This is a genomic window from Streptomyces sp. DSM 110735 (genome assembly GCF_016482685.1).
Classification (GTDB): domain Bacteria; phylum Actinomycetota; class Actinomycetes; order Streptomycetales; family Streptomycetaceae; genus Streptomyces.
Genome location: NZ_JACYHF010000018.1, coordinates 57,672 through 114,081, shown reverse-complemented (window position 1 = coordinate 114,081; position 56,410 = coordinate 57,672). Strand labels below are relative to the sequence as shown.

Sequence of the window (56,410 nt, the reverse complement as noted above, 5' to 3'; positions counted from 1 at the left end):
AACCCGGGCGGTGGTGGCATCTATGCCCGACTCGAAGACCACGGCCACGAGTTCGCGGAGTTCGTCGAGACACTGCAAGCGCGGCCGGCCTCCAAGGCGGAGTCCTCAGAGCTTGCGCTGAGCCCAGGGGCTCCCGTAGTCCACCTAATCCGCGAAGCCCGTACGACCGCAGGACTCGTCGTCGAGGTGTGCGACACCCTCATGGCCGCTGACCAGTTCGTTTTCGAGTACCGGATCCCTGCCGACGACTGACGGCTGCTCAATTCTGCGCAGCCCGTCGTGAGTTCTTCCTCGCGGCGGGTTGACTCATGTACAGGAGTCATGCACTCTTCTTTGTGTCACTCATGTACATGAGTGCAGGAGTTGGGCATCTATAGAGGAGTGATCTCTGTGCGTCAGATCCCCGTCGACACCTCCGGCGCCGTCGTCATGGTCGCCAAGTCCCCGCAGGTCAAGGTTCGTGACCGCCGCACCGGTGAGATCGCCACCGACACCGAGACCGGGGCGAAGCTCATGACGGTGGACGTGATGTTCGCGGCCAACGAGGAGGTGGAGATCCTTTCCGTCACCGTCCCGGAGCCGGGCATCTCCGGTGAGCTGGCCATGGGCACGCCTGTCGCGCTCACCGGTCTGATCGCCCGGCCGTGGGAGAACGACTTCAACGGTCAGAAGCGGCACGGCATCGCGTTCCGCGCGGTCGCGGTTACGTCCCTCGCGGGCGCTGCCGCAGGTGCTGAGGCGGCCTGATCATGACCGTCTACGCGGTCTCCCTGGTGCTGGTCGCCGCTGCCGTAGGTCTCCTGCGGTGGCGGCGCCCCACCTGGTACTGGTTGACCTTCGGGGTCACGCTGGCCGTGGTGCGGGTCCTGGTCCGGTACAGGTCGGTCATGGACGCCTGCGGGCTGACGGTTCCGGCCGCGCGGTGGCGCCTTGCCCTGGCGCGAGCCACCAACCGGCCTATACCGGAGCCGCGTTCGCCGCGCATCCTGCGGATGAGGCCAACCCGCACTGGCCTGGTCCTGCGGCTCAAGCTGCGCCCCGGACAGGACGCCTTCGACGTCGCTGCCGCCTCGGACCGGTTACGGCACTCGTTCTCGATGTACGGCGTCGCCTCGCGGGAGGTCCGGTCCGGCGTCGTCGAGCTGCGGATGACCGGCTACGACGTACTCAAGCGGGTGCAGATGCCGGCTGAGACCGACCCGCGGCCCATGCGAGTCCCGGTTGCCCTGCGACAGGACGGCTCGGTGCACTACCGCGACTACCGGGCGATACCCCACGCCCTCACCCTCGGCGCCACGGAGTCCGGGAAGTCCGTCTACCAACGCAACCTGGTCGCCGGACTCGCGCCGATGGATGTCGCCCTCGTCGGTATCGACTGTAAGCAAGGGGTGGAGCTGTACCCCCTGGCCCGTCGGTTCTCCGCGCTGGCGGACGACGCCGACACCGCCGCTGAAGCGCTCGATGCGCTGGTCAGCCGTATGGAAGGTGTCTACCAGCTCATCCGGTCTCAGCAGCGGATCACCTCTGATGTGCCGGATGCGGAGATCGCTGCCGACATCTGGGACCTCCCCGACGAGCTGCGCCCGGTCCCGGTCGTGGTCCTGGTCGACGAGGTCGCGGAACTCGCTCTGTACGCCAGCAAGGAGGAGGAGAAGCGCCGAGACCGGATCGTCACCGCTTTGGTCCGTCTCGCCCAGCTCGGCCGTGCGGCCGGCATCTACCTCGAAATCTGCGGGCAGCGCTTCGGCTCCGAACTCGGCAAGGGCATCACCATGCTCCGTGCCCAGCTCACCGGCCGCACCGCCCACCGTGTCAACGACGAGACATCCGCCAACATGGCCTTCGGCGACATCGCCCCGGACGCTGTTCTCGCCGCCATCCAGATCCCTGCCGAAATGCGTGGACTCGCCATCGCGGGCGACTCCTCCGGAGGCTGGCATCGCATCCGTGCCCCGCACACCTCGCTCCGCCAGGCCGTGAACATCTGCAACCGGTACTCCGAACGGACACCGGTTCTGCCTGAGCTGGCCGCATTCCGGCCCGTTCTCTCCGCCTCCGCCGCGCCCGTGTCGCTGGCCAAGGCGTCCTCGGCCACTGCCTGACTCTTCTGGCCCCTTCGGCCGACCACCCCCGTGCCATGTCCCTACCCCCGCCATGCCTGAACAAGGGAGAACCGTCATGTGCCCCGCCTGCGAGGACTTCGCCCGAACCGCGCTCCTGCTGGGTCAACTCGCCCTGTACGCCGACATGGACGGCGCCGACCTCGACTTCGTGGAGGTCGTCAGCCCGGCCCTCGCTGTGTCGCTGCCCGAGCCGCCGCCCGGCATGTTCCCCAACGACTCCGACGGCGCCTCCGGCGGCCCCGGTGACTCCTGATGGGAGCCCGTCGCGGTATCCGGGTCGACGCGGTCTTGGTCCAGGCGGTCATTGCCGGCGCCCTCTCCTTCGCCCACCTACACGACCTGGCCGCCGCTGCGGGGCAGAACGGATGGAAGGCGTGGGCGTATCCGGTCAGCGTCGACCTGCTCCTGGTCGCCGCGTGGCGACGCCTGCGCAGCGAAGGACCGTCCCGGCTGGCCTGGTGCTGGTTCGTCGTCGCGCTGTTCGCCTCGCTCGGCGCGAACGTCGCCACTGCTGGGTTCCTCGACCTGGCCAACCCGCCCGCACTGCTCCGGCTCGGCATCGCCGGATGGCCCGCAGTCGCGTTTCTCGGCGGAACACTCCTTGCCCACTCGCCCGATGCGGAGCCGGACCAGGCTCCACCGGGAGCCGTCGCCGACGTGCCGGAAGTCGAGCAGTCGGAACTGGAAGTGGTGTCCGAGCCCGATGCGGTCACCACTCCCGTCACAGACGACCCCGCTTCATCGTCGCCGGTGGTACTCGCTCCGCAGATCCCCGCCGTCCTCATCGAGCACGCCCGCAAGGTCGCCGACGAGTACCGCGCTCGCACCGGAGCTCCGATCGACCCGGACACCCTCCGATCCCGCCTCGGCGTCCCGTCCCAACTCGCTGACGCGATCGCCGCCCAGCTCGTCTGACCGGAAGGAGATCCCCGCGATGCCTGCCCGCGAGAACTTCCACTCTGTGATGCGGATCGGTCCCGTGCAGATCGGTACCCACCGCGACCGCCACGGCCGAACCACGCACGCCGCCGTCTGCACCGCCGACCGCTGCGGCTGGTCCGCCGACTACTCCAGCCAGACGGCCGCCCAGCTCGCCGCTCGCACCCACCGCTGCCACGTCCGCTAGGAGACACCGTCCATGAACGTCCCTCTCTGGCTTGCCCTGTTGGCCGTCGGTTGCCTCGGCGTCAAGCTCATCCGCCCGCCCTGGTGGCTCATCGCCGTGCTCCTCCTCGGCGGCTACCTCCTGGCCGACAGCGTGCTGGCCCCCGTCATCGACACCGCCGTCAAGTAGCCCGTCACGAAAGGAGAACCGCCCATGTTCCGGCCCAAGTTCCCCACCATGCCGCAGCCGACCAGCCTGCCCGTCGTAATCGAGCCGACCACCGTCACCGTCGGCAGCCAGGACACCCCGGCCCCGCCGGCACCTGTCGCCCCCGCGCCGTCCCGCCCGGTCGTCCAGCTCACGCCCGGCACCGCCCTCGCCTTGGTCGGCGGCGGTACGGCAGTCGTCCTGGTCCTCGGCACCGTCCTGGTCTCGCTGCTCCTGGCGGTCGCGATCACCGGTGCCTCGGTCGCCGTCTGCGCGGTCGTTCTGCGCTCCCTGCTCGCCTCCGGCGCCAAGCGCCGCTGACCGACTCCTGGGCGGCCTCGATACCGCCAAGCATCCGCCGCCCAGGAGCCGTCCGCCGTCCGTGAACACCCACGCGTCTTCGCCACCCTCACGGCCCCTTCCTTTGGCCCGGTCCACAACCGCCCCGATCGTGGCGCGTGCCGCTGCGACACCCCGCACGCCCCCGACAGCCCCAATCTGGGCTGCGGGCGGCACATCGAGAACGAGGAGCTTCGGCCCGGCGATCTGCTCTTTCAGGGGGAGAAGGGCACTTCTTCGAGTCGCCCACCGGCAAGCGGGTGTACGACATCCGGCACACGCGCCTGACCAAGTGGCTCAACGACGGGATCCCGCCCGCGCAGGTCGCCGACTGGGCCGGCAACAGCGTGCCCGTGCTTCTGGCCACCTACGCCCGTCGCGTCGAGGGACAGCTTCCTGATCTCAAACGGCGGCTGGAGGCTGCCGGAGATCTGCCCGAGCGGCCGGATGTCGGCTGACGGAGCCCACGAAAACTTCGACACGTATTCGACACGGCCACCCGCCAGAACCCGGTGACAGCCGGACGGCCCCGGAGTCTTCCCATGATCGTTGGGGGAGAGACCGGGGCCTCGTCATGCCCACTGGAACCACGCCGGAACAGCAAAAAGCCCTTCCCGGAGGAAGGGCCAGAAGACGCGCCCCCGGCAGGACTCGAACCTGCGGCCAAGCGCTTAGAAGGCGCCTGCTCTATCCACTGAGCTACGGGGGCCCGATGCGGGTCAAGGATAAAGGTGACTGGTCCCCGACCCTGTCGCCTCGCCTCCGTGGCTCGATGTGGAGGTTCGGTGAAGCGGTCCTGATAATCGCAGGCGGGTACGAATCGTGCATCGCTTTTGCGCCCCGACGCGCCGGGTGTTGTGCACTCGTTATGCCTGGAGTGTGCCCGTGCCCCAGTCGTCCCGTCCGTCCGTTCTGTTCTGTCGGCGCGCAGACATGTCCATATGCTTCAGAATTCCCTCAAAATTGGGCATTCTTCCCATGTGGTGACCTTGGACGTACGGCCCCAGTTGCTCGACACACTCTCCGCCCTGCGCGACCGTGTCGCCGCGGCTCGCTTTCCGCTGCCCCTCGCGGGAGCACCGCGCGTGCGCGCCAACCGCGACGAACTGCTCGCACAGCTCGACGACTACCTCGTACCCCGGCTCCGCTCGCCCGAAGCGCCGCTGCTCGCGGTGGTGGGCGGCTCGACCGGCACCGGCAAGTCGACGCTCGTCAACTCCCTCGTCGGGCGCCGGGTCAGCGAGGCGGGCGTACTGCGGCCGACCACCCGGACCCCCGTCCTCGTCTGCCATCCGGAGGATCATCACTGGTTCAGCGGGATGCGCGTCCTGCCCGACCTCACCCGCGGCCCGCTGCCCCAGCAGGACCGGTACGAGGACCGGCACCAGGACCGGCACCAGGACTCCCGTGACGAGCACCCCGCGCGCGTACTCCGCGTCGAGACCGCTGAGAGCGTCCCGCGCGGGCTCGCCCTCCTCGACGCCCCCGACGTCGACTCCCTGGTGGCCGAGAACCGCGTCCTCGCCGCCGAGCTGATCTGCGCCGCCGACGTCTGGATCATGGTCACCACGGCCGCCCGCTACGCCGACGCCGTCCCCTGGCACCTGCTGCGCACCGCGAAGGAGTACGACGCCACCCTGGTGACCGTCCTGGACCGCGTACCGCACCAGGTCGTCGCCGAGGTCTCCCGCCAGTACGGCGCCCTGCTCACCAAGGCCGGGCTCGGCGACGTACCCCGTTTCACGGTGCCCGAGCTGCCCGAGTCCGCCTGGGGCGGCGGACTGCTGCCCGCGTCCGCCGTGGCGCCCCTGCGCGCCTGGCTGCTGCACCACTCGCAGGACCCCGCCGCGCGCCGCCAGGTCCTCGCCCGTACCGCGTACGGTCTCCTCGACTCGCTCAAGTCCCGGATGCCCGAGCTGGCAGGCGCCGCCGCCGCGCAGTACGCGGCCGCGCTCCGGCTCACCTCCGCCGTCGACCACGCCTACGACAGCGAGCACGCGCGCGTACGCGGACGCGTCAACTCCGGCGCCGCCCTCGCCGGTGACGCCCTCAAGCGCTGGCGCGCCTTCCCCCTCGACTGCACCGCGGGCGAACTCCTGGACGCCCTGGTCGAGAGCCTGGCCGAGCTGCTGCTGTGCGCCGTGACCGCCGCCGACGAGCGGACGCACGAGGCATGGCGCCGCGAGCCCGCCGCCCGTGCCCCCGAACTGACCGCCCAGGACCCCTCCCCGGAGCCCCCCGAGCACCGCATCGGGCTCGCGGTACGGCGCTGGCGGCGCGAGCTGGAGGAGTACGCCGAGGACGAGGTGCGCGAGCTGGAGCGGGGCGCGACGGTCGACGCCGAGGTCGTCGCCGCGCTGGTCGCCACCGCCGTACTCGGCGGACACCGCGCGCGTACGGCGGGGGAGCGGCTCGCCGAGCGGATCGGTCCCCATGGCGCGCTGCGGCTGCGCGACCGGGCGGGGCGCCTGCTCACCGAGCACGTCGACCGCGTCATGCACGCCGAGCGCGAACGCCGTCTCGCCCCCCTCGACGCCCTGGACGTCCACGCCGAATCGCAGGCCGAACTCATCGCCGCGCTGTCCGTACTGCAGAAGGAGAGGTGACCGGTGACCGCCGTGGCCGACCAGAACCACACGGATCGCAAGGACCACACGGATCGCATGGACCACTCGGACGGTACGGGTCCGCCGGACGGCGCGGACCGCCCGCAGGGTCGTACGGAGCACGCCGGAGCGGCCGGTGGACACGTCCCGCAGCCCGCGCCGGAAGCGGGGCGCCCCGGCGGCGGTACGGACGCCGGGAACGCGGAGCACGCGCGCGTACCCGCCGCGTCGTCGTCCGACGCCGTCGGCGCCGACCCGGTCGGCGCGGGCCCCTCCGGCGCGCCGACCGGCACCGCCGCCGAGCCCTGGGACGACGGTCTCATCGCCCGCCGCGCCACCGACAGCGCCGCCCCCGACGAGGATCGCTCCCCCCTCGACGCCCCGTCCCGCGGCGGCTCGTCCGCCCCCGGCACGCTGCCGCTCGCCTACGACGGCGCCCTGCGCTCCCGCCTGGACGCGCTGCGCGAACTCGTCGGGCTCTCCCGCGCGCGCCTGGACAACCACACGCTCGCGGAGGCCGCCCGCGTCCTGGACGAGGCGTCCGCGCGGCGCAGGCTCTCCGGGCAGCACACCGTCGTCGCCATCGCGGGCGCGACCGGCAGCGGCAAGTCGCAGCTCTTCAACGCGCTCGCCGGGGTGACGATCTCCGAGACCGGCGTACGCCGCCCGACCACCTCCTCGCCCATCGCGTGCAGTTGGAGCGACGGCGCCGCCGCCCTCATCGACCGCCTCGGCATCCCTGGACGGCTGCGCCGCCGTCCGGTGCCGGGTCCTGAGGGCGAGGCGCCGCTGACCGGGCTGGTCCTCGTGGACCTGCCCGACCACGACTCGGCGGCGGTGCGGCACCGCGATCAGGTCGACCGCATCCTGAAGCTGGTCGACGCGGTGATCTGGGTGGTCGACCCCGAGAAGTACGCCGACGCGGCCCTGCACGAGCGCTATCTGCGGCCGATGGCCGGGCACGCCGAGGTGATGTTCGTCGTCCTCAACCAGGTCGACCGGCTGCCCGGCGAGGCCGCCGAGCAGATCCTGGACGACCTGCGCCGCCTCCTGGACGAGGACGGCGTCGCCCTCGGCGAGCACGGCGAACCGGGCGCCACGGTGCTCGCCCTGTCCGCGCTCAACGGCGACGGTCTCGGTGAACTGCGCGGCGTGCTCGGCAAGTTCGTGGCGGAGCGCGGCGCGGCCGCCCGGCGCGTCTCGGCCGACGTGGACGCCGCCGCGACCGCACTGCGCCCGGTGTACGCCGCCGGGCAGGGCGTCGAACTCGCCGAGGACGCGCGCGAGGAGTTCGCCGACCGGCTCGCGGACGCGGTGGGCGCCACCGCCGCCGGTGACGCCGCCGAGCGCGCCTGGCTGCGCAACGCCAACCGTGCCTGCGGCACGCCCTGGCTGCGGCTGTGGCGCTGGTACCACGACCGGGGCGGTCCGCCCACCGGCAAGCTGGCGGTGCGTACGCCCGCCGATACGGAGGCGACGGCGCGCCAGCGCGTCGAACAGGCGGTCCGTACGGTGTCCGACCGCGCCTCCGCCGGGCTGCCCGGGCCATGGGCGCAGGCGGTGCGCGAGGCGGCCGTACGGGGCTCGCAGGGGCTGTCGGAGTCGCTGGACGAGCTGGCGGCGGGGGCGGGACTGCCGCCGGGGCGCCCGCCTCGGCCGGGCTGGTGGCCGGTGGCGGTGCTGGCGCAGGCGGCGATGACGTTGCTCCAGGTCGTCGGCGGGCTGTGGCTCGCGGGGCAGATCGCGGGGGTGCTGGCGCCCAACCTGTGGGTTCCGGTGCTGCTGATGCTGTGCGGGATCGTCGGCGGGCCGCTGGTGGAGTGGAGCTGCCGGCTGGCGGCGCGGGGACCCGCGCGGCGGTACGGCCAGGAGGCGGAGCGGCGGTTGCGGGAGGCGGCGGCGAGCTGCGGGCGGGCCCGGGTGCTGGATCCGGTGGCGGCGGAGCTGCTGCGGTACCGGGAGGTGCGGGAGCAGTACGGGAAGGTGATGCGGGCGGGGGTGGGGTGAGCGGCGCCCTGCCGCTGCGCGCTTGTCCGCGTGCTCGTCTCTGTGCTCGTCGGAAAGCCCCGTCACCCACTCGGGTGGCGGGGTTTTCCACAGGTCCGGAGGTGGTCCACAGCGCTCGGCGGGGGTCGGCGGAGCGGGTGCAGTCTGGTCGCACGCAGGCCGTACGGGAAGGGCTCGTACGGGGGACGGCCCGGCGTCGTGGCGCCGGGTGAGGAGGGGTTCGGGATGAACGAGACCTTGGTGTGCGTGGTGGGCAACGTGGCGACGCAGCCGCTGTACCGGGACATGGCGGCGGGACCGTCCGCCCGGTTCCGGCTCGCGGTGACCTCGCGCTACTGGGACCGGGAGAAGAGCGCCTGGACGGACGGGCACACCAACTTCTTCACGGTGTGGGCCAACCGGCAGCTCGCGGTCAACGTGGCCGCGTCGGTGGAGGTGGGACAACCGGTCGTGGTCCACGGCAGGTTGAAGGTGCGCTCGGAGACCCGGGAGGGGCAGCAGAACTGGGCGTCGGCGGACATCGACGCGGTGGCGATCGGGCACGACCTGGCACGCGGTACGGCTGCCTTCCGGCGCTCGTCCCGCCCGGACACACCACCTCGCGCGGCGACGCGACCCGAGCCGGAGTGGGAGACGCCGCCGACGGAGGAGACCGAGGACAGTCCGGCCGAGGCGGCGGCGGGGGTGACATGACGTGACGTCAGCCCGTCTTACTGATGGGCTGTCAGCCTTCGTGGGCGCGCTCGGAACGGAACCGCGGCTTATCGGTGGATGGGCGCCGAACGGGTCGAACACGCGGAACACCCGCTTCCCACCCTTACCGACCGGTGGATTTGTCGACAAGCCCGGTTCGTTCTCAGCGTTCGCGATAACGATTACGGCTCGGATCGGCCTCCGGAGACCGGACCCGGCAAGTGCGGCCGCGTTGATCCATAGGATGCCGGGCGTGCCCCCTTGGGGCTGCCGATTTCTGCTGGTGGGACCGTCCCCCACGTCCAACAGGTCCTGCTCGAAGGGGAATTCTGTGCTTGGTGCGTTCTCTGGGATAACCCGGTCCGCCGTGCCCGCCCGTATCGGAGCGGTGGTCCTGGTCTCCGGCCTGGCGGCGGTGGGTGTGCTCTCCGGCGCCGGTACGGCCCTGGCCGACGAGGCTCCGCAGACCCAGGGCGGGGCGACGGCCACGATCAACGGCCTCAAGACGTACGGCGAGGCCGTGATCCACGAGGACGGCACCGATCTGACGGTCCCCGCGGGTCTGTTCGAGATGTCCGTGGACGGCGGCGGCACCCTTCAGACGTACTGCGTCGACCTGCACAACCCCACCCAGCGCGACGCGCACTACCAGGAGACCCCCTGGAGCGGCACCTCGCTGGGCACCAACAAGGACGCCGGGCGCATCCGCTGGATCCTGCAGAACTCCTACCCCCAGGTCAACGACCTTGCCGCGCTCGCCCGCAAGGCGGGGGCGCGGGGGCTGACCGAGCAGGACGCGGCGGCAGGTACCCAGGTGGCCATCTGGCGCTACTCGGACGGCGCGAAGGTCGACGCGGTGGACCCGGACGCCGAGAAGCTCGCGGACTACCTCCAGAAGAGCGCGCGCGACACCGCCGAGCCGCAGTCCTCCCTGACCCTGGACCCGCCCGCCGTCTCCGGACGCGCCGGTGATCTGCTCGGACCGGTGACCGTGCACACCAACGGCGGCACCGTGACGGTGACCCCGCCCGAGGACGCGGCCGCCGCCGGAGTACGGATCATCGACAAGACCGGCAAGGTGATCACCTCGGCGCGGGACGGCAGTCGGCTGTACTTCGACATCCCCGAGGGCGCGCCGGACGGCTCCACCCAGCTCACCCTCCAGGCGTCCACCACCGTGCCGGTCGGGCGCGCCTTCGCCTCCGACTCCCGCAGCCAGACCCAGATCCTGGCGGGCTCCAGCGAGTCCACGGTCTCCGCGACGACGAGCGCCACCTGGGCCGCGGAGGGCGCGGTCCCCGCGGTCTCGGCCCGCACGAACTGCGCCAAGAGCGGTGTGGACGTCACCGTCGCCGACAAGGGCGACCAGCCGTTCACCTTCGAGCTGATGGGCGAGGAGCACACGGTGGCCGCCGGAACCGCGACCACCGTCTCCGTCCCCCTCCAGGAGGACCGCACCTACGACTTCACGGTCACTGGCGCCAACGACTTCAGCCGCCGCTTCACCGGTGTCCTCGACTGCAAGACCCAGGGCGTCGTCACCACCAAGTCCACCCAGACCCTCAGCGACCCCACCCCCGTCGCCCTCCCTGCCGACACTCCGCCCGGCACCGACCTGGCGGCCACCGGTGGCTCGGCGATCACCCCCTTGATCGCCGGAGTGGCGATCGGCTTCGTGGTGATCGGCGGGGCGGTGCTGGTGTTCCTGCGCGGGCGTGAGGCGCGGGCGGGGGAGTGACGGGGGCCTGACCCCGGGTTCTCCTCCGACGGCTCAATCGTCCTCGTCTTCTTCCCGGCCGACATCGCGGAAGACGCACTTGTAGCCACCGCTTTGTACGAGGTGATCGACGACCTCGACCATCGCGGGGACACCACGGTCACGGGCGATCAGCCCGTCCCGGTTGCTGAAGAACCTGCCGCCCAGGCATTCCCCGCTCTGCTGCCAACGGTCCATGGTGCGCCGGACGACATCCAACGTGTAGATGGTCCCCGACCAGCGCTGCCCGTCCTCGAAGATCACCCACATGTCGACGTCGTCGATCTCGTCGAGGGGTACGCCGGCGTCAGGGACGAAGCAGATCTCGTAGCCGTCACGCCGAACGCGGTAGAAGGGTCCGTCCCACACTGCTGGGTCAACTCCTGCTCGCCTGGGGATGATGATCGTATCCACCATCGCGCCGGGCAGTCGTCGGGTCCGGGATGCTGGAGGTATGCGTGCCTCTCGTCTGATCCGTATGGCGCTGCTCGTGCAGTCGCGGCCCGGGGTGACCGCTGCCGAGATCGCCCGGGAGCTGGAGGTTTCCGAGCGGACGGTGATCCGGGACGCTCAGGCGTTGCAGGACGCGGGGGTGCCGGTCCGGTCCGAGCGGGGGCGCGGGGGTGGGTACCGGCTGGCGCCGGGGCATCGGACGCGGCTGACCACGCTGCATCCCAGCGAGGCGGAGACGCTGTTCCTGTCCGGTCTGCCCACGGCGCTGCGCGATCTCGGGCTGGCGGACGCGGCGGGCGCGGCTCGGCTGAAGCTGTCGGCGACGCTGTTGCCGTCGTTGCGGGAGGCGGCGGAGTCGTCGGTACGGCGGTTCCATCTGGACGCTCCGGCGTGGTTCCGGGAGCCGTCGGTACCGGAGTTGCTGCCGGAGCTGGCGCGGGCCGTGTGGTCCGACCGGACCGTCGAGTTGGCGTACGCGCGGCCGGGGCGGGACGGGGCGGCGCCCAGCACGGTGACGCGTCTGCTGGAGCCGTACGGGCTCGTGCTGAAGGCGGGGGTCTGGTACGTCGTGGGGCGCGTGCCGGGGGAGGGGCGGGACCGGGACGGCGCCTGGCGGACGTACCGCGTCGATCGGGTGACGGGGCTGTTCCCTGCCCCGGGTCTCGATCAACCCTTCGTCCGGGACCCGTCCTTCGACCTGGCCGCGCACTGGCAGGCTCAGGCGGTCGAGTTCGCGCGGGCGCTGCTGCGGACGACCGTCACCGTGCGCGTGACCGAGCGAGGGCTGCGTCGGCTGCCCGCCGTGGTGGACGCGGCCGGGGTCGATGAGGCGCTGGGTTCCGCGACCGGACCCGACGACGCCGGGCGCGTCACGCTCGACCTGCCGGTGGAGGCGGAGGAGGTCGCCTTCGCCCAACTGGCCGAGCTGGGCGCGGAGGTGGAGGTGCTGGCCCCGGCGAGCCTGCGCGCCCGCTTCCGTGAGCGGGCGCGGGCCGTTGCCGAGCTGTACGGGGTGGGGGATCAGCGGTAGTCGTCCGGAGTGCCGGGCTTTCCGGCGAACTTGACCTCGGCGAAGTACGCCCACGCGTCCGGTCGGCTGCCGTCCACGTCCCGTACGTCGTAGACCTTGGCGAGTTCCGCGCTGGAGGTGGACTTCCGGTTCCAGCGGGTCGCCCTTTCCGGGTCGGCGGCGAGTGCGGCGACCCCTCGGGCGAGGTAGTACGGCGACTCGGCGACGGCGAAGTCCGGTTCCTTCGCCGCGGCGTCGCGCCAGTTCTCCTCCGTCACGCCGAAGTGGGCGAGCATCTGCTCCGAGCGCAGGAAGCCCGGCGTCACGGAGACGGCCGTGCCTCCGTACGCCGCCAGTTCCGCGCCCAGCCCGTAGGCGATCCGGATGGGGGCGGTCTTCGCGAGGTCGTAGTAGAGGTTGTCGCGGTAGGTGCGGTTGAACTCCGCCGTACCGTCCGTGACTTCCACCAGCAGCGGCGCGTCCGAGCGGATCAGCAGCGGTAGCGCGAGCGCCGCGGTGATCACGTGCGACCGCACCCCGAGTTCGAGGATGCGCAGCCCGTCCGCGAGCGGCGTCTCCCAGCTCTTCTTCCCGAACACCGAGCCGCCGAGCAGATGCTCGCCGCCCCAGAGATCGTTGACGAGGATGTCGAGTCGGCCCTGCTCACGGTCGATCCGCTCGACGGGAGCGCGTACCTGGTCCTCGTCCAGATGATCGGTGGGGACGGCGACGCCTGTGCCGCCGACCGCGCCGACCAGCTCCGCTGTCTCCTCGATGGTCTCCGTCGCCCTGCCGACCTCGCTGACCCGGTCCCGGGTGGTGCGGCCGGTGACGTACACGGTGGCTCCGGCGCGCCCCAGCTCCACGGCGAGCGCGCGACCGGCACCTCGGGTGGCTCCGGCGACGAGCGCGACGCGGTTCGTGAGGGGGCGGGGGGCGTCCTGGGGGGTGGTGTCGTTCTCCATGCCACCACGGTGCACGCCAAAGGTGACAGCTCACGTCACCTTTTCCGGCGGTGCCGGATTCCGGCGCGCTTCGACGTACCAACCCGCGTGCGCGCGTAGCGCCGATTCCGCCCGCCCTGCGCCCTGCCGCACGCCTGTACGGTCGCGCACCCTGGGGTCGACACATGCCGTGAGCTGCCTGGGGGTGGACTGTGGGGGAGTGGAAGCAGGGCAAGTGCGGCTGGCCTACGGAGGCTGGACGCCGCTGCCAGAACAAGACGATGAAGGGGACGGCGCGCTGCTATCGCCATCAAGGGGACTGGACGCAGCGGGGGCAGGCTGAGTTGAAGAAGAAGGCGGGGCGGCGGCGTAAGAAGTAGCTCCCGGCCTGAGTTTCAGCGCCCAGGTCAGGGCCTGGCTGTAGGTGGGTCCGTGTGGTGGGCGTCAGTGGTAGGTCATGCCGTTCACGGCGATCCACCGGGATCCCTTGCCGACCAGTGCCATCCCTCACGTCCTCGACTGCTGAGGACGGCGGTCGTCTGGCTGCCCGGCACTCCGGTGACGGTCAGTGTCCCCGTCGATGTGGCGGTCAGCCGTTCCGCGAGGGTGATTCCCTGGGGCCATGGCTCGCCGTCATGGGTGCACGCTGAGCGTCGTCAGCTCTGAGTCAGCCGAGCAGCGCGAGCCAAGGCCTCTACGAACCGGAGATCCCGCGCAGTGGAAAAGGTAGTGAGCCTCAGGTGGTAGGTCGTCGCGTCTGACGTTTTCAGCGTGAGCTCCTTCCCGTCCAGCTCTGCGGAGGCAAGGTGCACTAGCGGAATGCGGACGTCCTCAAGATCTCTCCGATGTACGACGACGCCTCGTTCGTCGGCCGCTACCCAGCCTTCAGTACTGTTTCGGCGCGGCGCGATGAGTGCTCCAAGGGGGGCTCTGCCGGACGGGGTAGCCGGTGCGGCAGCGGGAGCGCGGCTTGGCTTCGGTCTTGTTCCCTTCGAAGAGGAAGTGGAGGAAGTGGAGTAGGAGACGCCAGGGGCGAGGCGCACAGTCGTCGTACGGCGACCGCGGCTGTTGATGGTCACTCGGCCGGCCTTGCCCCCGATGCTCAGGCTGCTCGACTTTGTGCCGAGACGGACGCGGACACCAGGTGCGATCTTGAACGACTTGTTGATGCGCAGTCCCATACATCCCCCCAGATGGTGGAGCGCCAGGCTAGCCCGGATGTCGACGATTCGTGCGTTTTTGGTTGAGATCGGTAAGGGCAGGGGCTGGCGCCGGGATGTACCGGGGCTGTGCGAGCCGACGACGGCCACCGACAGTGACAGCCAAGTCACCCGCCTCCGCGACGAACCCCCAGCTCACACCCCCCGCCAAGAACGAGTTTCCGCGGAAGCCTGGCCGTACGGCAAGATGGGGTGTATCTGCCCACTGCCAGATTTCAAGCTGCCGGACGGTTTCTCTTGGCTGAGTTCATTTACACCATGCGCAAGGCGCGCAAAGCGCACGGCGACAAGGTGATCCTCGACGACGTCACCCTGAGCTTCCTGCCAGGGGCGAAGATCGGTGTCGTCGGTCCGAACGGTGCCGGTAAGTCGACCGTGCTGAAGATCATGGCCGGGCTGGAGCAGCCCTCCAACGGCGATGCCTTCCTCTCGCCCGGCTACACCGTCGGCATCCTCCTCCAGGAGCCCCCGCTCAACGAGGAGAAGACGGTCCTGGAGAACGTCCAGGAGGGCGTCGCCGAGATCAAGGGCAAGCTCGACCGGTTCAACGAGATCGCCGAGCTGATGGCGACCGACTACTCCGACGCGCTGCTCGAAGAGATGGGCAAGCTCCAGGAGGAGCTGGACCACGCCAACGCCTGGGACCTCGACGCCCAGCTCGAGCAGGCGATGGACGCGCTGGGCTGCCCGCCCGGCGACTGGCCCGTCGCCAACCTCTCCGGTGGCGAGAAGCGCCGCGTCGCGCTCTGCAAGCTGCTCCTGGAGCAGCCCGACCTGCTGCTCCTCGACGAGCCCACCAACCACCTCGACGCCGAGTCGGTGAACTGGCTGGAGCAGCACCTGGCCAAGTACCCCGGCACCGTCGTAGCCGTCACCCACGACCGGTACTTCCTGGACAACGTGGCCGGCTGGATCTGCGAGGTCGACCGCGGTCGTCTGCACGGCTACGAGGGCAACTACTCCAAGTACCTGGAGACCAAGGCAGCCCGCCTCAAGGTCGAGGGCCAGAAGGACGCCAAGCGGCAGAAGCGCCTCAAGGACGAGCTGGAGTGGGTGCGGTCCAACGCCAAGGGGCGTCAGGCCAAGTCCAAGGCCCGCCTCGCCCGTTACGAGGAAATGGCCGCCGAAGCCGACAAGATGCGGAAGCTGGACTTCGAGGAGATCCAGATCCCGCCGGGTCCGCGCCTGGGCAACATCGTCGTCGAGGTCAACGACCTCAACAAGGCGTTCGGCGAGAAGGTCCTCGTCGACAACCTGAGCTTCACGCTGCCGCGCAACGGCATCGTCGGCATCATCGGTCCGAACGGCGCGGGCAAGACCACGCTGTTCAAGATGATCCAGGGTCTGGAGACCCCGGACTCCGGCGACATCAAGGTCGGCGACACCGTCAAGATCTCGTACGTCGACCAGAGCCGCGAGAACATCGACCCCAAGAAGACGCTGTGGGAGGTCGTCTCCGACGGTCTCGACTACATCAACGTCGGCCAGGTCGAGATGCCGTCCCGCGCCTACGTGTCGGCCTTCGGCTTCAAGGGTCCGGACCAGCAGAAGCCCTCGGGCGTGCTGTCCGGCGGTGAGCGCAACCGCCTCAACCTCGCGCTCACCCTCAAGCAGGGCGGCAACCTGCTGCTCCTCGACGAGCCCACCAACGACCTCGACGTCGAGACCCTCTCCAGCCTGGAGAACGCGCTCCTCGAGTTCCCCGGCTGCGCCGTGGTCGTCTCCCACGACCGCTGGTTCCTGGACCGGGTCGCCACGCACATCCTCGCCTACGAGGGCGAGTCCAAGTGGTTCTGGTTCGAGGGCAACTTCGAGTCGTACGAGAAGAACAAGATCGAGCGGCTCGGTGCCGACGCCGCCCGCCCGCACCGCGCCACCTACAAGAAGCTGACCCGGGGCTGATCTCACCTTGCGCCACATCTACCGCTGCCCGCTGCGCTGGGCGGACATGGACGCGTACGGCCACGTCAACAACGTGGTGTTCCTCCGCTATCTGGAGGAGGCCCGTATCGACTTCCTGTTCCGTCCGGACAAGGACTTCAAGCAGGGGTCGGTCGTGGCGCGACACGAGATCGACTACAAGCGCCAGCTCGTCCACCGGCACGCGCCGGTCGACATCGAGCTGTGGGTCACCGAGATCAGGGCCGCGTCCTTCACCCTCACCTACGAGGTGAAGGACGACGATCTCGTCTACGTCCGGGCGTCCACCGTGATCGTCCCGTTCGACTTCGAGGCTCAGCGCCCCCGTCGGATCACCGCCGAGGAGCGCGAGTTCCTCAGCGAGTACACTGACGACGGCGGCAGAACCGGCGCGAGTGACGAGGAAAAGGCCGTCGCCGCATGACGGTGCTCCACCTCGCCGACGAGAGGGAGGCGGCGGACCTCGGCGCCTTCCTCTCCCGGCTGCTCCATTACGACCGGGGAGCGGCGGTGCGTCTCCAGGCGGCGGGCACGGCGCTCGCCGTCTTCGGCCGGCCACCGTCCTTCGAGGTGCTCGCCATCCGTACGGCGCGGCTCGCCAAGCCGTACGAGGACGGGCTCGACGTCACCCTCGACGCGACCGTCTCCGCCGGTGAACTGCTGGAGTCCCTGGACGACCGGGCGGCCACCGCCGCCGTACCCGCCGCCGTCACGGGTCCGCCGTGGGCCGGGGTGCTGCCGCCGCGCGGCGGCTGGCGTCCCGAGCCGGGGCTGCCCGCCCCGGAGGAACTGCGCCGTACCGTCGGCCAGTCGGTCGCGGAGTTCCGCGCCCGCACCGAGGAACTGGCGCCCGAGGCGCGCACCCGCGCCGAACTGGACCGTACGGGACGGGAGATCTGGTCCCGCGAGATCGGTACGACCCGGCTCCCGCTGCGCGCCGTGCACGCGGCGCACTCGCTCGGTTTCCTGCGCCCCGGCACCGGCGCGGCGGACGTCGTCCTGCTGTCCTCGGGCACCTGGCTGCGGCTGCGCACGCCGTACGGCTCGGTCGCCGTGCGCGGGGCGGGGCTCGGCGCGCTCGGCGTCAGCGTGCGCTGACCTGTTTCGGCGGGGGCTTCTCGGGCTTCAGCCCTCGGTGTTGACCATCGAGGCGGCGGCGTACGTGAGGTAGTTCCACAGCGTCCGCTCGTGCTCCTCGGAGAGCTCCAGCTCGTCCACCGCCACCCGCATGTGCTTCAGCCAGGCGTCGTGCGCGGCCCGGTCCACGGCGAACGGCGCGTGCCGCATCCGCAGCCGGGGATGCCCCCGGTTCTCGCTGTAGGTGGTCGGACCGCCCCAGTACTGGATGAGGAAGAGCGTCAGCCGCTCCTCCGCCGGACCCAGGTCCTCCTCCGGGTACATCGGCTTGAGCAGCGGGTCCTCCGCGACGCCCTCGTAGAAGCGGTGGACGAGCCGCCGGAACGTCTCCTCCCCGCCGACCTGCTCGTAGAAGGTCTGCTCCTGAAGCGTGCCACGCCGGATCTCATTCACCCGTCCATGGTCTCAGACGGGGTGACCGAGGACCCGGGTCGTAGGACCCCTGCCCGGTGCCGTGCGGCTACGACGCGTTCGGGTCGGTGGCGCGCGTACGCCGCCGCCGGTCGAGTTCGGTGTAGCGGGCGCGCATCGCGTCGCTGGCCGCCGGACCGGCGCTGAAGACGTACGCCTCGCTGTCGTCGAGGCGCTTGCCGGTGCGGGCGTCGACCACGACCGGGTCGGACTCCTCGCCGGTCTCGGCGTCGATCAGGATCATGGAGCGGTCCTCGGGGTCGAGGTGGCGGTTGCCCCAGGCGGCGAGGGCGACGATCACGGGGCGCAGGGAGCGACCGAGGTCGGTGAGGACGTACTCGTGGCGGACGGGGTTCGTCTGGTACGGGCGCCGCTCCAGCAGACCGTCACCGACCAGGGTCTTCAGGCGTGCGGTGAGCATGCTGGTGGAGATGCCGAGGCTCTGCTGGAACTGGTCGAAGCGCGTGTAGCCGTCGAAGGCGTCGTGCAGGATCAGCAGCGTCCACCACTCGCCGACGTGCCGCACCGTGGTCGACAGCGGGCACTCGCGGTCCTCCAGCCTGATCCGGTTCGGCATGGCACTCTCCCTGGTTACTGCTAAAGTCGAAGTTACTGGCTTCTATTTTAGCAGTGAGTGGTTCAGTGGTGACCGGGTCACCGGCACCGAGCCATGTCGCCATGTCCCTGTCTGCGAGGCACCCCCATGACCGAGAACCCCGACACCGCCACCGTCGAGCTGCCGGAGGTCGTCCGGCGCTATCTCCGGGCGCACGACGCGCACGACGTCCCCACCACCCTGGCCACGTTCGCCCCCGGCGCCACCGTCACCGACGACGGCCAGACCTACGAGGGAACCCTCGCCCTCACGCGCTGGCTGGAGCGGACCGGCTCCGAGTACACGTACACCACGACCCTGGTCGGCGCCGAGAGTGAGGGACCCGACCGCTACACCGTCGTCCAGCACCTCGAAGGCGACTTCCCTGGCGGCACCGTCGACCTGCGCTACCGCTTCGCCCTCGACGGCGGGCTGATCAGCCGGCTCGACATCGCCCCCTGACGACGACCCGGATTCGAGGAAGCATGACTACCTGGTTCATCACCGGCGGCTCCCCCGGCGGCTTCGGCATCGCCTACGCCGACGCCGCCCTCGAACGCGGCGACAACGTCGTCCTCACCGCCCGCCGCCCGAAACTCCTGACCGACTGGGCCGCCCGCCACGGCGACCGGGCGCTCGTCCTCCCCCTGGACGTCACCGACACCGAGCAGATCCGCGACGCCGTCCGCACGGCGGAGGATCACTTCGGCGGCATCGACGTCCTGGTCAACAACGCGGGACGCGGCTGGTACGGCTCCGTCGAAGGCACGCCCGAGTCCGACGTCCGGCGCTCCTTCGAGCTGAACTTCTTCTCCGTCACGGAGCTTCTGCGCGCCGCCCTTCCGGGTATGCGGGCGCGTCGCAGCGGCTGGATCGTCAACATGTCCTCCGTCGCCGGACTGCGGGGCGTGCCCGGATTCGGCTACTACAGCGCCGCGAAGTTCGCCGTCGAGGGTCTGACGGAGGCGCTGCGCGAGGAGGTGGCGCCGTTCGGCATCCACGTCCTCGCCGTCGAACCCGGCGCCTTCCGGACCCACGCGTACGCCTCCTTCTCCGACGAGTCGGTGTCCGAGTCGGTCTCCGCGTATCTGCCGTTCGTCGAGTCGGTCCGCACGGCGATGATCGACCAGGACGGGCACCAGCCGGGAGATCCGCGGCGCGGGGTGCGAGCCGTACTGGACGCGATGGACCAGGAGAAGCCTCCGCGGCGCATCGTGCTGGGGGCGGCGGGGTACGACGCGGTCCGTGAGCAACTGGAGGGGATGATCGGGGAGTTGCGCGCGTACGAGGGCGCTTCTCGGGGTGCGGACTTTCCTTCCGAGCGGTAGCCGCATGGGCAGGTGAACGTGAGTGAGCCCCCGCCGGTCGACGGGGGCTCACTCACGTTCGGTGCGGCTCATTCGGGGGTCCGGTTGTAGCGGGCGATGGTCGCCTTGCTGGTGTCGGCGTCCATGAAGCGCAGCTCCCACGGGCCCGTGTTCACGTCGAACTCCTTGCCGAAGCCGACCCACTTGCCGGCCATGCGGCGGCCGGTCGGCTCGACCAGCATCTGTACGGCGCCGAAGTAGCGTGCGCCGCGGTAGTAGCCCTCGCTGGCCGTCTTCTCGTTCCAGGTGCCGGTGACGATGTTGCCCTCGACCTGGAGGTCCAGGGTGAGAGGCGAGTCGGGGTTCAGTGAGCCCTGGGGGAGGCTGCGGCCGGTGAGGCGGTTGCCGTGCTGGAGCAGGACGACGTAGTGCTTGCCGGTGAACGAGTTGTCGCGCCCGGAGCTGAAGTATTCGTACGTGCTCAGCCAGATTCCCGAGTAGTTGCCTCTCGGGGCGGTCTGGGTCGCGGTCGTCGCCGGGACGCCGACGGGGCTGTCCTGTAACGTCGTGGCCGCCGTGTCCGTCGCCGGTCACGCGCAACTGCGGCACCGGGACCGCGAACCCCAGCGACTCGATCGGCAGACCCGTCACGCTCTCCAGCGCGCGGGCGTACACCGGTCGGGGCACGGCGGTCTCGCCGCTCTCCCAGCGCTGGACCAGGCGCTTGGTGGCTTCGTTGGGCTGGCCCGTGCCGAAATGACGCCCCATGTGCCGCCGCGCACCGGGGGTAGCTCGGCAATCCGCACTCGGTCGGTCACGGGCCCCGCTGACGACGGTCAACAGCGCGTGCTCCTGAGCCGAAGCTCAGGAGGTGTCACCTGTGGAGCCGAGTGAGCGTCACGCTCAGCGTGACCCCTTAGGTCGAGAGGCAGTCCGGGGAACTTACTTCACTACGAGGTTGTCGCCGGTCGAAGTCGACGGGCCGGTGGTGGTGTTGCCGTAGTACGCCCAGCGCCAGGTGCCGGTCCGGGATGCCTTCACGGTCGTTCTGAGATCACCCGAGCCGTTCGCGTACACCTTCTTCACCGTGGTGTAGGAGGTGGCTCCGGTGGGCTTGAACTGCAGGCTCACCAGGCGGTCTCCGTAGGAGGCGTACTTCCTGGTCTCCCAGTTGGCCCGCGTGACCTTTCCGGTCACGGTGATGGTCCTGCCCTTGGTCACCGGCTCGGGCGAGGCGTTCACCGTCAGGCGGGAGTTGCGCTTGACGTGGACAGTGAGGCCCTCGTCGTCGGTGTCACCGCCGCCGCCCTTGAAGGACACCTCGGCCGCGACCTTCCAGGCTCCGGCCTCGCTGTTGCGCATGTCCCACACGCTCGGGTCGAAGTACATCGTCTCGCTGAAGTCGCACACACCGGCGCTCACCTTGACGCAGTCGCTCGTCTCGATGGCGTGCCACAGCCGGTCACCCGCATTGCCGCGGTAAAGGAACACCGCCGGATACTTCCACTCGTGGGTGGTCGCCATCCGGAAGGAGGCGGGCGCCGCGACCTCGTCCGACACCCCGATCACGATGGGCTTGCCGCCGTTCACCTGGACACGGGTGAACGAGACCCCGCCCTCGGCCGCTCCGGCCGGCACCGCGGCCATGCCCGTGAACACCGCCGCCGCGCCACCGGCCACGGCAGCTCTCCAGATCTTCTTCCCCACCTGATCCCCGATCTCTGCACCGAAAGGCGCCGGAGACTCGTCTTCCGGCGCCTTTCAGACAGCCGGGATCCACGCGGGGTTGTACACCCGTGGATCACGATCGGGCATCAGGCGATCGCCGCCTCGCACGAGGCGGCCGACACCGATCGAAGATCACTTACGGGACGACCTTCAGCCGCGCCCCGCCTCAGTCCCGGCGGATCGTGATCGTCGTCCACGCGCCCACGTGGACCCGGTCGCCGTCCTGGAGGGGGACCGGGACGAAGGGCTGGATGGGTTCGTCGCCGCCGTTGACCGTCGTGCCGTTGGTGGAGTTCTGGTCGACTACCGCCCAGGTGCCGTCGGGCTGCTGGACGAGGACGGCGTGCTGGTGGGAGACGCCGGGGTCTTCCGGGGGGACGGAGAGGTCGATGTCGGGGGTGTCGCCGGTGGAGTGGCGGCGGCGGCCGATGGTGAGCTGGTTGCCGGTGAGGGGGCGCTGCTGCTCGGGGGAGTAGGCGGGGAGGTTGAGACCCGCCGCCTCCGGGCCGGAGCGCTGCATCATCGCCATGAAGTACTCGCGGTCCGGGCCGATGGTCGCCGTCCACGTGGCCGGGCCCTGCTGGTAGCCCGACGGCGGCTGCGGGTAGCCGTAGCCGCCCGACGGGCCGTTCTGCGACGGGGACGACGGCGGGGAGATGACCCAGTCGTCGGCGCCGCCGCCGAAGGACGGGCCGCCGTTGTTCGGGTGGCCGGTCTCCTGCGGCGGGTAGCCCGGGGTCTGCCGGGAGGGGGCGCCGCCGAACGCGGAGGGTGCCTGGCTGGAAGGACCGCCGTAGGGGGGCTGGGCTCCGCCGCCCTGTGTGCCGGAGGGGTTGCGGTCGAAGGCGCCTGGACCACCCTGGCCACCCTGGCCGCCGGGACCCGAGGGGGCGCGACCGAACGGTGACTGACCGCCGCCCTGACCGCCTTGGCCACCCTGACCGCCGGGGCCCGACTGGTCGCGGGCGCCGCCGAACGGCGGAGGGCCGCCCTGGCCGCCACCCTGGCCCGGGCGCTCCCGTTCGAACATCGACGGGCGCTGCTGGCCGCCCGAGGGACCGCCGCCGGGACCGCCCTGGCCGCCGCCGAACCCCTGCTGCTGGCCGCCGGGGCGGGCGCCGAACGCCGACGGACCCCCCGACGTCTGCGGCGGAGTCGGCGCACCGCCGCGCGCCGCGCCGAACGGGGTCGGGCCCGAGGGCTCGTTGTCGAAGGGGGGTATCGGTTCCGCCGGGCGGTTGACCTGGGAGGGGCGGGAGCCCTGGTACTCGTAGCCGTCACCGCCGCCGTAGGAGGCGCTCGGCGGCTGGAAGCGGGGCTGCCGGCTGCCGCCGCCGGGCGGGGACGCGGGCGTGTACGAGGTCGCCGTGTTGGTGAGGAAGTTCCACCGGCACTCCTCGCAGAAGGGCGCGCCGCCCTCGCGGGGCGTACGGCACTGCGGGCACAGCTCCGGGTTCGGGGACGACGCGGGGCGTCCCTCGGCGCGCGGCGGCGGGAAGCCATAGCCGCCGGAGGGCGGCGGGGGCGGGGGTACGGCACCGGCCATGCGGTGACCGCACACCTCGCACCAGTCGTCGGCACCCGACTGGTGTCCGTTCGGGCAGGTCGGCATGTCGGTGCTACCCCTTCTCCTGAGGCACTTGTTTCTGCAGGGTCACTTCTTCACGCGGACGGTCTTGGTGGACCGGGTTTCGAGCGTCATCTCGTCGGCCTCGGTGACCTTCGCTTTCAACCGCACAGTACCTGTCGAGGCGTCCACCACGTCCACCACCTTCGCAAGCAGTTTCGCAGTATCCGCGTTCCCCGACACCCTCGCGAGCTGAACCGCGCGTCCCAGTTTGGCCGTTGCTCCGTCCATATCGCCCGCTTTGCGGAGGTCTATGCCCTGCTGGATGACCTGCGCCAGTTCGGCCTGACCCGTGTAGTGGGCGACTTGGGGGTTGATGGCGGTCGAGGCGGTCAAGTCGTCGGTCCACACGGCCCGTACGAGCCCCTGGGCGTCCAGGTTCCGCGCTGTTCCTCCTGGTCGCGGGACCACCAAAGAGACCCGCGCGGCCAGCATCTCCTGACCGAGTCCGGCCGCCGGGACCGTCACGCACAGGTGGTAGTCGCGGGACTCGTCGCCCCAGGAGCCGGTCGGGTAGTCCCCGGCGCGCGGGCCCGCCTCGGTGCGCCGGTCGGTCAATTCCTCGACCGAGGGCGCCACTTGCTTGAGGTACGAGACGACGGCGCCCGCCGGGGTCCACACCCGCAGGGCGACGTCGGCGACCTCCTTGCCCATCGCCGTCTCCATCATCGCCGTGAAGTCGTCGGTCAGACGGGCGGGGTCGGCCACGATGTCGGCGGTGCCGAGCAGCGCCGAGGCGATGGCTGTGACTTCTTTCACTTCCCAGTCGGTGCCCACCCCGCGGGCGTCACAGGTGAACCGTCCGGCGCACGCCTCCAGGGTGGCGCGCAGCTCCTCGGGCGACTCGTGCTCGTTGCGCCCGTCGGTGAGCAGGATGCCGTGCCGGATCTCCACGTCCGCCGAGGCGAGCAGCCGGTCGGCCAGGCGCAGCCAGGTGCCGATGGCGGTGCCGCCGCCCGCCGAGAGACGGCGCAGCGCGCGCTTGGCCTGCTCACGGGTGGTGGCGTCGGCCACCGCGAGGCGTCCGCCGCCGGGGTAGACCTCGCGGGCGACGTGCGTGCCGTCGATCACCGCGAAACGGGTGCCGTCGCGCAGGGCGTCCAGGGCGGCGGCGGTGGCGTCGCGGGCGTTGCGCATCTTGACCGGCGGGTAGTCCATCGAGCCGGAGCAGTCCACCATGAGCGCGACGGCGGCCGACGGACCCGCGCCCGCCGACCGGAGCGCGGCGGAGCCGCCCGTCGCCGTCACCGTGACCACGGCGTGGACCTCGCGGCCGTCCTCCGGCAGGTACTCGTTCTGGTAGACCTCCACCGAGAACCGCGGACCCGCCGGTTTCGCGAAATTGGCCATGCTGCTTCACATCCCCCAAGAAGCACCCCGCCGGGGCGGGGCGGTGCGTGAGCCGCGGTTCCGGTCCCCTCCGGTCCCGCGGCTGCTTCCCCGTACGTGGCCGCCCCACGGCGCGCGGTGGTCCCCGCGCGCGAACGGCCTCAGGCCGATCCTGCCCCCGGAGCGGGCGCGGGGAACGGCACGACGGCCACTGTTACGTTGTCGTGGCCCCCGCCGTCCAGCGCGTGGCCGACGAGCACCTGCGCGGCGTGCAGCGGACGCTCCGCCGCGTCCTCGGGCACGATGCGGGCCAGTTCCTCCGCCGCCTCGGCGTAGTTCCACAGACCGTCGGTGCAGACGATCACCACTCCCGCCCGGTCGGGCTTGAACGACGCGGTGTGCGGCTCCAGTTCGTAGGCGTCCGCGCCGAGCCAGCCGGTGATCGCGTGGGCGCGCTCGTCGGCGTACGCCTCCGCCTCGTTCATCAGCCCGGCGGCGACCATCTGCGCCGCCCAGGAGTCGTCCTCGGTCAGGCGGGCCGGGGCGGCGGTGCGGTCGTCGGGCACCCAGTAGGCGCGGCTGTCGCCGACCCAGCCGACGACCAGGAGTCCGGAGGTGACGACGGAGGCGACGATGGTGCAGGCGGGGGCGTTCTGGTGCGGGGCGTGTTCGCGCGCCTCGTCCGGCTCCCCGGCGAGCGCGTCGACCGCCTGTGCGGCGGTGACGATCGCCTCGTGCATGGCCGCTTGCGGATGTGTGCCGCGCGGCAGGGCGGCCAGCAGGCTGTCGCCGGCCGCGCGCGAGGCGGCCATGGACGCCTCGTCCGGGCGGGTCGCGGAGGAGACGCCGTCGCAGACGACGGCGACGGAGGCGGGCGCGCCGTCGGGCAGCGCGGTGTGCGCGACGGCGAAGGCGTCCTCGTTGCGGTGGTGGCGCAGACCCCGGTCGCTGACGGCGGCCAGCGGACCCGACTCCCGTTCCATGTGGTCGCGTTCGCGGGGCTGGGCGTGACCGCAGTTCTCGCAGTAGCCGTCGCCGTCGACCCGGCCCGCGCGGCAGGCCACGCAGACCGGGGCGGGCTCGGCGCGCGGGTCCGGTGCCTGCAGCGCGTACTCGTCCGGCTCGCTGGGACGGTCGAGGCGCACGCCCGCGGAGGCAGCCTCCGGACCGGGCAGCGGCGCGCCCCCGGAGTCGGTGCCGGGCACGTCGGTGGCGCGGTGCGTCCTCGGTTCGGCGCTGTCCGGACCCGGCGGCTCGGGGGCGGGCCAGTCCACGTCGGCGGCGCCCGTCATGGCGAGCGTCGGCTGGTCCCGGGGCGGCGCGGGCACCTGGGAGAGGTCGTATCCGCAGGCACCGCAGAAGAGGTCGCCGGGCTCGAGCGGCTCCGCGCAGCTCGGGCACTTCGGCAGTGCGGCCTGCTGGGGCATCTGTGACATTCGCCTACACCCACGTCCGGGGGCGGTAACGGTTGGCCCGTTCCACCAGTTCGATCCTCTCCTCGCCGCCGGGCGCCAGCCGGGCCAGCGTGCGGTACGCGCGTTCCAGACCGAAGCGGAGACCCCGCTCGTCCAGACCGCTGCCGAGCAGCACCCGTCCGCCCGAGGCGGGCGAGCCGGTGCCCCTGCCCTGGGAGAGTATCCAGTCCAGGGCGCAGCCGAGGACTTCCGCCGACAACCGCTCGCGCCGCGCCGGGTCCAGACCGTACGCGTCCAGCGCCTCGATCTGACCCGCCGCGGCGGTCAGATCGTCCAGGAACGGTACGTCACCCGGGCTCGCCGTGCGCTGTCTGAGGCGGGCGCGTACGGCGGCGACCCGGGCGGCGGTGTAGTGGATGGACGACTCCGGCACCGACTCCAGGGTGTCCACCGCGCCGGTGCGGTCCCCGGCCGCGAGCCGCACCCGGGCGAGTCCGAACGCGGCGCTGACGAAGCCCGGGTCGGTCGCCCACACCAGCCGGTAGTACTCGGCGGCGTTGTCCAGTTGACCCAGTACCTCCGCGCACAGACCGAGCGCCAGCTTGGGCGCGGGCTCGCCGGGAAAGGCGTCGTAGACCGCGTCGAAGGCGAGGGCGGCGTGGGCGAGGTCGCCGGTGGCGAGGGCGGTCACGCCCCGGTACCAGACCACCCGCCAGTCGTCGGGGCGCTCCGCCTCCAGACGGGACAGAGTCGTCAACGCGGCTTGCGAATCGCCCAGTTCGAGGCGGGCGCGGACCCTGCGCAGCCGGGTCTCCACGGTCTGCGCGGGAGCCGCGTCCAGCGCGGCGAGGAGTTCGCCCGGGGCGGTGGCGGTCAGACCCGCGAGGAAACCGGCGTCCGGGTCGTTCGGGTCGACCAGCGGGACGGGCAGGGCGAGCGCGGCGGCCGCCGTGTCCACCGCCCGGACCAGGGCGGGGGGCGGGGCGGAGGGCGTACGACCCGTGCCGCGCGTCCCCAGGCGGGAGACGTCGCCGTCGAGCACCGGGAACAACTCGGTGTCCGTGACCCGCACTTCGGGTCCGAACAGGGTCGAAAGCGCCGGCCGGGGCTGCCCGGTCTGCAGCGAGACCACCTCGCGCAGCACCCCGGTCAGTTGCTCGGCCATCTCCTGCGCGGAGGCGAACCGGCGCGCCGGGTCGGGGTCGGTCGCGCGGACCAGGAAGCGGTAGAAGGACTCGTAGCGCCGGAAGACCTCGATGGTGTCCGGGTCGGGCAGCGAGTCGGCGTACACGGTCGTGTAGCCCTGGAAGTCGAAGGTGAGGACGGCGAGGGTACGGCCCACCGTGTACAGGTCGCTCGCGGGCGAGGGCCCCACGTCCGCGACCTCGGGTGCCTGGTAGCCCACCGTGCCGTAGATCGCGGACTCCTCGTCGTCGATCCGGCGCACCGCGCCCATGTCGATCAGCTTGAGCTGGTCCTCGGTCTGGATGGCGTTGTCGACCTTGAAGTCGCAGTACAGCAGGTTGCGGCTGTGCAGATGACCGAGCGCCTCCAGCGCCTCGATGCCGTACGCGCACGCCTGCTCCACCGGGAGCGGGTCCCGCCTGCCGTCCGGGGTGCGGCGGGCGTTGGCGATCTCCTTCAGGGACTTGCCGCCGACGTACTCCATGACGATGTAGCCGTCCAGGGAGCCGGTGCGCTGGTCCAGGTGCTCGACGAAGTTGTAGATCCGCACGATGCCCGCGTGCTCGATCTCCGCGAGGAACCGGCGCTCGGAGATCGCCGCCTCCATCGCGTCCTGGTCGCCGGTGTCCAGGAGACCCTTGAGCACCACCCAGCGGTCGGAGACGGCACGGTCCACCGCGAGGTAGATCCAGCCGAGCCCGCCGTGCGCGAGACAGCCCGCCACCTCGTACTGCCCGTGCACGATGTCCCCGGCGCGCAGCTTCGGCACGAAGGAGTACGGGTGCCCGCACTTGGTGCAGAAACCTTCCGTGCGCCCCGGACGCTCACCTCGCGCCCTGCCGACCGGCGCCCCGCAGTCCGAGCGGGAGCAGTACCGCTTGCGCTCGGGCACCTGCGGGTTCTCCAGCACCATCGCGCGCGGATCGGGCTTCGGCACCTGCGGCACCGCCACCAGACCGGCGCCGAGGCGTCCGCGCCCGGACTGCCCCGAGGACGCGCCCGAGCTGCGCACCGACACCGAACGCCCGGCGGCGCGGCCCGAGTCGGCGCGGGAGAGCCGCCCCGACACCGAGCGGCGCGAACGCGAGGACTGCGAGGAGGTACGGGCGCTGCGCGAACTGCCGCTCTCCGTGGGACCGGTGGACTCCGGGACCACGACGGGCGGCACCAGCGGGGTCACCGGGGCGACCACCGGCGCCAGACCACAGGTGTCGCAGTACAGCCCCCCGCCGCCCATGTCCTCGTACCTGCCCGCGCAGTCCGGGCGCTGGCAGGCGTGCCGTTCCTCGCTCACCCCTCGTCCCCCTTCGCGTCCGTGGGTCCGTGCTCGGGCACCTTCGGCGCGTTGAGCAGTTCGGCCGCCGCGTGCTGGTAGCGCAGCACCGCCTGCTCCGCCACGCGCAGATCGCAGGGCGCGCTCCACAGCGTGCGGCGCGCCGCGTCGTACCGCTCGATCAGCAGCGGGTCCTCGGCCAGACCGTGCCGGGCGACCTTCGCCCGGTAGGCGTCCAGGCGCCCGCGCAGCTCGGCGCGGACCGCGAGCGGCGCGGTCACCGCCGTCAACGACTCGCGGGCGCGCAGCAGTTCGTCCTCCGCCCGCCGTTCGAGGGAGTCCAGCAGCGGGGAGAGCCGGTGCCAGCGGGCGTGCCTTCGGTACTCGGCAGCCGTCGCCAACTGCTCCTGGAGCACGGTCGGCGGACCGCTCACCACCGGGACCTCGGTCGCCGCGATCTTCGCCAGGACCTCGCCCCGCGCGGTCCGCGCCTCGGCCAGCGTCCGGTCGGCGCGCGACAGCACGTCCCGCAGCCGGATCAGCCGCTCCTCGGCGTCCTGACGGACCGTCAGCACCGCGTCGATCTCCCGGCGCACGTCCTCAAGGGCGCGTGCCTCGCGGTCGTACACCGTGGTGTCCGGGCGCCCGCCACCGGGCGCCGAACTGCCCTGCGCGGGCGTCCAGTAGGCGAGCGGGTCGCTGATCACGCGGGCGCGCAGCCCGGTCAGCGTGGCCGTGATGCCCTCCAGGTCGTCACCGGCGGGGTGTTCGCCGGGGCGCACCCCGACGGAGTGGGCGAGAGAGCGGGTGCGGTGGAGTTCGGCGGCGAGTAGATCTATCCGGGCGGGCAGCGCCGACCACACCGCGTCGGCGGCGACCACCACGTCCAGGGAAGAGGCGTACAGCTCGTTCATCCGCTCGACCAGCGCGGTCAGCGTGCAGCTCTCGCTGAGTCTGCCGGTGCCCGCCGGGAGCGCCGGACTCGCCAGCGTGACCGACTCCCCGCGCAGCAGCCCGGTCAGCTCCACCAGGTCCTCACGGCTGGACCAGCGGCGCCGGGAGCGGATCTCGCGCGCCCGGCGCAGCGCTGCCGTGTACGCGTCGAAGCACGCCCACAGCACGGTGATCGCCTCTTCCGCGGCAGCCCAGCGCTCCTTGGTGACACCGGTCAGCTCGGCGCCCTCCAGGAGTCTGCGTCCCGCGTGGTCCTGGAGCGCGAGCAGCGAGGTCTCGATCGCCTCGTGCTCCTGGCCGAGCCGCGCCAGCGCACGGTCCACCTCGTCCCGGTCCATCACCGGCCCGGCGGGGTCCGTGACGCCCATCGATCACCTCTCGCTGCTGTCCCAAGTCGGCGCTGTCTCGTCCTGCCCGGTCGCTCAGCTCTCACCCCGGTATGCGGGCACGGGCGGACGGTACGGCTTGGCGTCCTTGCCCAGTGTCGCCGACAGCCACTTGTCGTACGACGCCTGCCAGCCGTCGGAACGGTAGTCCGCCAGCACGCGGTTGACCCGCCCCACCAGGTCCCCCGCGTCCTTCTTCATGGCCACGCCGTAGTACTCGGTCGTGAAGGCGGGGCCCTTGAGTTCGAGCGTGGGGTCCTGGGCCGCCTGGCTCGCGGCGAGCGCGCCGTCGGTGATCACCGCGTCCGCCTCGCCGAGCTGCAACCGCACCAGGCAGTCGAGCTGGTTGGGCACCGCCTCGCCGACGACCGCCTTCACCGCGCCGGACTTCACGTCCCCCGCCAGCTTCTTGCGCGCCGTCGAGCCCGCCGCCGTGCACACCCGCTTGCCCGCCAGGTCCCGGTACCCCTTCACCGGCGAGGACTTGGGCGCCAGCACCTGCTGCCCGGTCCGGAAGTACGGCGCGGAGAACGCGACGTCCTTCAGCCGCTCGCAACTGATCGTCATCGTGCGCACCACCATGTCCACCCGGCCCTCCTGGAGGGCGGCGATGCGCTGGCTGGTCGGGATCGCCTTGAACTGCACGGCGTCCGGGTCGCCCACGATGTCCTCGGCGATCCGGTGCACCAGGTCGATGTCGAAGCCCTCCAGCTCCGCACCCGGGTTGTTCGGATTGCGGTAGCCCCAGCGGTAGCTGTTCTGGTCCACGCCGACGATCAGCTTGCGGGTGCCGGGACGGGCCTTGATCGCGTCGATCGTCTTCCCGCTCGCCTTCGACGGCGGCAGCGACAGGTCCTGCGCCGTGGCGTCCTCGCACGTCGAGGCGCGCGCCTGGCTGCCCTCGACCACCGGACCCACCGACGTCACCGGACCGGGCTCCGGGTGCGCCTGGGTACGCGGGAGGAACAGCACGAAGCTGAGCGCGAGGGCACACAGCACCGCCATCGCGCCGACCCCGCCCCAGCCGCGCAGCCGGGTGCGTCCTCCTGCCGCGTCCATGCTCCGGCCCCCTGTCACCTGTACTCCGAAAGCCTGCGCCCGATGCCCAGCACCGCACCGGCCGCGCCGAGCACACCGAGGGCGGCGGCACCCGCGGGCAGCCCGGTCATCGCGTCCCGCCCGTCCCCGGCAGCCCGCTCGAACTCCGCCTGCTCGTGACCGATGGCGCGGTTCAGGTTCTCGTCCACGCCGTCGAAGCACTCCCCGGTGGTGCCCTTCGCGCCGATCACCATGGCCAGCGCCTGCTGGTAGTCGCCGCTGTCGTCCTCGCGGTGGGCGTCCGCGTGCCGCTTCTTCCACTCCGCCATGTTCCGCGTCGCCGCGGTGACGGGCTGTGCGCCCGCCGGGTCGTCGGCGAGGGAACCCGCCCGCTTCAGGCTGCCGTTCAGCACGGTCATCTCCTGGTCGAATCCCCGGTAGTACGTGTCGTACACCGTGCCGTCGACCGTGACCGTCTCGGCGCCGCGTGCCACCAGACCGAGGTTCTCGTTGCCGCGCGCCTTCAGGGCGGCGATCTGGGCGCTGTGCAGGACGTTCAGGGAGCGGATGCCGTGCTCCTCGGAGCCGTGCAGCCCGGCGCGGGCGACCGTGTGCCCGACCAGCAGCCACAGCAGGACGACGGCGGTGGCGGTGGTGGCCGCGACCAGGCCCTGGTTCAGGACGCGGTTGGTGCGCCGGTACTCGCGGTGCTGCGCCCAGCCGAGCCCGCCGAGCGCGAGGACACCGAGCGCGACAGCAGCCCACGGGTACGGGGTCGCGTCGCCGTAGTCGGCGGCCAGGCGCTGGTTCTCCTTGGTGTACAGGTCCTCGGCGGCAGGCAGCATGTCCTGCTGCATCTTCTCGTTGGCGTACCGCAGATAGGCGCCGCCGACCGGATAGCCCTGCCGGTTGTAGACCCGGGCGCGCTCGATCAGACCCTTGTACTCCGGCAGCAGCCGGTTCAGCTTGGCGATGCTCGCCGCGGCGGCGGAGTCCGGCTCGGACTTGGCGGCGGCCTTGACCAGACCTGCGGCGGCGCGGCTGATGTCCTTCTCGTACCGGTCCCGGGTCTCGGGCGTCTCCTGCCCGCCCGCCAGAAAACCGCTGGAGACCGTGGTGTTGGCGTCCGCCAGCGAACGGTAGATCGACGCGGCGCCCGAGCTGAGCGGCTGGCTGCCGTGCAGCACGTCGTCCGCGGCGGCGGCGCGCTCGCCGCTCTGCCACGCGGTGACCGCGCCGAACGCCACGACCAGCAGGGCGAGTACGGCGCCGATGACCCGCAGCCGCCCCGGCTCGGTGGTCGCGGCGGCGCGCAGCCGCTCGGCGCCCTCGACGAACGCGGTACGACGGCCGGGGGGTTCGGGGGCGGAGGAGCGACCGCCCGCCGGACGACCGCCCTGGGGCGGCACGGCGGGCGGGGCGGCGACGGCGGGCTGCGGGAGCGCGCCGGGCTGCGCGGGCACGGCGGCGGACGGCGCGGGCAGGGCGGAGCCTGCCGTCGGCGGCGCGCTGCTCCTCGGCGGTTGTGTCACCCGACCTCCCCCATGGTCATCGTTCGCCGCCCAGTATCACCGCCCGCACCGCCTTCCGCACCAGCCTTCACCGCATCTCGCCCGGACGACGGCATGTCACCACCCGTCCCGGAACACGACCTGTCCACAAACACGCCGGGTCAATCCTGATCGGTTCCCGGTGCGACGGTGAACAGGACCGGTCCGCCGAGGGGTTGGCGTCAGGGGTGTTCCGACTCCCAGTACGAGCGGGCGCGTTCCCCCGATTCCGGGGGCGCGTCCAGGTGATCCAGGGCGAGGAGGGCGGCGCCCAGGACCGGCGCGGCACGGATCGGGCGGGGATCGGCGTGCGGGGCACGGGAGTTGAGCTGGTCGCGTACGGCGTCGTCCAGGACCGCGTGTCCCGCCGTCAGCACGCTGCCGCCGAGCACGACCGGAGTGGGCTCCCCGAGGAGGTCGAGGCGGGTCAGCGCCACCGACGCCATCACCGCGACCTCCTCGGCCAGTCGCCCGACCAGCGAACGGGCCACCGCGTCACCCCGGGCGGCCGTCCCGAAGAGGACCGGCGTCAGCTCGTAGCGGCGGGACGACGCGAGGTGTCCCAGGTGCAGGGCTTCGATCAGGGCGTACATCGAGTCCAGACCGAAGTGCGCCGGGAGCGCGCGGGCCAGCTCCGTCGGACCGCCCCGGCCGTCCTCGGCGCGCGCCGCGTGCCACAGCGCCTCCTCCGCCAGACCCCAGCCGCCGCCCCAGTCGCCGGAGAGCCGCCCGAGCGCCGGGAAGCGGGCGGTACGGCCGTCGGGGCGCATCCCCACGCAGTTGATGCCCGCCCCGCACACCACCGCCACGCCCCGGGGCTCGGCCACTCCGGCGCGCAGGACGGCGAAGGTGTCGTTGCGGACGGTAACCGAGGAACCCCAGGCGCGGGAGCGCAGCGCGGTCGCCAACTCGGCTTCCTCGACCGGGAGATCGGCGTTGGCGAGGCAGGCGGAGACATGGGAGACGGACGTCAGACCCGCCTCCGACAGCGCGCGCTCGACCGGTTCGGCCAGGGTGTCCAGCGCCCGCCCCACCCCGACCGCCGGCGGGCGGAAGCCGCCTCCGCGCGCCGTCGCCAGCACCTCGCCCTCCGCCGTGAGTACGGCCACGTCGGTCTTGCTGTTGCCCGCGTCCACAGCGAGCGCGGCGGCTGTCACGCCCATGGCAGGTGCTCCCGGTTGTGGGCGAGGAGGAGGTCGGTGAGGGTGTCGGCGTACGCGTACTGGCCGACCAGGGGGTGCGCGAGCAGCGCGCGGAACACCCGCTCCCGGCCACCGCGCAGCGCCGCCTCCAGGGCCAGGTCCTCGTACGCCGTCACGCTCGCCATCAGCCCCGCGAACAGCGGATCGACCTCGGGAATCGGCAGCGGCACCGCCCCCTTCGCGCCCACCGCCGCCGGGACCTCGATCACCGCGTCGGCGGGGAGGAAGGGCAGCGTGCCCGCGTTCAGCGTGTTGACCACCTGGTACGGGCTGCCGTTGCCGGTGAGCAGGGCGGCTGTCAGGTCCACCGCCGCCTCGGAGTAGTAGGCGCCGCCGCGCCTGGCGAGCAGCGCGGGTTTCTCGTCCAGCGCCGGGTCGGCGTACAGCGCCAGCAGTTGGCGCTCCATGGCGGCGACCTCGGCGGCGCGGGAGGGCTTGGCGCGCAGCTCGTCCACGACCTCGTCGTGCGCGTAGTAGTAGCGGAGGTAGTACGACGGGACCACGCCCAGGCGGTCGAGCAGGGCGCGCGGGAGGCGGAGGTCGGCGGCGACGGTGTCGCCGTGCTCGGCCAGCAGGCGGGGGAGCACGTCGGGACCCTCGGGTCCGCCGAGGCGGACGGCGGTCTCCCAGGTGAGGTGGTTCAGCCCCACGTGGTCGAGGTGGACCTCGCCGGGCGCGGTGCCGAGCAGCGCGGCGAACTTGCGCTGGAGTCCGATGGCCACGTTGCACAGACCGACCGCGTGGTGTCCCGCCTTGAGCAGGGCGCGGGTGACGATGCCGACCGGGTTGGTGAAGTCCACGATCCAGGCGCCCGGGCTGACCCGGCGTACCCGCTCGGCGATGTCCAGCACCACCGGGACCGTACGCAGCGCCTTGGCGAGACCGCCCGCGCCGGTCGTCTCCTGGCCGACGCAGCCGCACTCCAGTGGCCAGGTCTCGTCCTCGTTCCTCGCCGCCTGTCCGCCGACGCGCAACTGGAGCAGGACGGCGTCGGCGCCCTCGGCTCCCGCCTCCAGATCGGCGGTGGCGGTGATCCGGGCGGGGTGACCGTGGCGCGCGAGGATGCGGCGGGAGACGGCGGCCACCGGCTCAAGGCGCTCCGGGGCGGGGTCGACCAGCACCAGTTCCTCGACGGGCAGGGTGTCGCGCAGCCGCGCGAGGCCGTCGGCGAGTTCGGGGGTGTAGGTCGAGCCTCCGCCGACCACGGTGAGCTTCACGGGCGACTCCCTCGCGTTGCCGGGGTGATCGGCGCAGCGAACGTAGGCCCCGGCGGGAGCGGTCGTCAACGCCGCGCGCCCCCGGTCCTGGGGTGGACCGGGGGCGCGTCGGGGCGTGGGGGTTACTTGGTGGTGGTCGGCTTCGCCTGGACGATCGGGCTGGTCGCCAGGGACTGCGGGGAGGTGGGGCTGGCGAAGGCGGAGGGGGCGGCGATCGAGGCGTCCGCGGCGGGGGCGTCCTCGTCGTCCTCGATGGCCGTGGCGCCGCCCACGATCGGGATGCTCGCCTTGTCGAAGGCCCGCTTGATGCGCCAGCGCAGCTCGCGCTCCACGCCGACCGACTTGCCCGGCATGGTCTTGGCGGAGACGCGGATCACCATGGAGTCGATCAGCACGCTGTCCAGACCCAGGACCTCGATGGGGCTCCAGAGCAGCTCGTTCCAGGGCTCTTCCTTGCCCATCTTCTCGGCGACCTCGTCCAGCACGGACTTGACTTTGTCCAGGTCCTCGCCGGCGCGGACGGTGACGTCCACGTTGGCGGTCGCCCAGCCCTGGGAGAGGTTGCCGATGCGCTTGACCTCGCCGTTGCGGACGTACCAGATCTCGCCGCTGTCGCCGCGCAGCTTGGTCACGCGCAGACCGACCTCGACGACCTCGCCGGTGGCCACGCCCGCGTCGATCGTGTCGCCGACGCCGTACTGGTCCTCCAGGATCATGAAGACGCCGGAGAGGAAGTCGGTGACCAGGTTGCGGGCGCCGAAACCGATCGCGACACCGGCGACACCGGCCGACGCTAGCAGCGGGGCGAGGTTGATCTTGAAGGTGGAGAGCACCATCAGGGCGGCGGTGCCGAGGATCACGAAGCTGGCGACCGAGCGCAGCACCGAGCCGATGGCGGCGGAGCGCTGACGGCGGCGTTCGTTGTTGACCAGGAGACCGCCGAGCGCGGTGTGGTCCACCGCCTGCACCGTGCGGTTCATCCGCTCGATCAGCTTGGTGATCGCCCGCCGCACGACCGCGCGCAGCGCGACCGCGATGACGATGATCAGCAGGATCTGCAGACCCATCGCGAGCCAGGTCGACCAGTTCTGCTCCACCCAGCTCGCGGCGTTGGTCGCGCTCTGCTGGGCGTCCTGGAGCGAGGGGACCGCCGGGTCCGAGCCCGAGGGCGAGGGAGACGGGGACGCTCCGGCGGCCAGTAGGGCGACGGGCAAGGACACGGCTGGTACCTCCATGGTGCTGCGCGGTCCGCCCCGGCCGGATCGGCAAGATCACGAAAAGGTCACCGGGTGGACAGAACCACCACACTAACGGGGCATTGTGCGCGGCTCCGCCGTTTCGCGCAGGGCTACCCCCTCCCACCTGCGCCTTGACCAGCCATGATCGTCCAGCCCCCGTCCGGTGTGGTTGAAAACACTCCCGGCCCGTTACCGGCACATGGTGGCGCTTCCACCAGCCATGAGGGGAGACTGGCTCCAGATCGTCCCGGCGCGAGCCACGCGCCGCCGACGCCCAAGGAGGCACCCGTGCCGCATGTCCTGGTCCTCAACGCGTCGTACGAGCCGCTCGGCGTCGTACCGCTCCGCCGCGCGCTCGTCCTCGTCCTGGAGAACAAGGCCGTCTCCCTCGAGGAATCCGGCGCCTATATGCACAGCGCGACCGTCACAGTCCCCGCACCCAGCGTGGTCCGGCTCAAGCGATTCGTCCGGGTGCCCTACCGGGGCCCCGTTCCCCTGACCCGGCGGGCCCTGTTCGCCCGGGACGGCGGACGGTGCATGTACTGCGGTGGCGTCGCAACCAGCGTCGACCACGTCATCCCGCGCTCACGCGGGGGCAAGCACGTCTGGGACAACGTGGTGGCCTCCTGCCGCCGCTGCAACCACGTCAAGGCCGACCGCCACCTGGTCGAACTCGGCTGGCGCCTGCGCCACAAACCCGCCCCGCCCACCGGTCTGGCCTGGCGCATCATCGGCACGGGCCACAGAGACCCCCGCTGGCTGCCGTATCTGCAACCGTTCGGCGCGGACGACGCCCTGGCCCGGATCGACGGCATTTCGGCCTGACGTCCGGGCCTTCGCGCGTCCGCGCGGGGCTGAGCCACGGGGGTCGCGGGCTGTGGGTCGGCACGGAGGGCTCTGTGGTGCGCGCGGTGCGGAGTGCCGGGTGTCACGTCGTGCGGGGGTCCTCCCGGCGTGCGCCGCGGACCGCGTACAGGGCTGTGCCGGCCGTGAAGGTCAGGACGGCGGCTGTCCAGGCGGCGGGCTGCGGACCCGGCTGGACCGGCCACGCCCAGAGCGTGGCGGCGCGCCCGTGGGCTCCGGAGGAGGCGAGATAGGCGGCGGAGACGTAGGCGAAGGCGGGGAGCCAGCTCAGACGGGCGCCGAGGAGGACCGCCGACAGGGCCGCGAGACCCGTACAGCCCAGGACGTTGCGGATCACGGCGGGCGGACCGAAGGTCTGCGGGTGCCCCAGCACCGCAAGGGGGAGCAGCAGCGCCGCCAGGGCGGTCAGCGACGCCAGCCACGCCAGGCGCCGGGACCACCAGGGGCGTACGGCCGTACGGTCCAGTTCGTCCGACGGGGTGTGCAGGCTCACCCCGATCACCGCCGACGCCAGCAGCGGCGCCAGGGCGACCACCGGTACCCGGCGGGCGGGGTCCATGTAGGCGTCCAGGAGACCGGACGCCCAGACCGCGAAGCCCGTTGTCGCCATCAGGGCGGACAGGGTCAGCGGGAGGGAACGGGAGCGGGCGTAGAGCAGGAAACCGTGGGTCCTCACAGGGACGGCACCCCCTTCATCGCGCAGTCGTTCCGCGAGGCGAAGTACGCCGACAGCCACGCGCGGCGACGGTCCTCGTCCATGCCGGCCAGCTTCGCCCGGGCGGCGAGGCGGGCGCGGAGGGCGGCACGGTCGGCGGCGTCGCCCTGGGCGTCCCGCTTGTCGAAGGAGTCCTGCTCCGGGCTCGGCGCCAGATACGCCGACACGGCGTCGTCCGCGAGCGACACCCGCTCCGGCAGCCTGGCGCAGTCACCGCGCCCCTGCATCAGCGCGACCGCCTCCCACGCGTACCGCTTCGGCTCGGTCAGCCGCCCCCGTACGACTGACCAGCCGAACGGCGTGATCATCGGCAGTTGCGTCTCGTCGGCGGGCGGTTCGCCCTCGTGGTCCTCCCAGCGCACCGGAAGGTTCCGTACGCCCCGCAGCTTGCCCGTGACGCCGGACAGGGCGTCGCTCACCTGCGGGAGCAGCCGCGCGTACCGGGCGTTCACGCAGACCGCCGGGGTCACCGAGGTGTCGCACGCCTGGCGCCCGGCGTACGGGTCGGGCTGCCACAGACCGCTTCCGGTGTGCAGGAGCAGCGCGCCGCAGGCCGCGGCGGCGGTCAGCGGCAGCAGGGCCGTCACGCGGCGCCGTGCCGCGTACGCCAGCGTCAGAGCGGCGGCCGGGCCCAGCGTCCACCCGCCCATCGCGAGCGGCTGCCACCACACCGGCTCGTGGGTGGGCCAGATGTACGCGGCGGGGCTGAGGGACTTCGCGGTGCCGTTGGAGCCCAGCACGCCCAGCACCACGTACCCCACCATCCCGGTCAGCGGAGCCGCCAGGACCGTGGGGACGACCCGGCCGACCACGTGACCGGCCAGTACGGCCGCCACCAGGGCCGTCGCGTCGCCCGGCACGGAGACGAGGTGGGGACGGTCGCCCATCGAGTACGGCCAGGTGGCGAGCGAGACGGCGGCGACGGCCAGGAGGTAGCCGAGGACCACCCAGACGGCCGACGGCACCGCCGCCGCCAGCAGCCGGGTCAGCGGAGGACGTACGACCGTCCCCCACAGCTCCTCGGTACGGCGCCGCCTTTCCCGGCCGCCCTGCCAGCAGCCTGCCGCGGCGGCCATCGGCAGGGTGATCAGCAGGGACTCGTGCAGCCTTGAGGCGGTCTCGGCCCAGCCGCCCTGCCAGGTGGCCGAGGTGGCGATCATCATGCCCCCGGCTGTCAGCAGCACCGCGAGCCCCGCCAGCGGAGCGAACCCCCGTACCGCCTCCGCCCGCAGCGGATGCGGCGCCCGGACCTTCTGCGGCGCGGGTCTGGTCGTCGTGACGGTCATCGCACCGACCCCCGCGTCGCCGGGGCGCCGTGCGCGCGGTGGGTGCGGAGGGCGGTCGTGTAGCCGCGCTCGATCGGGTGGTCGCCGGGACCGTCCGAGGTCTCGCCGAGGAGGGTCAGGGCGCGGGGCGTACCCCGGTAGGCGATACGACCCCCGTCGAGGAGGGTGACCTCGGTGCAGGCGGCGGCCACGTCCTCGACCAGGTGGGTGGAGACGACCACCGTCGCGGAGACCCCCAGCGTGCGCAGCAACTCGCGGAACTCCACCCGCTGTTCGGGGTCGAGTCCGGCGGTCGGCTCGTCGAGGAGCAGCACGCCCGGATCGTTGACGATCGCCTGGGCTATGCCGACCCGGCGGACCATGCCACCGGACAGCGTCCTGATCTTCGAGTCGATCCGGTCCGCGAGTCCGACCCGGGCCACTGCCCGCTCCACCGCCCCGGGGACGCGGTCGGTCGGCATCTCCTTCAGCCAGGCCACGTACGCCACGAACTCGCGCACGGTGAAACCGGGGTAGTAGCCGAACTCCTGCGGGAGATAACCCAGTCGGCGCCGGATCGCGGTCCGCCCGCGTGGTTCGGCGCTGTCCTCGCCCAGCATCTCCACGCGCCCGCCGGTGGGTTGCGCCACGGTGGCGAGGACGCGGATCAGCGAGGTCTTGCCCGCGCCGTTCGGACCGAGCAGACCGTGCACACCGATGCCCAGCTCCAGGTCGACGGAGTCGAGCGCGACGGTCCTGCGGTGCTCCACCCGCAGCGCGGCCGCGCGGATGGCGGGCGGTGTTTCGGAAGGGACGTACAAGAGGACTCCAAAGGAAGGGAGTTGAGTGGTGAGCGCGCTCAGCGGCGCGGCAGGCGGTCGTACGCGGGACGGCGGACCGCGAGCAGGGCGCCGCCGAGGACGGCAGCCGCCGCCCACGCGCCCTGGGCCACCGCGCCGTCCAGGCAGCGCGAGAGCTGTTCGGCCAACTGGTGGGTGACCTCGCCCGCCGGGGCGCCGGGCAGCGGTGCGAGGACGGCGCACAGCCAGCCGCCCGCCGTGACCCCGGCGGCCGTGCGGCAGCCGGTGAAGGAGGCGAGCGCCAGGGTGGCCAGCGACAGCGCGAGACCCGGCAGCAGCCAGGCGGCGGCAGCCGGGGCGCCGGAGCCGGGCAGCAGCAGCCCGGTGAGGGTCAGCAGCGGCAGGCTGACGGCGAGTACGGCGGCGGTACGGGTCAGCGCCAGGCGCAGTCCGCCGCCCGGGGTGGCGGCGGTGATCTCGTACAGCGGGTCGGCGTGCGGACCGTACGACAGCGCGACCCCGGCCACCGGCAGCACCGGCGCGATCGCCAGCAGCACCACCCTGGCCTGCGTGAATCCGCCGCCGAGCCCCAGCAGCATCGCCCCGACGGCGACTCCGAGCACGGCGGTCAGCCAGGCACCGCGCACGGCGGGACCGGCGGCCCAGAGGAGACGGGCGAGGCGGGGGAGCCGGGAGGAACGGGGGCGGGTCGCCCGTAGGGGAGCGGTGACCGGTGCTGGTGCCGATGTCGGCGCCACCGCCGGACCCGCCGCCAGTACCGCTGCCCGTACGTCCCCCAGCACCGCCCCCGCCGCCGTCGCCCGTACCGCCCCCGACACCCGCGCCGCGCACCCCGCGCAGCGCTCCACGTGCTTCTCCAGGGACCAGGCGTCGGACTCGGGCAGGGTGCCGTCGGCGTAGCGCGCGGCGAGGGTGCCGGCGACGTGCCAACCGGACGCGTCGTGCTTGGTCATGCCGTGCCTCCCAGCGGGGACGGGTTCAACTGGGCCAGCGCGTCCCGGAGTTCGGCGCGGGCGCGGCGGGCGCGGGACTTGACGGTGCCCTCGGGTATGCCGAGCAGCCGGGCGGCCTCCCGGGTGCTCAGCCCGTCCACGACGGTCGCCCGCAGCACCTCGCGCAGCTCGGGGGAGATGCGGTCGAGCGCGGTGCCGACGTCGCCGTACTCAAGACCGGCCAGCACGCGGTCCTCGGCGGACGGCGCGCTGGCAATGGCGTACGGCGCCGTCGGCTCGGCGTCCAGCGGGGGTCCCGCGAGCCGCGTGGCGCGCTCCCGCGCCCGCCGCGCGTCCACCAGCCGCCGCGCCGCGATCGTCCACAGCCAGCCGCCGGTCTCCTCGCCCCGGTGCCCGGCCGACGAGCGCCACACGGTGACGAAGGTGTCCTGGAGGACTTCCCGTACGGTCTCGGGATCGGCGCAGCGGCGCGAAAGACGGGCGTGCAGCCAACCGGCGTGCCGGTCGTACAGCTCGGCCATCGCCGCCTGGTCACCCCCGGCGACGGCCCGCAGCAGCGCCGCGTCGCCCGCGGCGCCCTTCTCCCGGTGGCCCCCCATGGGGCGGAACAGTCTCACACCCCCTCTATCGACGGCCGGTGCGCCGGTGGATCACTCCCGCGCGGGACGTCCGTACACCCGCGCGCCGGAGTGAGGTGGGAGTGTCGTCGCCGGGACGGGGTAGGGCTGCGGTAATCCGGCACAAACCCGTACCGAATCCGGCGCGGGGGCGTACCGGGACCCGGTCACCGGGTTCCGGTCCGACCCCGTACCGGAGAACCCGTACCGACCGCCAGGAGGCATCCGTGGCCGCACCGGCTCACCTTTCTCTGCCCGCCCAGTGGAAACGCTCGCCGGAGACGGTGTCCCGGCCCGGCGCGGGCCCGCGCGCGTTCAGCGCGGAAGGCGCCTGCGTGGAGACCCCGCTCACCAGCGAGCCCCCGCTGCCCGACGCCGCCCCCCTGACCAGCGAGCCCCCGCTTGCGGACGCCGCCCCACTGACCGACGCCGACTGCCCGATCGCCGACTGCGTGGGGCACTAGATGGGAGCGGCGGAGGACGACGCGGAGCGGAGCCGCCCCGGCGGAGGAGCGGCCGGGGGTGACTCCGAGCGCGGCCCAGCCGCAGGAGAGACCCCCGAGCCGGGGCGTGCAGTGCAAGACGGCCCCGAGCCGGGCCGCGCCGCCCAGGACGACCCCCACCTGAACCGTCTCGCCGGGCTGCACGGGGTCGCCACCTCCTACAGCCCCGCCCCGGACCGTACGGTCGCGGTCCCCGCCACCGCCGTGGTCGCCGCGCTGGCCGCCCTCGGGGTGGACGCGGCGGACTCGGACGCGGTCCGCGCCGCGCTGGACGCGCGCGAGCGCGAGCTGCGGGAGCGCCTGCTGCCACCGACGGTGGTCCGCTGGACGAGCACCCCGGACGCGGGGACGCGCACCCCGGACGCGGGGACGAGCGCCCAGGACCCGGGGACGAGCGCCTCGGACGCGGGGACGCGCACACCGCACGCGGCGACCAACCCGCCGGAGGTGAACCCGGGCGCCCCGGAGCAGCCGGACCCGTTCGAGACGCTTCCCCCCGGCACCCGCCTCCACGTCACCACCGAGCAGGGCGACACCCGCGACACCGTCGACGGACTGCCCCCCGGTGTCCACCGCGTGACCGCCACCGCCCCCGACGGCCGGACCGCCGACGCGCACCTCATCGTCGCCCCCGACCGGCTGCCGACCCCCACCACCCGCTCCTACGGTCTCCTCGCCCAGCTCTACTCCGTCCTCTCGCACCGCTCCTGGGGCATGGGCGACCTCGGTGACCTCGCCGAGCTGGCCGGATGGGCGGGACGCGTGGCAGGGGCGGGGTTCGTGCAGGTCAACCCGTTGCACGCGGCCGTACCGGGCGCGCCGACCGACCCCTCGCCGTACCGTCCCTCCTCGCGCCGCTTCCCCGACCCGGTGCATCTGCGCCCCGAGGACATCCCCGAGTACGCCTACGCCGACCACCGCCGCCTCGGCGCGCTGCGCGAGCGGGCCGAGCGGCTGCGCGCCGACGTGCTCGACAAGGGCGCGCTGATCGACCGCGACGCGGTGTGGGAGCTGAAGCGGCAGGCGCTGGAGCTGGTCGCGCAGGTCCCGCTCGGACCGGGACGGCAGACGGCGTACGACGCCTTCCGCGCCGAGGAGGGGCAGGCGCTGGAGGACCACGCGACCTGGTACGCGCTGGCGGAGCGGCACGGTCCCGACTGGCGCTCCTGGCCACCCGCGCTGCGTGACCCGCGCTCGGAGGAGACGGCGCGTGCCCGCGCGGAGCTGGCGCCCCGGGTGGAGTTCCACACCCGGCTCGCCTGGCTCACCGACCAGCAGTTGCGGGCCGCCCAGCGCGCCGCGCACGAGGCGGGGATGCCCGTCGGGATCATCCACGACCTCGCCGTCGGCGTGCATCCGCAGGGCGCCGACGCGTGGGCGCAGCAGGACCACTTCGCCGCCGGGATGTCGGTCGGCGCCCCGCCCGACGCCTTCAACGCGCGCGGCCAGGACTGGGGTCTGCCGCCCTGGCGCCCCGACCGGCTCGCCGCCTCGGGCCACGCGCCGTACCGCCATCTGCTGCGCGCCCTGTTCCGGTACGCGGGCGCGGTCCGCATCGACCATGTGATGGGTCTGTTCCGGCTGTGGTGGGTGCCCGAGGGCAGCCCGCCCACCGAGGGCACCTACGTCCGCTACGACGCCGACGCCATGCTCGCCCTCCTCGCCCTGGAGGCGTCCCGCGCCGGTGCCCTGGTGATCGGCGAGGACCTCGGCACGGTCGAGCCGGGCGTGCGCGAGACGCTGCGGCGGCACGGGGTGCTCGGCACCTCGGTGCTGTGGTTCGAGCGGGACTGGGAGGGCGACGGCCGTCCGCTGCCGCCCGAGCGGTGGCGCTCGGACTGCCTGGCCACGGCGACCACCCACGATCTGCCGCCCACCGCCGCCCGGCTCACCGGCGAGCACGTCGACCTGCGCGACCGGCTCGGGCTGCTGACCCGTCCCGCCGCCGACGAGCGCGCGGAGGCGGTCGCGGACACGGCGGAATGGCTCGCCCTGCTCGGCAGCCTCGGTCTGCTCGACAGCCCGGCCGCCGGACCGCCCGGCACCGACGAGGCGGCGGAGATCGAGGGCTTCCACCGCTTCCTGCTGCGCACCCCGGCCAGGCTGATCGGCGTCTGGCTCCCCGACGGCATCGGCGACCGCCGCCCGCAGAACCTGCCGGGCACCTGGGACGAGTACCCCAACTGGCGGCTGCCCGTCTCCGACGCGGCGGGCGCCCCGGTGGCCCTGGAGACCCTGACGACCTCGCCCCGGCTGCGGGCTCTGCTGGAGGTGGTGCGGGCGGGTCTCGCGGCTCCGGAGGCATGAGGCAGGTGTGAGTACGGCACCCCGGGCGCGCGGGCCCGGGGGCCGTTCGCTAGTTTGGGACCGTGGACAAGAAGAACGCCCTGCGCGCCGGTGCTCTGGCGGCCGGCACGACGCTGATGATGCTGCTCATGTCGTCCCCCGCGCTCGCGCTCACCCGCGACGACGGTGACGACCCCGGCCCCGGTCTGAGCGTCATCGACACCGTCGGCCTCTACGTGCTGCTCCCGATCGGCCTGTTCGTCGTCATCGCCGGACTGGTCGTCATGCTGGACAAGTCCAAGGGCACCACGTCGTCCAAGTCGTCCGCCAAGGCCGAGGCCAAGGTCTGACGGACCCGCATCCGCTCTCCGAGGGCGCCGCTCCTCCCGTCCGCGTACGGGTGGAGGCGGCGCCCTCGGTGTTTCCGGCGGGGCGCGGGCGGGCAGCCGTATGCCGCCCGGTGTGCCGGACGGGCGGGTCGGGCGGGTGGGCCGGACGGCGGGCTCCGGCACGTCCCGGCGTTCCGAGGAGGCGGTCCCGATGGACACGGACGTGGAGGGCGGCGCGGGCCGCGGAGTCGTCGTGGTCGGCGCGGGACCCACGGGTCTGCTCCTCGCCGGTGACCTCGCGACCGCCGGAGTCCCGGTCACCGTCCTCGAAAAACGCCCGCACCGGATCAGCAACCTCTCCCGCGCCTTCGCCGTGCACGCCCGCACCCTCGAACAGCTCGACGCGCGGGGTCTCGCCGATGAACTGGAGGCGGCCGGGGAGCCGCTGACCCGGCTCGGCTTCTTCGGCCGCCTGCGCATCGACCTCTCCGAGCTGCCCTCGCGCTACCGCCACGTCCTGGTGATCCCGCAGTACGAGGTGGAACGCGCCCTGGAGCGGCGCGCGGTCGCGGCGGGCGTCGCCTTCCGCTACGAGACCGAGGTGACCGGGCTGACCCAGGACGCGGACGGCGTCACGGTCCTGGCGAGCCGCCCGGACGGCCGTACGGAGCGGCTGCGGGCGGCGTACGTGGTGGGCACGGACGGGATGCGCAGCACGGTACGGCGCGCGGTCGGGCTGCCCTTCCCCGGCCGCTCGGTGATCCGCTCGGTGGTGCTGGCGGACGTACTGCTGGCGGAGCAGCCGCCGTCCCTGCTCACCGCCAACGCCGTCGGGGACGCCTTCGCCTTCCTCGCGCCCTTCGGCGACGGCTACTACCGGGTGATCGGCTGGCACCGGCGGCACGACGTGCCCGACGACGCGCCCGTGGACCTCGCGGAGATCAAGGAGATCACCCGGCTCGCGCTCGGCCGCGACTACGGGATGCACGACGCCCGCTGGATGTCCCGCTTCCACAGCGACGAGCGCCAGGCGCCGTCGTACCGGGTGGGGCGGGTCTTCCTCGCGGGCGACGCCGCCCACGTCCACACCCCGGCGGGCGGCCAGGGCATGAACACCGGTCTCCAGGACGCCGCCAACCTGAGCTGGAAACTGGCGGCGGTCCTGCACGGCCGGTCCGACCCCGCGCTCCTGGACACCTACCAGTTCGAACGCCACCCGGTCGGGCGTACGGTCCTGCGCAGCAGCGGCGGCATCATCCGGCTGGCGATGGCGAAACACCCCTGGTCCCTGGCAGCCCGCGAGGCGTTCGCGACCCTCCTGTCCGCGGTGCCGCCCCTGCGCCGCAAGGTGACCTCCCAGATCACCGGGCTCGGCTACCGCTACCCCGCCCCCCGCGGCGCCCACCCCCTCACCGGCCGCCGCGCCCCGGACATCGCCCTCACGCGGCACACCCGGCTGTACGAGGCGCTGCGCGACGGGCACTTCGTGCTGATCACGCCGGGGCGGTACGCGGGGACGCGCCCGGCGAACCTGACGGTGGACGAGTGGCGCGGTGACCGTCGTACGACGCTGCTGGTGCGCCCGGACGGCTATGTGGCGTGGGCGTACGACGGTGAGGACCCGGGGGAGACGGAGCGGGCGGTGCGGGAGCACGTGGGCGCGGCGGCGTAATCCGTTCCTACCGCCGACTGCGCTGCCTGCGACGCCGCTCGGCCAGGACGGCGACCGTGCGCTCGCACCAGTCCCGATTGCCCTCCTCGTAGGCGAGACCGCGGAGGCAGGTGAGGTACGGCCCGACGCGCTCGCCGTGGAGCAGGAAGTCCTCCTCGTCGCGGTCGCCGCGCAGGGTGCGCAGCAGCTTGCCGAAGAGGTCGATCTTGGCCTGGGCGAAGGCGGCGCGCTCCTGGAGCCTGGTGATCAGGGTGGCGGTGTCGACGTGGTCGGCGGACTGGACCTTGACGAGCAGGTCGTCGCGGATGAAGGACGGCTTGTCGGAGGCGCCCGCGAACGTCTCCAGCTCCGCGAGCCCGGCGCCGGTCACCTGGAACAGCCGCTTGTTCGGGCGCCCCTCCTGCACGACCTCCCGCCCCGCGACGAGCCCCGCCCGCTCCAGGTGGTTCAGCTCGGCGTAGAGCTGCTGGGGCTGGGCGTACCAGAAGTTGGCGACGCCGACGTCGAACGCCTTGGCGAGCTGGTAGCCGCTGAGCTCGCCGTCGAGGAGCGCGGCGAGGACCGCGTGCCGTAGTGCCATGGGGGCTGCTCCTGACGTATCTCCGTGACCTCTGTCCACCGACCGTGCGGCCATGCTACTCATATTCATGAGTACTCACATTCATGACTATGAAGGAGTGGTCCATGAACACCGCCGACCGTTTCCGCACCGCCGTCGAGCAGGGCGACGCCGCCGCCCTGGACGACCTCTTCACCGACGACATCCGCTTCTACAGCCCGGTGAAGTTCACCCCCTTCGAGGGCAAGCCGATGGTCCTCGGCCTCTTCGGCGTCCTCCTGCGCACCTTCGAGAACTTCCGCTACATCGGCGACCACACGGGCACGGCGGCGACGCACGCGGACCCCACCGAGGCGCCCTCGGCCGTCCTCCTCTTCCGCGCCGAGGTGAACGGCCGCGACATCCACGGCATCGACCTCCTCCACTTCGACGAGTCCGGCCGCATCAAGGAGTTCACGGTCATGGTCCGCCCCCTCTCGGCGGTCCAGACCCTCAGCGAGGCGGTGCTTGCGGGGCTGGTGGCGGACGGTCTGGTCCCGGCGCGGCCGTAGCCGTCACCCGAGCCGCATCTCGTAGCGCAGCCGCTGCCGCCGCGCCGGCATGACCATCAGGTCCGCCTGGACGGGGCGGTCGGCGCCGTCCAGCGTGACCCGGCTCAACAGGAGCACGGGCTCGTCCGGCGCCATCCGCAGCACCCCGCACTCCTCGGCGCCGGGCATCCGAGCGGTCACGTCCTCCCGGACCCGAACACCTCGATGCCCGAGCCGGGCGAGCAGGGTGACCGCCCCACCGGGAATCTTCCGCCGCTCGGCGAGAGGGGTGCCGCGGGCGATGCCGGCGGGGTAGTAGGTGTCCGTCAACTCACAGGGCATCCCGTCGAGTTCGATGACTCCGGCTGCCCCTGCTCCCGGGGTGTCAGATAGGGCATCGAGGTACTGACCCAGTCGCTGTCGCTCACGGTGTCCTCCTGCTGTCGGGGCTTGTCGACCGTCGCGGTCCGGTGGAGATCCCTTGAACTCCGCTGTTCACGACTTCATGATCTTGTGTCGTGATGCAGATTCTCTTCGTCGTCGTGGTGTTCGCCCTGCTCGGGGGGCTGCTGTTCCGGCAGCCGCTGGCGCGGGCACGGGCGAAACTCGCCGCGCGACGCTTCGACCCGGCACGCTACGACCTGCCGTCCCGTGCCGAGTTGGACCCCGGTCGTGCGGGTCCGCCGCTTCCGGCGAGTGCCCGGCAGGAACTCGCGGCGCTCGCGGAAGCGGCGTGGGCGGGCGACTGGCGGCCCGCTGCCGCGTACCTCGACCGCGCGGGCCGGGACTGGGACGAACGCTGGCATCGCGTCGAGTTGCTCGGCGGGATGGCCGCCGAGGACGGCGCGTGGCTCACACGATGGAGCCAGGAACGGCCGGACAGCGGCGACGCCGCCACGCTCAGCGCCTACGTGCTGCTGCACACCGGATGGGCCATCCGCGGCGGCGGGTACGCCCGCGAGGTTTCCGCGGCGCACATGCGCCAGTTCCAGGACCACCTTCACGCCGCGGTCGAGACCGCACGGCGGGCGGCGGTGTTCGCACCCCGGGACCCGGGACCGTGGGTCGTCATGGTGACCGCCGCGCGCGGTCTCAAGTTCCCCCACGGGCAGTTCCGTTCGCTCTGGAACGAGTTGATCCGGCGTGCCCCGCACCACTTCATGGGGCACCGCCAGGCGCTGGAGTACTGGACCCCCAAGTGGCACGGCACCGACCACGAGATGCTCGCCTTCGGTGAGCGCGCGATACACGCCTGCCCTCCCGGCAGCCCCCTCGCCGGCGTCTACCTCTACGCCGTGGCCGAACACATCAAACGCCAGGGCAAGCTGCCGACAGCTCCCTCGTCCGCGCGCAAGCGCCTGCTCGCGGACGTGCACCGGGCTCTGAACCAGGTACCCGAGGACAATCCGTACCTGCCTCCGCTGCGCCACGTTCTCGCCCACCGGCTCAGCCACTCGGGATTGTTCGACGAGGCTCTCGACCAGTTCCGCCGTATAGGTCCCTGGTGCGGCGCCGAACCCTGGAACAACCGTAAGGACCCCGTCGCCGCCTTCGACGCCGAACGCGCCGTCGCCGCCGCCAACTCCACCCGGAGCGTTTCGTAACCGCCACCGGCCGCTTCGTCGGACCCGTACCGACGCAGGCGGGCGCCCGGCCGTGAAGCCGGGCGCCCGTCATGCACAACCGCAGGGCGGGTTACGCGGAAGCCGCCGCGTCCGCCGCCTGTGCCCGCAGCGCTCGTTCGATGCCCGCGCGGGACTCCGAGACCAGGCGGCGCAGGGCCGCGTTCGGGGCGGCGGACTCCAGCCAGGCGTCCGTCTTCGTCAGGGTGTCCTGCGAGACCTGGACCGCGGGGTAGAGGCCGACCGCGATCTGCTGGGCCATCTCGTGGGAGCGGGAGGCCCAGGCGTCCTTGAGGATCTCGAAGTAGCGGTCGGTGTACGGGGCGAGGAGTTCGCGCTGGTCCGTCTGGACGAAACCGGCGATGACCGCTTCCTGGACGGCGTTGGGGAGCTTGTCGGACTCGACGACCGACGCCCAGGCTTCCGCCTTCGCGTCCGCCGTCGGGCGGGAGGCACGGGCCGTCGCCGCGTGGCGCTCGCCCGCGGCGGTGCGGTCGCGCTCGTACTCCGTCGCGATCTCGCTCTCGTCGAAGCGTCCGACCGCCGCCAGCCGCTGGACGAAGGCCCAGCGCAGCTCGGTGTCGACGACGAGACCCTCGATGGTCTGGGTGCCGTCCAGCAGAGCGTCCAGCAGGTCGAGTTGGTCGGGCGTCCGCGCCGTCGCCGCGAAGGCGCGGGCCCAGGCGAGCTGGTGGTCGCTGCCGGGCTCGGCGGTGCGCAGGTGGGTCAGCGTCGCCTCGGTCCAGCGCGTGAGCAGCGCCTCGCGGGTGGTGGGGTCCGCGTAGAGGTCGACGGCCAGCTTCACCTGGCGCTGGAGCGACTGCACGACACCGATGTCGGACTCCTTGCCGATGCCGGAGAGCACCAGCGAGAGGTAGTCACGGGTGGCCAGCTCGCCGTCGCGGGTCATGTCCCAGGCGGAAGCCCAGCTCAGCGCGCGCGGCAGGGACTCCGCGAAGTCACCGAGGTGCTCGGTGACGACCGCCAGCGACTCCTCGTCCAGGCGGACCTTCGCGTACGACAGGTCGTCGTCGTTGAGCAGGATCACCGCCGGGCGGCGCACGCCGGACAGCTCGGGCACGGCCGTCAGCTCGCCGTCCACGTCCAGCTCGACGCGCTTGACCCGCACCAGCTTGCCCGCGTCGTCCAGGTCGTACAGACCGATCGCGATGCGGTGCGGACGCAGCGTCGGCTCGCCCTTGGCGCCGGTCGGCAGCGCGGGCGCCTCCTGGCGGACGGCGAAGGAGGTGATGACACCCTCCGCGTCCGTCTCCACCTCGGGGCGCAGCACGTTGATGCCCGCCGTCTCCAGCCACTTCTTCGACCAGGTCTTCAGATCGCGCCCGGAGGTCTCCTCCAGCGCGCCGAGCAGGTCGGACAGGCGCGTGTTGCCGAACGCGTGCCGCTTGAAGTACGCCTGCACGCCGTTGAAGAACTCGTCCTCACCGACGTACGCCACCAACTGCTTCAGCACCGAGGCGCCCTTGGCGTACGTGATGCCGTCGAAGTTGACCAGCACGTCGTCCAGGTCGCGGATGTCCGCCATGATCGGGTGCGTGGACGGCAGTTGGTCCTGCCGGTACGCCCACGTCTTCATCGAGTTGGCGAACGTGGTCCACGAGTGCGGCCACCGCGAGCCCGGCGCGGACGCCTGGCAGGCGATCGAGGTGAAGGTGGCGAACGACTCGTTCAGCCACAGGTCGTTCCACCACTCCATGGTGACCAGGTCGCCGAACCACATGTGCGCCAGCTCGTGCAGGATGGTCTCCGCGCGCATCTCGTACGCCGCGTCGGTCACCTTGGACCGGAAGACGTACTGATCGCGGATGGTCACCGCGCCCGCGTTCTCCATCGCGCCCGCGTTGAACTCCGGCACGAAGAGCTGGTCGTACTTCTTGAACGGGTACGCGAAGTCGAACTTCTCCTGGAACCAGTCGAAGCCCTGCCGCGTGACCTCGAAGATCGCGTCCGAGTCCAGGTACTCCGCGAGCGAGGGACGGCAGTAGATGCCGAGCGGCACGGACTGCCCGTCCTTCTCGTACACGCTGTGCACCGAGTGGTACGGGCCGACGATCAGCGCCGTGATGTACGACGAGATGCGCGGGGTCGGCTCGAACGCCCAGACGTTGTCCTTGGGCTCCGGGGTGGGGGAGTTGGAGATGACCGTCCAGCCCTCGGGCGCCTTCACCGTGAATTGGAAGGTCGCCTTGAGGTCCGGCTGCTCGAAGGAGGCGAACACGCGCCGCGCGTCCGGCACCTCGAACTGCGTGTACAGGTACGCCTGTTCGTCCACCGGGTCGACGAACCGGTGCAGACCCTCACCGGTGTTGGTGTACGCGCAGTCCGCGACCACCCGCAGGACGTTGCGCCCCTGGAGCAGTCCGGGCAGCGCGATCCGCGAGTCCTTGAAGACCTCCGCCGGGTCCAGCGCGTCGCCGTTCAGCGTCACCTCGTGCACCGTCGGGGCGACCAGGTCGATGAAGGAGTCGACATTGTTCCGCTCGACGTCGAAGCGCACCGTGGTCACGGACCGGTAGGTCCCTCCCTCCTGCGCGCCGGACAGGTCGAGATCGATCTCGTACGAGTCAACGGTGAGCAGCTCCGCCCGCTGCTGCGCCTCTTCGCGAGTCAGGTTTGTGCCAGGCACGCGGTCATCTCCTCGTTATGTGTGGGTTGCGCCATCCTTCCACGCAACTTCCGCGAACGCGATGTCCATAACCCGCCGGTCACCGGCCCGCCCGGCGACGAGCCTGGGGAGCATGACGACAGATACGACGCCCCCTCACGTACCGTGCGCCATCACGGAGCCGGTCCTCGCCCAACTGCGGACGGCGGACGACGCCGGACGCCCCCTCACCGCCGTCACCGACCCCGAGGGCGGCGCCCCGCTCCGCTGCTGTCTGCGGCGCAGCGCGCCCGGGGAGCGGATCGCCCTGGTCTCCTACGCGCCCCTGCGGCGCTGGGCCGCCCGGACCGGGGTCGCACCGGGGGCGTACGACGAGCAGGGACCGGTGTTCATCCACGCCGAGGCGTGCGGTGGTCCGGAGTCCGGGGGGCTCGCTTTCACCCGGGCGCACCGGGTCCTGCGGCGCTACTCCCGGGACGGACGGATTCTCGGCGGTCGGCTGGTCACCCCGCCCGAGGATTTCGACGGCGCCCTCAGCGAGGCGTTCACCGACCCCGAGGTGGCGCTCGTGCACGTCAGGGCGGTGGAGTACGGCTGCTTCCTGTACGAGGTGCGCAGGCCGTGAAGCGTGCCGGGGCGCGCATCACGACAGGCGCGCCCCCGACACCACAAGCGGGTCAGCCCTTCAGCTCCTCCGCCACCAGCTCCGCGATCTGCACCGCGTTCAGCGCGGCGCCCTTGCGGAGGTTGTCGTTGGAGATGAACAGGGCGAGACCGTGGTCGACCGTCTCGTCGGCGCGGATGCGACCCACGTACGACGGGTCCTGGCCGGCCGCCTGGAGCGGGGTCGGGATGTCGGACAGGGCGACGCCCGGCGCCCCGGCCAGCAGCTCGGTGGCGCGCTCCGGGGGGATCGGGCGGGCGAAACGGGCGTTGACCTGGAGGGAGTGGCCGGAGAAGACCGGGACGCGGACGCAGGTGCCGGAGACCTTGAGACCGGGGATCTCCAGGATCTTGCGGGACTCGTGGCGCAGCTTCTGCTCCTCGTCGGTCTCGTTCAGACCGTCGTCCACGATCGAGCCCGCCAGCGGGAGCACGTTGAAGGCGATCGGGCGCTTGTAGACCTGCGGCTCCGGGAAGTCGACCGCGCCGCCGTCGTGGGTCAGCCTGTCGGCGTCGGCCACGACCTTCTGCGCCTGGCCGTGCAGCTCCGCGACGCCCGCGAGCCCCGAGCCGGACACCGCCTGGTAGGTCGCCACGACCAGCGCCTCAAGACCCGCCTCCGCGTGCAGCACCTTCAGGACCGGCATCGCGGCCATCGTGGTGCAGTTCGGGTTGGCGATGATGCCCTTGGGGCGGTCCGCGATCGCGTGCGGGTTCACCTCGGAGACGACCAGCGGCACCTCGGGGTCCTTGCGCCACGCCGAGGAGTTGTCGATCACGACCGCGCCCTGCGAGGCGACCTTCTCGGCCAGCGCCTTCGAGGTCGCGCCGCCCGCGGAGAAGATGACGATGTCCAGGCCGGAGTAGTCGGCGCTCGCCGCGTCCTCCACCGTCACGCCGTCGAGTACGGTCCCGGCCGAGCGGGCGGAGGCGAACAGACGCAGCTCGGTGACCGGGAACTCCCGCTCCCCGAGGATCCTGCGCACGACCGTGCCGACCTGACCGGTGGCTCCGACGATTCCGACCCTCACGGCGACTCCCTTGGTTCTGGCTGACTCTTGCTGCTGTGCCACATCGTTGACCGGGGCTTTTCCATCATGCGGCCGACCCCGGTGCCTCTGTCCAATTCTTTGCCCGGCTTCGCCCGGCCTGTCCGAGGGGTGGGACAGGATCACCGGGGCGGGCGGTTCCCGCCGACCCTGCCCGCGACCGCCCCGGCCACACGGCGGTGTGACGTACGCCTCGGACCTGTGACGTACGCCGCCACGGGCGCGGGCGAACGTTTCCGGTCCCTCCCGCGTCGTAGGGGCGACGCGAGAGGGGGTGGCCGGTGCTGCGCGGAAGAGCGCGCCGCGGCCAGGGGGCGTACGCCGGTGCGGAGGGCGCCGGGGACGACCCGCTGGACGCGGCCCAGGAACGCCGGGTGCGGGCGGTGCTCGCGCTCGGCGGGGTGCCGCAGTCGGACCTGCCGGACGGGGTGCAGCAGGTACGGCTGCGGCTCCTGGAGCGGGCCGCGAACGGGCAGGAGGCGCCCCGGGACGTCTCGGCGTGGGCGGCGGTCGTCGCCTCCAACCTCGCCATGGACTGGCATCGCGCCAAGCGCCGCCAGGAACGCCTGGGGGAGCGCCTGGTCGCCCTGCGCGGACCCGAACAGCTTCCCTCCGGCGAGGAGACCAGCCTGCTCTCCCTCGCCGTCGCCCAGGGGCTGGACGAGCTGCCGGACGCCCAGCGCCAGGTCCTCGTGCTGCGCTTCTACGCCGACCTGCCGGTGCGCTCGATCGCCGACCAGCTCGGCGTCCCCGAGGGCACGGTCAAGAGCAGGCTGCACACGGCGGTACGGGCCCTGCGCGCCCAACTGCACGAGGACGAGGTGGTGTGACATGACCGCCGGACACGAGAACGACGCGGGCACGGGGGCGCACGGCGGCTTGGACGCGCTGATGGCGGCGATCACCGGCGAGGAGCCGTCCGAGGAGTCCCTCCGGGACCCCCGCTTCCGGCGCGAGCACCGCGCGGCCGAGGCGGACGTCGCCGTACTGCGCCGGGAGCTGACCCGGATCGCGGAGGCGCTGACCGGGGAGGAGGCGCCGGACGCGGTGGTCGTGAAGACCACTCCGCCCCGCGCCCGCCGACGCCTGCGCACCGCCCTCCTCGCGCTCGCCGCCTCCGCCGCCGTCGGTCTGTTCGGCGTCGGGGTCTCCTGGCTGGGGTCTCACAACGCCGGCGGCGGTGCGAGCGCGGACTCCGCCGCCTCGGGCGCCAAGCTCACTCCGGAGGGGGTGATCGCCTGCGCCGGAACCGTCGCCGAGGGCACGGTCGAGCGGGTCGAACAGGCGGGGTCCCAGGGGGTGTTCACGGTCGTACTGAAGGTGGACCGCTCCTACAAGCCGTCGCGGATCGACCACCCCGAGCTGACCTTCACCGTCCACGACACCGCCGCCCCCCGCTACTACCGCACCGGCGTCCGCGTGCTCGTCGTGCTCCCCCGCTCCGCCGAGGACCCGCAGACCTTCCGCGCGGGCGACCCGCCCCCCGAGAAGGACGGCTCCCGGGACGACCTGGCGTGGGGTCGCGCCTGGGTGACCGGGGCGCTGCCGGGGGCACGCCACCTGCCGTGCCCGGGCGGAGGCTGAGCACGCGGAGGGCTGAGCACGCGGAGGCTGAGCACACGACGCCTGAGCGCGCCGAAGGGGCGGGCACCGAAGAAGTGCCCGCCCCTCCGCTCACGTCGTCCCACGTCACCCCGTTACGGCGTGACCGAGCCGATCTTCACGCTGCCGCTGCCCGCGACCGTGCCGTGCGCGTTCACCAGCCGGACCCGGCCGAAGAACTCGCGCCCGGCCGGCGGCTCGGCGTTGGCCGTGACCTGTCCGGTGACGGTCGCCGAGGCGCCGGTGGCCAGCTTGACCGGGGCGTCCGGGACCGTCACGGTGCCGAGGGTCGGGGAGAAGAACACGTCCCGGTAGTCGTACTCGGTCGTGCCCGAGGGCACCGCGTAGCCGACGACCTTGATCGTGTACGTCCCGGCGGCGGGGGACGGCAGCGAGACCGCCTCCTCCGAGTCGCCGTCGGCGGACTGGGCGACCTGCTTGCCGTTCGCGTCGTAGACGGTCAGGTCCAGGTCGGCGGACTGGTCGGAGACGTTGCCGATGGCCACGTCCAGGGACTCGGCGCCCTCCGGGACCGTCACGGTGGTGGTCCGGGTCTCGCCCTCCTTGAGCGAGGGGCGGGAGGACTCGGAGGAGCCCAGGGGACCGCCGACGAGCTTGCCGTCCAGGGCGGCGTACGTGTTGGTGACCTTCCAGGAGGCGGCGGCGGGGACGCCCGCCTTCGCCTCGGGCACCGTCACGGTCTCCGGGTCGAAGACCGCGCCGAGGACGGAGACGTCCAGCTTGTAGGGGTTGTCGAGCAGCGGCGAGGTGCGCCGGGCTTCGACCTCGACCTCCCAGACGCCGGGCTGCGGGTCGGCGTAGGAGCGCACGTCGGGCTTGCAGCCGTTGCCGTCGAGGTAGTTGTTGTAGCAGTACGGCGTGCTGGTGTTGTCCACCGGAGTGCCGTACGGGTGGATCGCGATGAACCGGGTCTGGCTGCCCGCCTTCAGACCGCCGATCGCGACCTCCAGCGCCTTGGCGCCCTGGGGGACGGTCAGGAAGTAGGAGCGGGTGCTGTTGCGCTGCACCGAGCCGGTGAGGGAGCGGGTGGAGTCCACCGGGCTCGCCACCACGACCGTGCTGAGGATCTGCTTGTCGACGCCCTCGGTGAACGGGTCGTCCACTTCGAGGATCGCGCTCTTGAGCCCGGCCGACCTCGGGGACGCCTGCACCTTGACGGTGACCGGCTGGTTCAGCGGGAGCCGCACCAGCGGGCTGCCGAGGACGCGGAAGGTGTGCTCCGGGTCGTTGACGAAGCGCAGCGCGTGCCAGAGGGCGCGGTCCGGTCCTGAGGTACGGGTGACCGTGACGTCGTACGTCTTGCGCTGGCCGCTCTTCAGACCGCCCTCGCGGTCGTAGAGACCGGTGCCGAAGCCGGGGGTCTTCAGGGCGTCGTCGAGCGCGGTGTCGACAGGCGCCTTGACCGTGTACTCGTGCGCGGCAGCGCCGTCGCGGATGGAGTCCCAGGCGTCCACGACGTCGATCAGACCCGCGCCCTCCTCGTACGCCTGCGCGCCCTTGATGTGGTGCGCGGTCGAGGTGAGCGCGGTGCGCAGCACGGCCGGGGTGAGCGTGACGTGCTTCTCCTTGGCGGCGCTGAGCAGCAGCGCGCTCGCGCCCGCTGCCTGCGGGGAGGCCATCGAGGTGCCCTGGAGCATCGAGTACCCGGCGGGCAGGGTGTAGCCCGCCTCGGCGACCGGGGAGCCGGGCAGCCAAGTCTGGGTGGTGTTGATCGCGGCGCCGGGCGCGGTCAGGGTCGG

55 protein-coding genes, 1 tRNA gene and 2 pseudogenes (2 of these 58 only partly in view) are annotated in these 56,410 nt (G+C 72.3%); 30 read left to right on the top strand and 28 right to left on the bottom strand.

Features of this window, described 5'->3' with window-relative positions:
• The 10 genes and pseudogenes from IF655_RS24305 to IF655_RS24265 all read left to right on the top strand — a co-directional run.
• Window positions 1-252: the 3' end of a GntR family transcriptional regulator gene (locus IF655_RS24305; protein WP_199587228.1), read on the top strand. Its footprint begins 528 nt before the window's first position; only the last 252 of its 780 coding nucleotides appear in the window; the start codon falls outside the window, past its left edge; the stop codon is at window positions 250-252.
• A 138-nt stretch (window positions 253-390) separates the two neighbouring features.
• Window positions 391-747 (top strand): hypothetical protein, encoded by a 357-nt coding sequence (locus tag IF655_RS24300; RefSeq protein WP_031182347.1) that lies wholly within the window; start codon window positions 391-393, stop codon window positions 745-747.
• A gap of 2 nt (window positions 748-749) precedes the next feature.
• Window positions 750-2,102 (top strand): FtsK/SpoIIIE domain-containing protein, encoded by a 1,353-nt coding sequence (locus IF655_RS24295; RefSeq protein ID WP_199587227.1) that lies wholly within the window; start codon window positions 750-752, stop codon window positions 2,100-2,102.
• Window positions 2,103-2,178: 76 nt separating this feature from the next.
• Entirely contained in the window at window positions 2,179-2,376 is a 198-nt protein-coding gene (locus tag IF655_RS24290) for a hypothetical protein (RefSeq protein WP_199587226.1), read from the top strand.
• Window positions 2,376-3,038: a DUF2637 domain-containing protein gene (locus IF655_RS24285; RefSeq protein ID WP_199587225.1), complete on the top strand. Its 663-nt coding sequence runs from the start codon at window positions 2,376-2,378 to the stop codon at window positions 3,036-3,038. The genes IF655_RS24290 and IF655_RS24285 overlap by 1 nt, the downstream gene beginning before the upstream one ends.
• A gap of 19 nt (window positions 3,039-3,057) precedes the next feature.
• Entirely contained in the window at window positions 3,058-3,249 is a 192-nt protein-coding gene (locus tag IF655_RS24280; RefSeq protein WP_199587224.1) for a mobile element transfer protein, read from the top strand.
• Window positions 3,250-3,261: 12 nt separating this feature from the next.
• The gene (locus tag IF655_RS24275; RefSeq protein ID WP_199587223.1) at window positions 3,262-3,417 is read left to right on the top strand and encodes a hypothetical protein; all 156 of its coding nucleotides are present in this window, start codon (window positions 3,262-3,264) and stop codon (window positions 3,415-3,417) included.
• A gap of 24 nt (window positions 3,418-3,441) precedes the next feature.
• Complete coding sequence (locus tag IF655_RS24270; protein ID WP_199587222.1) at window positions 3,442-3,756, top strand: SpdD-like protein; 315 nt, start codon at window positions 3,442-3,444, stop codon at window positions 3,754-3,756.
• 51 nt (window positions 3,757-3,807) lie between these two features.
• Window positions 3,808-3,940: pseudogene (locus tag IF655_RS31695) on the top strand (hypothetical protein); the annotation flags it as partial.
• 94 nt (window positions 3,941-4,034) lie between these two features.
• The gene (locus IF655_RS24265) at window positions 4,035-4,232 is read left to right on the top strand and encodes a hypothetical protein (RefSeq protein ID WP_242488909.1); all 198 of its coding nucleotides are present in this window, start codon (window positions 4,035-4,037) and stop codon (window positions 4,230-4,232) included.
• Window positions 4,233-4,410: 178 nt separating this feature from the next.
• Here the strand turns inward: IF655_RS24265 and IF655_RS24260 are convergent.
• Window positions 4,411-4,483 (bottom strand) — tRNA-Arg (locus IF655_RS24260).
• 271 nt (window positions 4,484-4,754) lie between these two features.
• Here IF655_RS24260 and IF655_RS24255 point away from each other — a divergent pair.
• From IF655_RS24255 to IF655_RS24240, 4 genes are all read left to right on the top strand, one after another.
• Entirely contained in the window at window positions 4,755-6,380 is a 1,626-nt protein-coding gene (locus tag IF655_RS24255; RefSeq protein WP_199587221.1) for a dynamin family protein, read from the top strand.
• 3 nt (window positions 6,381-6,383) lie between these two features.
• Window positions 6,384-8,387, top strand: a complete 2,004-nt coding sequence (locus tag IF655_RS24250) for a GTPase (RefSeq protein ID WP_199587220.1) — start codon at window positions 6,384-6,386, stop codon at window positions 8,385-8,387.
• A gap of 225 nt (window positions 8,388-8,612) precedes the next feature.
• Window positions 8,613-9,080, top strand: a complete 468-nt coding sequence (locus IF655_RS24245) for a single-stranded DNA-binding protein (RefSeq protein ID WP_199587219.1) — start codon at window positions 8,613-8,615, stop codon at window positions 9,078-9,080.
• Between the two features lie 331 nt (window positions 9,081-9,411).
• A complete protein-coding gene (locus tag IF655_RS24240) occupies window positions 9,412-10,818 on the top strand; it encodes a Cys-Gln thioester bond-forming surface protein (protein ID WP_374100335.1) in 1,407 nt (468 codons plus the stop codon).
• 33 nt (window positions 10,819-10,851) lie between these two features.
• Here IF655_RS24240 and IF655_RS24235 read toward each other — a convergent pair whose 3' ends face one another.
• A complete protein-coding gene (locus IF655_RS24235) occupies window positions 10,852-11,205 on the bottom strand; it encodes a hypothetical protein (protein WP_307815034.1) in 354 nt (117 codons plus the stop codon).
• Window positions 11,206-11,290: 85 nt separating this feature from the next.
• Between IF655_RS24235 and IF655_RS24230 the strand changes: the two genes are divergently transcribed.
• The gene (locus IF655_RS24230) at window positions 11,291-12,319 is read left to right on the top strand and encodes a YafY family protein (RefSeq protein WP_199587217.1); all 1,029 of its coding nucleotides are present in this window, start codon (window positions 11,291-11,293) and stop codon (window positions 12,317-12,319) included.
• On the opposite strand, the gene IF655_RS24225 is transcribed toward IF655_RS24230, so the two are convergent.
• On the bottom strand, window positions 12,310-13,263 hold the full coding sequence (locus tag IF655_RS24225) for an SDR family oxidoreductase (RefSeq protein ID WP_199587216.1): 954 nt from the start codon (window positions 13,261-13,263) through the stop codon (window positions 12,310-12,312). The two genes, IF655_RS24230 and IF655_RS24225, sit on opposite strands and share 10 nt — an antisense overlap.
• A gap of 635 nt (window positions 13,264-13,898) precedes the next feature.
• Window positions 13,899-14,423, bottom strand: coding sequence for a DUF4236 domain-containing protein (locus IF655_RS24220; RefSeq protein ID WP_199587215.1), 525 nt, complete (start codon window positions 14,421-14,423; stop codon window positions 13,899-13,901).
• 276 nt (window positions 14,424-14,699) lie between these two features.
• Here IF655_RS24220 and ettA point away from each other — a divergent pair, with 276 nt between their 5' ends.
• The 3 genes from ettA to IF655_RS24205 are packed head-to-tail and all read left to right on the top strand — an operon-like array spanning window position 14,700 to window position 17,480.
• Window positions 14,700-16,364 (top strand): energy-dependent translational throttle protein EttA, encoded by a 1,665-nt coding sequence (gene ettA, locus IF655_RS24215; RefSeq protein ID WP_199587214.1) that lies wholly within the window; start codon window positions 14,700-14,702, stop codon window positions 16,362-16,364.
• A 7-nt stretch (window positions 16,365-16,371) separates the two neighbouring features.
• A complete protein-coding gene (locus IF655_RS24210) occupies window positions 16,372-16,806 on the top strand; it encodes a thioesterase family protein (protein WP_199587213.1) in 435 nt (144 codons plus the stop codon).
• On the top strand, window positions 16,803-17,480 hold the full coding sequence (locus tag IF655_RS24205) for a hypothetical protein (protein ID WP_199587212.1): 678 nt from the start codon (window positions 16,803-16,805) through the stop codon (window positions 17,478-17,480). Before IF655_RS24210 ends, IF655_RS24205 begins: the two co-directional genes overlap by 4 nt.
• 27 nt (window positions 17,481-17,507) lie before the next feature.
• Here the strand turns inward: IF655_RS24205 and IF655_RS24200 are convergent, their stop codons facing one another.
• Window positions 17,508-17,912, bottom strand: coding sequence for a globin (locus IF655_RS24200; RefSeq protein WP_199587211.1), 405 nt, complete (start codon window positions 17,910-17,912; stop codon window positions 17,508-17,510).
• Between the two features lie 67 nt (window positions 17,913-17,979).
• Window positions 17,980-18,507 (bottom strand): helix-turn-helix domain-containing protein, encoded by a 528-nt coding sequence (locus IF655_RS24195; RefSeq protein ID WP_199587210.1) that lies wholly within the window; start codon window positions 18,505-18,507, stop codon window positions 17,980-17,982.
• 126 nt (window positions 18,508-18,633) lie between these two features.
• Between IF655_RS24195 and IF655_RS24190 the strand changes: the two genes are divergently transcribed.
• The gene (locus IF655_RS24190) at window positions 18,634-18,987 is read left to right on the top strand and encodes a nuclear transport factor 2 family protein (protein WP_199587209.1); all 354 of its coding nucleotides are present in this window, start codon (window positions 18,634-18,636) and stop codon (window positions 18,985-18,987) included.
• A 23-nt stretch (window positions 18,988-19,010) separates the two neighbouring features.
• On the top strand, window positions 19,011-19,853 hold the full coding sequence (locus IF655_RS24185; RefSeq protein ID WP_199587208.1) for an oxidoreductase: 843 nt from the start codon (window positions 19,011-19,013) through the stop codon (window positions 19,851-19,853).
• 68 nt (window positions 19,854-19,921) lie between these two features.
• Here IF655_RS24185 and IF655_RS24180 read toward each other — a convergent pair.
• The 12 genes and pseudogenes from IF655_RS24180 to IF655_RS24125 form a co-directional block, all read right to left on the bottom strand.
• Window positions 19,922-20,600 (bottom strand): annotated as a pseudogene (locus IF655_RS24180) (XRE family transcriptional regulator).
• A 174-nt stretch (window positions 20,601-20,774) separates the two neighbouring features.
• Window positions 20,775-21,539: a hypothetical protein gene (locus tag IF655_RS24175; RefSeq protein WP_199587207.1), complete on the bottom strand. Its 765-nt coding sequence runs from the start codon at window positions 21,537-21,539 to the stop codon at window positions 20,775-20,777.
• Window positions 21,540-21,726: 187 nt separating this feature from the next.
• Window positions 21,727-23,172, bottom strand: a complete 1,446-nt coding sequence (locus IF655_RS24170; protein WP_199587206.1) for an FHA domain-containing protein — start codon at window positions 23,170-23,172, stop codon at window positions 21,727-21,729.
• A 42-nt stretch (window positions 23,173-23,214) separates the two neighbouring features.
• Entirely contained in the window at window positions 23,215-24,537 is a 1,323-nt protein-coding gene (locus IF655_RS24165; RefSeq protein ID WP_199587205.1) for a VWA domain-containing protein, read from the bottom strand.
• A 140-nt stretch (window positions 24,538-24,677) separates the two neighbouring features.
• Window positions 24,678-25,952: a PP2C family serine/threonine-protein phosphatase gene (locus IF655_RS24160; RefSeq protein ID WP_199587204.1), complete on the bottom strand. Its 1,275-nt coding sequence runs from the start codon at window positions 25,950-25,952 to the stop codon at window positions 24,678-24,680.
• Between the two features lie 4 nt (window positions 25,953-25,956).
• Window positions 25,957-28,353 (bottom strand): serine/threonine-protein kinase, encoded by a 2,397-nt coding sequence (locus IF655_RS24155; RefSeq protein ID WP_199587263.1) that lies wholly within the window; start codon window positions 28,351-28,353, stop codon window positions 25,957-25,959.
• 53 nt (window positions 28,354-28,406) lie between these two features.
• On the bottom strand, window positions 28,407-29,711 hold the full coding sequence (locus tag IF655_RS24150; protein WP_199587203.1) for a hypothetical protein: 1,305 nt from the start codon (window positions 29,709-29,711) through the stop codon (window positions 28,407-28,409).
• A gap of 54 nt (window positions 29,712-29,765) precedes the next feature.
• A complete protein-coding gene (locus IF655_RS24145) occupies window positions 29,766-30,788 on the bottom strand; it encodes a glutamate ABC transporter substrate-binding protein (RefSeq protein ID WP_199587202.1) in 1,023 nt (340 codons plus the stop codon).
• 14 nt (window positions 30,789-30,802) lie between these two features.
• Entirely contained in the window at window positions 30,803-32,299 is a 1,497-nt protein-coding gene (locus IF655_RS24140) for a hypothetical protein (protein ID WP_374100333.1), read from the bottom strand.
• Window positions 32,300-32,499: 200 nt separating this feature from the next.
• Window positions 32,500-33,480 (bottom strand): N-acetylglucosamine kinase, encoded by a 981-nt coding sequence (locus IF655_RS24135; protein ID WP_199587201.1) that lies wholly within the window; start codon window positions 33,478-33,480, stop codon window positions 32,500-32,502.
• A complete protein-coding gene (locus tag IF655_RS24130) occupies window positions 33,471-34,736 on the bottom strand; it encodes a 6-phospho-beta-glucosidase (protein ID WP_199587200.1) in 1,266 nt (421 codons plus the stop codon). The genes IF655_RS24135 and IF655_RS24130 overlap by 10 nt, the downstream gene beginning before the upstream one ends.
• Before the next feature lie 122 nt (window positions 34,737-34,858).
• On the bottom strand, window positions 34,859-35,956 hold the full coding sequence (locus IF655_RS24125) for a mechanosensitive ion channel family protein (RefSeq protein ID WP_374100332.1): 1,098 nt from the start codon (window positions 35,954-35,956) through the stop codon (window positions 34,859-34,861).
• 306 nt (window positions 35,957-36,262) lie between these two features.
• Between IF655_RS24125 and IF655_RS24120 the strand changes: the two genes are divergently transcribed.
• Window positions 36,263-36,799, top strand: a complete 537-nt coding sequence (locus tag IF655_RS24120; protein WP_199587198.1) for an HNH endonuclease — start codon at window positions 36,263-36,265, stop codon at window positions 36,797-36,799.
• 103 nt (window positions 36,800-36,902) lie between these two features.
• On the opposite strand, the gene IF655_RS24115 is transcribed toward IF655_RS24120, so the two are convergent.
• Genes IF655_RS24115 through IF655_RS24095 form a run of 5 tightly spaced genes read right to left on the bottom strand, consistent with a single transcriptional unit; the run spans window position 36,903 to window position 41,191 of the window.
• On the bottom strand, window positions 36,903-37,514 hold the full coding sequence (locus tag IF655_RS24115; RefSeq protein WP_199587197.1) for a hypothetical protein: 612 nt from the start codon (window positions 37,512-37,514) through the stop codon (window positions 36,903-36,905).
• On the bottom strand, window positions 37,511-38,839 hold the full coding sequence (locus tag IF655_RS24110) for a hypothetical protein (RefSeq protein WP_199587196.1): 1,329 nt from the start codon (window positions 38,837-38,839) through the stop codon (window positions 37,511-37,513). Before IF655_RS24110 ends, IF655_RS24115 begins: the two co-directional genes overlap by 4 nt.
• Window positions 38,836-39,639: an ABC transporter ATP-binding protein gene (locus IF655_RS24105; protein ID WP_206776351.1), complete on the bottom strand. Its 804-nt coding sequence runs from the start codon at window positions 39,637-39,639 to the stop codon at window positions 38,836-38,838. Before IF655_RS24105 ends, IF655_RS24110 begins: the two co-directional genes overlap by 4 nt.
• Before the next feature lie 38 nt (window positions 39,640-39,677).
• Window positions 39,678-40,592: a zf-HC2 domain-containing protein gene (locus IF655_RS24100; protein WP_199587195.1), complete on the bottom strand. Its 915-nt coding sequence runs from the start codon at window positions 40,590-40,592 to the stop codon at window positions 39,678-39,680.
• The gene (locus IF655_RS24095; protein ID WP_199587194.1) at window positions 40,589-41,191 is read right to left on the bottom strand and encodes an RNA polymerase sigma factor; all 603 of its coding nucleotides are present in this window, start codon (window positions 41,189-41,191) and stop codon (window positions 40,589-40,591) included. Before IF655_RS24095 ends, IF655_RS24100 begins: the two co-directional genes overlap by 4 nt.
• A gap of 245 nt (window positions 41,192-41,436) precedes the next feature.
• Here IF655_RS24095 and IF655_RS24090 point away from each other — a divergent pair, with 245 nt between their 5' ends.
• From IF655_RS24090 to IF655_RS24075, 4 genes are all read left to right on the top strand, one after another.
• Entirely contained in the window at window positions 41,437-41,673 is a 237-nt protein-coding gene (locus tag IF655_RS24090; protein ID WP_199587193.1) for a hypothetical protein, read from the top strand.
• A complete protein-coding gene (gene malQ / locus IF655_RS24085) occupies window positions 41,674-44,019 on the top strand; it encodes a 4-alpha-glucanotransferase (RefSeq protein ID WP_374100330.1) in 2,346 nt (781 codons plus the stop codon).
• Window positions 44,020-44,081: 62 nt separating this feature from the next.
• Window positions 44,082-44,348, top strand: coding sequence for a hypothetical protein (locus tag IF655_RS24080; protein ID WP_199587191.1), 267 nt, complete (start codon window positions 44,082-44,084; stop codon window positions 44,346-44,348).
• 190 nt (window positions 44,349-44,538) lie between these two features.
• A complete protein-coding gene (locus IF655_RS24075; RefSeq protein WP_199587190.1) occupies window positions 44,539-45,999 on the top strand; it encodes an FAD-dependent monooxygenase in 1,461 nt (486 codons plus the stop codon).
• A gap of 7 nt (window positions 46,000-46,006) precedes the next feature.
• On the opposite strand, the gene IF655_RS24070 is transcribed toward IF655_RS24075, so the two are convergent.
• Window positions 46,007-46,579, bottom strand: coding sequence for a PadR family transcriptional regulator (locus IF655_RS24070; RefSeq protein ID WP_199587189.1), 573 nt, complete (start codon window positions 46,577-46,579; stop codon window positions 46,007-46,009).
• Between the two features lie 104 nt (window positions 46,580-46,683).
• On the opposite strand from IF655_RS24070, the gene IF655_RS24065 reads away from it, so the two are divergent.
• Window positions 46,684-47,109, top strand: coding sequence for a nuclear transport factor 2 family protein (locus IF655_RS24065; protein WP_199587188.1), 426 nt, complete (start codon window positions 46,684-46,686; stop codon window positions 47,107-47,109).
• Window positions 47,110-47,112: 3 nt separating this feature from the next.
• Here the strand turns inward: IF655_RS24065 and IF655_RS24060 are convergent, their stop codons facing one another.
• Window positions 47,113-47,430, bottom strand: coding sequence for a UTRA domain-containing protein (locus tag IF655_RS24060; protein ID WP_199587187.1), 318 nt, complete (start codon window positions 47,428-47,430; stop codon window positions 47,113-47,115).
• Window positions 47,431-47,609: 179 nt separating this feature from the next.
• Between IF655_RS24060 and IF655_RS24055 the strand changes: the two genes are divergently transcribed.
• Window positions 47,610-48,692 (top strand): hypothetical protein, encoded by a 1,083-nt coding sequence (locus IF655_RS24055; RefSeq protein WP_374100339.1) that lies wholly within the window; start codon window positions 47,610-47,612, stop codon window positions 48,690-48,692.
• Between the two features lie 91 nt (window positions 48,693-48,783).
• Here the strand turns inward: IF655_RS24055 and pepN are convergent, their stop codons facing one another.
• Window positions 48,784-51,357, bottom strand: coding sequence for an aminopeptidase N (gene pepN, locus IF655_RS24050; RefSeq protein WP_199587185.1), 2,574 nt, complete (start codon window positions 51,355-51,357; stop codon window positions 48,784-48,786).
• Between the two features lie 112 nt (window positions 51,358-51,469).
• Between pepN and IF655_RS24045 the strand changes: the two genes are divergently transcribed.
• On the top strand, window positions 51,470-51,961 hold the full coding sequence (locus IF655_RS24045) for a DUF1203 domain-containing protein (protein ID WP_199587184.1): 492 nt from the start codon (window positions 51,470-51,472) through the stop codon (window positions 51,959-51,961).
• A 52-nt stretch (window positions 51,962-52,013) separates the two neighbouring features.
• Here IF655_RS24045 and IF655_RS24040 read toward each other — a convergent pair whose 3' ends face one another.
• Window positions 52,014-53,030 (bottom strand): aspartate-semialdehyde dehydrogenase, encoded by a 1,017-nt coding sequence (locus IF655_RS24040; RefSeq protein WP_199587183.1) that lies wholly within the window; start codon window positions 53,028-53,030, stop codon window positions 52,014-52,016.
• Window positions 53,031-53,329: 299 nt separating this feature from the next.
• On the opposite strand from IF655_RS24040, the gene IF655_RS24035 reads away from it, so the two are divergent.
• Window positions 53,330-53,878 (top strand): sigma-70 family RNA polymerase sigma factor, encoded by a 549-nt coding sequence (locus IF655_RS24035; RefSeq protein WP_199587182.1) that lies wholly within the window; start codon window positions 53,330-53,332, stop codon window positions 53,876-53,878.
• Between the two features lies 1 nt (window position 53,879).
• On the top strand, window positions 53,880-54,632 hold the full coding sequence (locus tag IF655_RS24030; RefSeq protein ID WP_199587181.1) for a hypothetical protein: 753 nt from the start codon (window positions 53,880-53,882) through the stop codon (window positions 54,630-54,632).
• A gap of 113 nt (window positions 54,633-54,745) precedes the next feature.
• On the opposite strand, the gene IF655_RS24025 is transcribed toward IF655_RS24030, so the two are convergent.
• Window positions 54,746-56,410, bottom strand: partial view of a S8 family serine peptidase gene (locus tag IF655_RS24025; protein WP_199587180.1) — the 3' portion only. 1,644 nt of this gene lie beyond the right edge of the window; the window shows 1,665 of its 3,309 coding nt (coding positions 1,645-3,309); its start codon lies beyond the right edge, outside the window; the stop codon is at window positions 54,746-54,748.

Coding starts and splice junctions, on each gene's coding strand:
- IF655_RS24295 (WP_199587227.1), top strand. CDS start 750: ATGACCGTCTACGCGGTCTCCCTGGTGCTGGTCGCCGCTGCCGTAGGT.
- IF655_RS24290 (WP_199587226.1), top strand. CDS start 2,179: ATGTGCCCCGCCTGCGAGGACTTCGCCCGAACCGCGCTCCTGCTGGGT.
- IF655_RS24285 (WP_199587225.1), top strand. CDS start 2,376: ATGGGAGCCCGTCGCGGTATCCGGGTCGACGCGGTCTTGGTCCAGGCG.
- IF655_RS24280 (WP_199587224.1), top strand. CDS start 3,058: ATGCCTGCCCGCGAGAACTTCCACTCTGTGATGCGGATCGGTCCCGTG.
- IF655_RS24275 (WP_199587223.1), top strand. CDS start 3,262: ATGAACGTCCCTCTCTGGCTTGCCCTGTTGGCCGTCGGTTGCCTCGGC.
- IF655_RS24270 (WP_199587222.1), top strand. CDS start 3,442: ATGTTCCGGCCCAAGTTCCCCACCATGCCGCAGCCGACCAGCCTGCCC.
- IF655_RS24245 (WP_199587219.1), top strand. CDS start 8,613: ATGAACGAGACCTTGGTGTGCGTGGTGGGCAACGTGGCGACGCAGCCG.
- IF655_RS24230 (WP_199587217.1), top strand. CDS start 11,291: ATGCGTGCCTCTCGTCTGATCCGTATGGCGCTGCTCGTGCAGTCGCGG.
- IF655_RS24225 (WP_199587216.1), bottom strand. CDS start 13,263: ATGGAGAACGACACCACCCCCCAGGACGCCCCCCGCCCCCTCACGAAC.
- IF655_RS24220 (WP_199587215.1), bottom strand. CDS start 14,423: ATGGGACTGCGCATCAACAAGTCGTTCAAGATCGCACCTGGTGTCCGC.
- IF655_RS24205 (WP_199587212.1), top strand. CDS start 16,803: ATGACGGTGCTCCACCTCGCCGACGAGAGGGAGGCGGCGGACCTCGGC.
- IF655_RS24195 (WP_199587210.1), bottom strand. CDS start 18,507: ATGCCGAACCGGATCAGGCTGGAGGACCGCGAGTGCCCGCTGTCGACC.
- IF655_RS24190 (WP_199587209.1), top strand. CDS start 18,634: ATGACCGAGAACCCCGACACCGCCACCGTCGAGCTGCCGGAGGTCGTC.
- IF655_RS24185 (WP_199587208.1), top strand. CDS start 19,011: ATGACTACCTGGTTCATCACCGGCGGCTCCCCCGGCGGCTTCGGCATC.
- IF655_RS24170 (WP_199587206.1), bottom strand. CDS start 23,172: ATGCCGACCTGCCCGAACGGACACCAGTCGGGTGCCGACGACTGGTGC.
- IF655_RS24165 (WP_199587205.1), bottom strand. CDS start 24,537: ATGGCCAATTTCGCGAAACCGGCGGGTCCGCGGTTCTCGGTGGAGGTC.
- IF655_RS24160 (WP_199587204.1), bottom strand. CDS start 25,952: ATGTCACAGATGCCCCAGCAGGCCGCACTGCCGAAGTGCCCGAGCTGC.
- IF655_RS24155 (WP_199587263.1), bottom strand. CDS start 28,353: ATGGGCGGCGGGGGGCTGTACTGCGACACCTGTGGTCTGGCGCCGGTG.
- IF655_RS24150 (WP_199587203.1), bottom strand. CDS start 29,711: ATGGGCGTCACGGACCCCGCCGGGCCGGTGATGGACCGGGACGAGGTG.
- IF655_RS24145 (WP_199587202.1), bottom strand. CDS start 30,788: ATGGACGCGGCAGGAGGACGCACCCGGCTGCGCGGCTGGGGCGGGGTC.
- IF655_RS24135 (WP_199587201.1), bottom strand. CDS start 33,480: ATGGGCGTGACAGCCGCCGCGCTCGCTGTGGACGCGGGCAACAGCAAG.
- IF655_RS24110 (WP_199587196.1), bottom strand. CDS start 38,839: ATGACCGTCACGACGACCAGACCCGCGCCGCAGAAGGTCCGGGCGCCG.
- IF655_RS24100 (WP_199587195.1), bottom strand. CDS start 40,592: ATGACCAAGCACGACGCGTCCGGTTGGCACGTCGCCGGCACCCTCGCC.
- IF655_RS24095 (WP_199587194.1), bottom strand. CDS start 41,191: ATGGGGGGCCACCGGGAGAAGGGCGCCGCGGGCGACGCGGCGCTGCTG.
- malQ (WP_374100330.1), top strand. CDS start 41,674: ATGGGAGCGGCGGAGGACGACGCGGAGCGGAGCCGCCCCGGCGGAGGA.
- IF655_RS24075 (WP_199587190.1), top strand. CDS start 44,539: ATGGACACGGACGTGGAGGGCGGCGCGGGCCGCGGAGTCGTCGTGGTC.
- IF655_RS24070 (WP_199587189.1), bottom strand. CDS start 46,579: ATGGCACTACGGCACGCGGTCCTCGCCGCGCTCCTCGACGGCGAGCTC.
- IF655_RS24065 (WP_199587188.1), top strand. CDS start 46,684: ATGAACACCGCCGACCGTTTCCGCACCGCCGTCGAGCAGGGCGACGCC.
- IF655_RS24060 (WP_199587187.1), bottom strand. CDS start 47,430: ATGCCCTGTGAGTTGACGGACACCTACTACCCCGCCGGCATCGCCCGC.
- IF655_RS24055 (WP_374100339.1), top strand. CDS start 47,610: ATGCAGATTCTCTTCGTCGTCGTGGTGTTCGCCCTGCTCGGGGGGCTG.
- IF655_RS24045 (WP_199587184.1), top strand. CDS start 51,470: ATGACGACAGATACGACGCCCCCTCACGTACCGTGCGCCATCACGGAG.
- IF655_RS24030 (WP_199587181.1), top strand. CDS start 53,880: ATGACCGCCGGACACGAGAACGACGCGGGCACGGGGGCGCACGGCGGC.